Source organism: Pediococcus ethanolidurans (assembly GCF_001437405.1).
Lineage (GTDB): Bacteria > Bacillota > Bacilli > Lactobacillales > Lactobacillaceae > Pediococcus > Pediococcus ethanolidurans.
Genome location: NZ_JQBY01000001.1, coordinates 115,344 through 173,014, shown reverse-complemented (window position 1 = coordinate 173,014; position 57,671 = coordinate 115,344). Strand labels below are relative to the sequence as shown.

The following is a 57,671-nucleotide window of genomic DNA, read 5'->3' as shown; positions in this document are numbered from 1 at the left end:
AGTTAAATTAAGTAAAGTGAATGTCCAAGTAGTTAAGGATGACACAACGGCGGTTAACCTGTTTAAAGGTAATAAGGTTCAAGAAACGGCAATTTCAGGTCAAACAGTTAGTCAATTTGCGAATACCAAGAATTTGAGTACACAAATGATTTCACGAATGGCTTTTCTCGAATTTAATTACAAACATACGGCCACCAGTAATGAAAACTTATCAAAAGCAATTAGCTTAATTTTGAATCGAAAAACGATGACTTCTAAAGTTTTAGCAGATGGTTCAATTCCGGCACTTAACATGGTACCTAAGGGTGATTCAACGGATGAAAAGAATGGTAAAGACTTTGCGGGTGAAGTTGGTAACTTACTTTCTTACAATGTGACCGAAGCACAAAAAGATTGGAAACTAGCGCAAACGCAACTAGGTAAAAAGAAGTTGACCTTAACCATGTTGGTCGATAATACTTCAACAGATAAGCAAGTTGGTCAATATATTCAAGGTCAGGCAGAAAAATACTTGAAGGGTCTCACGATTGAAATTAAACCAATGCCTCATGCTCAACACATTGGTGTGGCATCCAACGGTAATTATGATATTAACTTAGATGGCTGGACGGGTGATAATCAAGATCCAGAAGAGTTCTTACAACTTGGTAATGGTCAAGACCCAGTTAACTTTACTAAGTGGGCTGACAAACACTATACCAAGTTAATGAATGAAATTGATGATACTAATAATCATTCAACTAGTGAACGGTGGGCACTGATGCAAGAAGCCGACAAATATTTGATGGCTAAACAAGGAATTGTGCCCCTTTATCAATCAACGGCAACACATTTAGTTAGTAAGGATGTTACAGGACTTACCTATTCAAATCAGAGCGGGGATGCACTTTACCAATATGCATCTGTTAAATAAAAGGAGCGCATGTTTATGACAAATGATGAAAAAATTAACATTTTACAAAATTTAATTCAAATTGAATCTGTGAACGACCATGAAGAACAGGTGGCAGATTATATTAGTTCATTATTTGAACCCTATGCAGATAAAGTTCAAATTAAAAAGGTACCTTTTACAACAGGTCGAACGAATTTGGTTGTTACAATGGGAAACGCGAATGGTAAGCATCTTGGGTTCAGTGGTCATATGGATGTTGTGGATCCTGGAAATGTGGATGAGTGGAAACACGGTCCTTTTTCCGGAGATGTTGATTTAGACCAAAACAAGTTATTTGGTCGTGGTGCTTCTGATATGAAGAGTGGGCTAGCGGCTGCTGTGATTATTATGTTGGAGTTGTTAGAAAGTGGAACTGCAATTGAAGGTCAAATTAAGTTATTAGCGACGGTTGGTGAAGAAACTGGTGAGTATGGCGCTCATGTTTTAACTCAGGCGGGATGTGCAGATGATTTAGACGGATTAATCATCACAGAGCCGCACATGGATGGCATTATTACCAGTTGCAAAGGCGTTATTGATTACCAAGTAACTTCTATTGGAGCACCAGCACACAGTTCACGCCCTGATATGGGGATTAATGCGATTGACAATCTAGTTCAATTTTACTTAGCGGCTAAGCAATTGATGGATGGCCACAATGAAGTTAACCCCAAATTGGGAAAAATGACACATAGCATTGATATTATTAATGGTGGCAAACAGGTTAATAGTGTCCCTGATTACGCAATGTTGAAAGGCAATATTCGCTCTATTCCTGAGTATTCAAATGATCAGATTTTTAAAGATCTTCAAAAAATTGTGGATGACTTGAATGCTAGTGATTCAAAAATGAACTTGAAAATTGAGTTTATCTATCCTGAAGTTCCCATTATCAATGGAGAGAACCTCTTAACTAAATTAGCACAAGAGGTCAGCGATAAGTACTTTGATCAGATTTTACCAGTCGAAAGTTCTTCAGGGGCTAACGATGGTTCAGAATTTGTTCAAGCCAAGAAACAATTTCCAATTATTTTGGTGGGACCTGGTAATAATTCGTCGCATGGCTATGATGAATACGTAGATATTCCACAATATTTGAACAGCATTGACTACTTGAAAGAAGTTGCTGAACAGTTTGTGGGCGTAAGTGAATTAACCAAGACCTCATTTTAGTTAAGATCAACGTTTTTCTCTGCGAGCAGACCTTTTAGAATTAACTTCAAGCCAGCTTCAAATTGTTGCTTAGCTGATTGAGAATTTCGATTATTAACAGAGTTTTGCATATGGATCAGATGTTCATCATGGGTAATTTGATGAATTTGAGTAACCTGATCATGCAAGTAGGCAGCCTGTTTATTGTTAATTGCAGTTCGAAATTGACGTTCTTTTGAAAGATCCATGACTAAGCCAGTGAGAAAAAAGTCAATTGTGGAAAGCGCCAAACTGCCCTGTTCTTCACTAAAACCAGCACTCACCAAGATACCAATAATGTGATTCATCAATGTTAAGCGAACTTCAGAAGATGGAATTGTCGCAATCATTAGCTCGGCCGCATGTGAGTGAGTGGTATAGACATCGAAAATAGTACTGAACAATTGAGTGAGTTGCGTTTGCCAAGCTAAACTAGCGTCAGGAAATGAAATTTGAGCGGCTATTTCATCAGCCATTGCTTGTAAAATAGCTTGTTTACTTTCAAAATACCAATAGATTGTGGATGCATCTATATGAAGTGCAGTAGCAACTTTGCGCATGGAGAATTGGTCCAGTGATTGACAACTAGCCAAAGTTTGTAACGAAGCTTGAATAATTTGCGGGCGTGAAATTTTTGCTTTTGGCATGAACGTGTCTTCCTTTAAGTCTTGTTTTTAAAACTATTTAAACACTAATTCGGAATAAAATCTTGTTTTTTGGCAAACAAAAAATAATGTTTTTTTCGAAATTAGTGTTTTTTTAGTTGACTTATCCAACAGTGTTGGATAAATTAGTATAGTTATCATAATAACATGGATGTAAGAACGGAGGAAAGTATTTGAAAATTTTAAAGAATCATGCCCGTAAGTATTGGGGAGATATTTTGTTGGCAATGCTGACCGTCATTGTGATGGCTGGTTCAACACTGTGGCAACCTAAATTACTTCAAAATGTGATTAATGCCATTTTGAATAATCAGAATCATAAAATTGTGACCTTAGGCATTTATTTAATTGTGATTGCCGTGATTGGTTTACTTGCCGGAGTTTTCAATACGATTCTGTCGGCCAAAGTGGCTCAATCGATGAGTGCGGATATTCGGGAAACAGTATTTCGTAAGATCGAAACCTTCTCATTTGGCAATATTGAAAAGTTTCAAGCAGGTAATTTAGTGGTTCGTCTCACGAATGATGTGACCCAGATTCAAAATCTAATCATGACGACATTACAATCGCTTTTGCGTGTACCAATTTTGTTTATTGGGGCATTTATTCTGGCAATCAATACGATTCATCAATTATGGTGGATCATTTTAGTTCTGGTTATTTTAGTTTTTGCAATTTCTGCGGCAACGTTTGGTCAAATGGGTCGTCATTTTGGATTAATGCAAGGCTTAATTGATCGGGTAAACGAACTCGCAAAAGAAAACTTGATTGGTGTACGTGTTGTGAAGTCGTTTAACCAAGAACAAAATGAGAAAAATCGGTTTAATGAAGTTTCAGATAAGTTGAATGAACAAAACATTTTTGTGGGGACTTTATTTTCTGTCTTAATTCCCGCCTTTACGTTGGTTGGTAATTTGGCAGTGGTAGCTGCGATCTATTTTGTCGGCGATTTAGCTAAAAGTGATCCCGGGAGTGTGGCCGCAATTGCTTCATTTATTAATTATTTGATGCAAGTTATGTTTGCGATCATTATTGGTGGGATGATGATGACTTTTAGTGCACGGGCAATGGTGTCATTACAACGAATTCGAGAAGTTATGGATACCGATCCTGAGATTGTTTATGCAGATGTACCAGAACAGGAACTGGCAGGTTCGGTTTCGTTTAAAAATGTATCTTTTGCCTATAATGGGGATGAAACACCAACGCTAAAGGACATTAGTTTTGAAGTAAAACCAGGCGAAATGATTGGAATTGTGGGGGCAACGGGATCTGGAAAATCGACGTTGGCACAGATGATTCCACGCTTGTTTGATCCGCAAACGGGCGTAGTCAAAGTTGGTGGCGTTGATTTAAAACAGGTTAATGAACGTTCACTACGAAAATCAGTGGCATTTGTGTTACAGCGTGCCATTCTGTTTTCAGGAACAGTGGGTGATAATTTAAAGCAGGGTAAAAGTGATGCATCTGAGCATGATATGGATCGTGCAAGCCGCATTGCACAAGCTGCTGAATTTATTGATCGACTACCGGAACGTTATGACGCACCAGTTGAAGAACGTTCGGCTAACTTCTCAGGTGGTCAAAAACAACGGTTATCCATTACGCGTGGTGTGATTGGGCAACCTAAAGTATTGATTATGGATGATTCAACTTCGGCATTAGATGCGCAGTCTGAAAAACTCGTGCAAGAAGCCTTGGATCACGAATTAAAGGGCACAACCACGTTTATCATTGCGGAGAAGATTGCATCAGTCCTTCACGCAGATCGAATTTTTGTTATGGATGATGGTAAATTAGTCGGCGAGGGCACGCATGCGCAACTAGTTAAAAATAATCGTATTTATCAAGAGATTTATGCTACACAAAAGGGAAAGGAGGCTATCTAAATGGGTGAAATGGGAAAAGCAATTAAGTTTTTTTATCACTATATGAAACGCTATAAAATTGGGTTTACAGTAACCATTTTAGCAATTATTGCATCCACTTATTTTCAGGTTAAAGCGCCAGTTTATATGGGTAAGGCAATTACTGAGCTTGCTAATTATGTGATTGGTTTGACTCGGGGAGTGAGCGATAAGGGTTCATTTATGAGCGCTATTTGGATGCTCCTTCTTTTCTACGTATTGACAGTTGTTGGCATGTTTATTTCAAGTATTGTTGTCACTTATATTTCTGGAAATTCCACTAATCGAATGCGCCGAGGATTATTTGGCAAACTACAACGAATGACAATTAAGTTTTTTGACTCACATCAAGATGGAGATATTCTGAGCCGTTTTACCAGTGATTTAGATAATATTTCCAATGCGTTGAATCAAGCACTGGGTGAAATTTTAATGAATATTGCCATGATGATTGGAATCATTATTATGATGTTTCATGAGAATGTTTCGTTGGCCTGGGTAACAATTGCGTCAACACCAGTTGCTATTATTCTTGCGGTTATCTTAATTTCTAAGACGCGTAAATACGTGGATATTCAACAAGATGAAGTTGGAAAGTTAAATGGCTATATCAATGAACAAATTAGTGGTCAAAAAATTGTGATCACTAATGGTTTGCAGGACGAAGCAATTAATGGTTTTTTACCACATAATGAAAAGGTTCGAAAAGCAACGTTTAAAGGACAAGTTTATTCAGGGATGCTTTTTCCAGTCATGAATGGTTTGTCTTTGGTTAATACGGCGATTGTGATCTTCTTTGGTGGTTGGTTAGCGTTAAATGGTGATATGGCACGGACGACTGCTTTGGGACTAGTTGTAGTTTTTGTTCAGTACTCACAACAGTTTTACCAACCAATTTCTCAAATTTCATCGCTCTATAGTATGTTTCAGGTGGCAATTACGGGTGCTAAGCGGCTTAACGAAACTTTTGAAGAACCTGATGAGATTAATCCAGAAGATGGCAAAAAACTTTCTGGATTGGAGCATGGTGTTGAATTAAATCATGTTCGCTTTGGATATAATGAAGGTAAAGAAATTCTGCATGATGTTTCAATGAATGTTGAAAAGGGGCATATGGTGGCGTTGGTTGGTCCAACGGGATCAGGTAAGACGACTATTATGAACTTGTTAAACCGTTTCTACGATGTTAATGAGGGTTCGGTGACCTTTGATGGGGTGGATGTTCGTGATATTGATTTGAAGAGTTTGCGTGATCATGTTGGAATTGTGCTGCAGGATAGTGTGATCTTTTCGGGAACGATTCGGGATAATATTAGTTTTGGAAAACCGGATGCAACGGATGAAGAGGTGTATGCGGCAGCTAAGCAGGCGGATATTCATGATTTTATTATGGGACTTGAAAAGGGTTATGAAACAAAGGTTTCTGATGAGAATTCGGTGTTTTCGACGGGACAAAAACAGTTGATTAGTATTGCGAGGACGATTTTGACGAATCCGACTTTGTTGATTTTGGATGAGGCGACGTCGAATGTGGATACGGTGACGGAAGCGAAGATTCAAAAGGCGATGGATAATGTGATTCAGGGAAGAACGAGTTTTGTGATTGCGCATCGTTTGAAGACTATATTGAATGCGAATAAGATTGTGGTTTTGAAGGATGGCAAGGTGATTGAAGAGGGAAGTCACGAGCAATTGCTGGATGAAAAGGGCTTTTATGCTGAGTTGTATCATAATCAGTTTGTGTTTGACTAAACAAGAGTGTAAAAAAGAGCGTTTAGCTTCCGAGTATTAGCGTGATTCTCCCAATGATTCGCTTTTGGAATCATTGGGAGAATCGGGCTAAACGGAAGAAGCTGCTCTTTTTTACACATTTCGGCAATAAAGAAGGACGGCAATTCGCTTTTGGATCGTTGGGGACTTTGGGCTAACTACTCCACACAAAGGATAATTATTAACAAAAAGCGTTAATAATCTTAAATGTTCCACACGATGACCATTCTTGTGGCCGCAACCTACACCGCAAGAACTGGCAGCGGAGGAAGTTACTCTTTTTGGCACGTTTCGGCAATAAATCATAGAACCAACAGAACTGTAAGTTAGTTTATTTTAAAAACTCAATAATACCAAAGAACAGAGCTGAGAAAAGTAACTTAATTTTCTCAGTTCTATTTTTTACAAGAAAATAGGTTGCATTTGAGAACATATGTTCGTATAATGAAACTTAAAGAGGTGGTAGCAATGAATTACGATCATGAACCTCATGGTGTGTTTTTTATGATTGACAACAAGTCGTTTTATGCGAGTGTTGAATCGGTGACACGTGGCGATGATCCTCTAACATCGGTAATCGTGGTTATGTCGGAGGCTGAGAATACGAACGGTGGCCTCATTTTAGCTGCTTCACCTAAAGCAAAAGAATTATTTGGTATTTCAAACGTTTCTCGTTGTCGAGATCTACCTGATGATCCACGTTTAAAAGTTGTGCCACCTCGAATGAATCTTTATATAAAGAAAAATTTGCAGATTAATGAAATTTTTACTCAGTTTGTAGCCGATGAGGATTGTTATCCCTATTCAATTGACGAATCGATTTTGGATATGACCAAATCTTGGCGTCTTTTTGGAAGAACGCCTTTAGAAGTTGCTCATCGTATGCAAACTGCAGTACATGATCAACTAGGATTATGGACGACAGTTGGCATTGGAGAAAATCCTGTGCAAGCAAAATTGGCATTAGATCTATTTGCCAAACATGATGATGATCGTCTTGGTGAACTAACTTATGCGACGTTTCCACAAAAGATTTGGCCAATTACAGATTTGGTATCAGTTTGGAGTATTGGTCATCGTACTGCAGCTCATTTGAATCGGGTTGGTATCCATAGCATGAATGAATTAGCTCACTCAAATCCTTACGAATTAAAAGCTGAGTTTGGCATTATTGGTACACAGTTGTTAGCACTGGCTTGGGGAATCGATCATAGTCGTTTATCGAATTTAATCACACCAAATGATAAAAGTTGGGGAAATTCACAAGTATTAGCAAGAGATTATTTGGTACAACAAGAAATAGAAACGGTAATTAAAGAAATTGGGAATCAAGTAACTTCGCGTATGCGTCATCATCAACAACAAGCAGGCTGTGTAAGCTTAATGATTGGTTTTTCTTACGATAGTGCTGAGGGAGACGGCCGAAGCGGATTTGCACACTCAATGCGGATAGATGCGACGGACAGTCCAGACCAAGTTAACCAGTATTTATTGTATTTATTTCGAAAGACCTGGAGTGGAGAAGGAGTTCGTAATATTGCTGTTGGCCTTTCACACCTATCAGCAAATGACGGATTACAACTAAATTTATTTAAGGATCCGCATGCTCAAATTAAACAAAATTTGATGATTCGAGTACTAGATAAAATTCATGATCAATTTGGTAATACAGCATTAGTTCCGGCAAGTAGTCTGTTGCATGGGGCCACAATGTTGGAACGGGCATCCTTAGTTGGTGGTCATAATGGAGGTAATAGTTTTGATTGAGACAAGCGAACAAGCAGCAAAATTAATTTTAGAACGATTGGAAAAAGATTTTTCACGGCACTCACGGACGATTTATCAAATGTTAATTGTGCGAGATCGTTTCGATGAAGTCTATAATTTTTTCTTAGAAATCAAGCCTAAAGATCGACGTGAAAAATCAATTCCATTGCATACTCTAGATAATTATGAGTTAACTTATTTAGAAGCGGTTATTAACGCTTTGCGACAACAAACACAAATTACAATGCAATTTAAAGGATTTGAAGGACTTATTTGGCCACAAGCACAAACTAGAATTGCAAAGGGATGAGTTTATGATTATTAAACGTGTTGATGAGTCAGTTATCGAACAGTTTTTTAAGAATGACTATCATGATCGAGGAATGCTAAAATGGGGCGGCTTTTTTCTATCCGATCATACGAGTGCGATTAAAAAAATGAAACATGATAAGATTCCAGAAAAGTGGCTTCCAGAACAAACACTCGAAAAAAATAGCCAAACCTTAAAACAGGCTTGGCTACATAAACAGGTTGTTCATGTTCAATTAAAGTTATTACATGATGGTGAAACATTGAGCTCACTGACAGGTCAAGTGGCTGGTTTTCACGATCAAAAGATTATTTTTTCCAATGTTGAAGGTCAATTAACAGCAGTATCACTTGAAGAAATTCGCAATGTGCATAGACCAGAGGTATCGGTCGATTGGCGAAATTTCAATTAATGACGGCGGGTAAATTTCACAACAGCTTCACAACGAGCAGTTTGAGGGAACATATCGATTGATTGAATGTAATCGACAATATAAGTCTTAGTTAACTGAGCTAAATCACGAGCTAGTGTTGATGGATTACATGAAATGTAAACAAAGCGTTCAGGTTTACTAGTTAAAATTGTTTGAATTAAAACATCATCTAAGCCAGTGCGTGGTGGATCCACTACAAGAGCATCAGGACGAAAGCCTTCTGCCATCCATTGCGGTAAGACTTCTTCTGCACGACCAACTTGGTACTTAGCATTGGTGATTCCGTTTAATTTAGCATTCTCATTAGCATCTTCAATGGATTCTGGAATAATATCCATTCCCCGGACTTCCTTTGCTTGAGCAGCCAAAGAAAGGCCAATCGTACCTACACCAGAATAGGCATCAACTAAATTATCATTTGGAGAAAGCGCCAATGCTTTACGAGCTTCATCATATAGTTTAGCAGTTTGGTATGGATTTAATTGGTAAAAAGCACGTGCAGATAAATTGAAGGTCAAGTCTTCTAGTTTATCTTGAATAAAAGTTTTTCCGGCCAATAAAGTTGTGTCATCACCCCAAACAAGCGAAGTTTTTCCTTTATTAACATTTTGCATGTAGGAAACAATTTCTGGAAATTGCTTTTGAAGTTCAGCAATTAACTCTCGTTTATGTGGCAATTTAGTGGAGTTAGTAATAAAAACTAATTGAACTTCATTTGTTGCAACAGCAACACGTACAACAATGGTTTTAACAATTCCAGATCCCTGTTCCTCATCGTAAATTGGAACTTGATAAGTTTCTAGCAATTCAACAACACGACGCATAACTTTCATGGTTAGTGGATGTTGAACACTGCAAGTAGGTAGATCAACTAGGTCATGACTGTTCTCTTTATACAGCCCAGCAGCAACTTTGCCATTTAAAACACGAACTTGAAATTGAGCTTTATTTCGATATTCATACGGATTATCCATGCCAATTGTAGGTAAAAGCTTGTAATATTTATAACCAGATGGACGATACTTTTCTAAAGCCTGACGAACAACATCTTGTTTAAACTCTAATTGTGCTGGGTAGGATAAGTGTTCCAATTCAAAGCCACCAACTTCATCCGCAAATGGGTCGCGAGGCTCAACTCGATTAGGACTCTTTTTCCGAATAGTATGAAGCTTAGCGATCATGTAACGGGGATGAATTTCAGTAACCGTTGCTGTAACTACTTCATCAGGAAGGGCACCCTTTACAAAACAAATAGTATGTTTAAAGTAACCGATGCCCTCGCCATTAATTCCTAAACGCTTGATGGTTAATGGAATCCGCTGACCAATCGGAATGGTTGATTGAACAGTTTCATGTTGTGGTCTAGATTGATGAGAATTCTTTTGATAATGCAAATTATGATTTTGTTTGTTGTACATGGTGTTTCCTTTCTATTTTTGAGAAACGTTTAACTATATTGATTCGACACTCTTCTAAAACCTGATAAAGTTTGTTATTTAATTTATAAAGGATCTTAACTATATTGATTCAGCACTCTTCTAAAATGGCTAAGTTTAACTAACTTGATTATTCAACGCGTTTAATGGATTGACCTTCATAATCTTGGTAATAGAGTTCTGAAACGTCATAACTTTTAAAAATCTGAAGAAGATCAAAAAAATCGTCAACTGCTTGTGATTGCTTTACTTGGTAAGGATTTTCCCAAAACACATCGCCCTCACGTGAACTTTGTAGTGTGCCTTTAAACTGATTGGTTCGGAATAAGAAAACAATGTAACGCACGTGTTCTTGATACATAAATTGTTTGACACCAATTAATTGAGGATTTTCAATTTGGAGATGGCTCTCTTCATAAACTTCGCGAATTGCGGACTCAACGAAAGATTCACCAGAATTCACATGGCCACCTGGGAAAGTAATCCCAGCCCAATTTTTATTGCGTCTATTTTCCAGTAAAACTTCTTTGGTATCTGAATTTTCTACCATGACTAGGTTAGTTAAAATGGTTTTTTCTGGTAAATGTTGTGGCATGGCTTGTATTCCTCCAAGTAAAGATCTTATGGTCTATCATACCAGAAATAATGCTTAAGAATTTATTTTAGCAGATCTAAATTGTGTAATTTCTGCAAAAGAATGGGTATGATGTGTGTGTGAAAGTTAGGAGATGGCAAATTTGAAAAAAATTGGTTTTATTGGCACAGGTGTTATGGGTACTGGAATTATTAAAAATATGTTGAAAGCCGGCTATGGTGTGACGGTGTTTAATCGAACTAAAGCGCATGCTGATCCAGTAGTAAAAGCTGGTGCAACTTGGGTGGAGTCGCCTAAACAAGTCACCCAAGCCAGTGATATTGTCTTTACAATGGTTGGGTTTCCTCAGGATGTAGAGGAAGTTTACTTTGGTGATAATGGTATTTTTGCCGGTACTAAAGCAGGTCAAACGGTTGTTGATATGACAACTAGCACACCTACGCTTGCTAAAAAAATAGGTGATTATGGTCAAGCACATGAAATTGAAGTTTTAGATGCACCAGTTTCTGGTGGTGATATTGGTGCTGAAAAGGGAACACTTACAATCATGGTGGGTGGCAATGAAACAGCCTATAAGGAATTGCAACCAATCTTTGATGTCATTGGTCAACAGGTTAATTACTTTGGAACAGCCGGTTCTGGACAGCACGCTAAGATGGCTAATCAAATCATGATTGCTGGAACAATGACAGGAATGAGTGAAATGTTAGTTTATGCGCAAGCAGCTGGGCTTGATTTACCAAAGGTTCTTCAAACGTTGGAAAGTGGCGGTGCTGATAATTGGAGCATGGAGAATTATGCACCACGAATCTTAAAAGATGACTATACTCCCGGTTTCTTCGCTAAACACTTTTTGAAAGATTTACGCATTGCATTAAACGAGGCCGACAAAATGCACTTGAATTTGCCAGCAACGGATGCGGCTCGCAATTTGTATGCACGGTTAGTTGATGAAAAGAAATTAGGTAATGATGGCACACAAGCATTAGTTAAACTTTGGTGGAAAGATGGTAAGTTACCAAACTAAGTTGGTTTTTGTGTTGTAATTCGGTACACTATGTTTTGAAGCTATTTTAGAGCAGAGGGTGTATCCGTGAAAAATAAACAAATTTCTAAGGATCGGAAACTCTGGTTAACCTTTTTTCTTGGCTTGATCAGTGCCACCGGTCCTTTATCTTTAGATATGTATTTACCTGCATTGCCAACAATGCAAACTACCTTTCATACACAAACTTCAGTGATTCAGATGAGTATTACTTTTTGTTTGATTGGACTTGCGGTTGGTCAATTAATTGTAGGACCACTGAGTGATCATTTTGGGCGAAGAATGCCATTATCAATTGGCTTTGCCATCTTTGCTTTAACTTCAGTTTTAATTATGATCGTTCATTCTATCGTACTTTTCTTAATTCTTCGTTTCATTCAAGGATTAGCAGGATCGGCCGGACAGGTGCTTTCCAGAGCTGTGGCCCGTGACTTATTCTCAGGGAAAGAACTAACTAAGTTCTTTGCTCTTTTAATGGGTGTAAACGGTGTGTTTCCAATAATTTCACCGATTATTGGTGGATTTCTACTGAACTTCATGACGTGGCGTGGAATTTTTGGTTTATTAGCAGTAATCGGTATTTTGGTTGTAATTGGTATTCAGCTTACATTGAAGGAAAGTTTACCACCAAAATTAAGAAGTACCGAGAGTATTTTTCAAGGTTTCGTTTCAATGGGAACCATGTTCACTAAGCGTGACTTTATGTTGATTGCCTTAATTCAGGGACTAGTATTCGGAGCCTTGTTTAGTTATATTGCGGCATCATCTTTTGTATTTCAAAATTTCTTCCATTTATCAGCACAACAATTTAGTTTACTCTATGCGTTGAATGGGTTAGGCATTATCATTGGTAATAATATTCCGGCCTATTTAACAGCTAAACTAACTAACTTTCAGGTGCTTGGAAGTGCTCTAGTTTTGGGAGCCTTATCAGCTGTTATTATGTTAGGCAGTACATTGACAACGCCAAATATGATGTTAGTTGCCGTGCCCCTTTTCTTAATTGTCATTTGTATTGGTGTAGTTAATACAATTGCAACTTCAATTGCAATGAACAGCCAAGACAAAAATGCCGGCAGTGCTTCTGCTGTTCTAGGCTTACTAATGAACATTGTTGGCGGTATTTTTTCACCGCTTGCAGGTGCTTTAGGTGCTAAAAGTTATACGCCAATGGCAATTTTGATTTTTGTGAGTGAACTAGGCGGATTAGGCTTGTTCTTAGTTCTACTAAAAGCTCAAAAACTAGATAAAAGTCTTTAAAAATAGGGATTTATTAACTTAATTTTAACTTCAAATTTAGAAGCGATTGTAGTACAATTAAGTTAAAAGCGAGGTGGAAAATATGGCAAAAGATATTAAAGCAGATGAATACATAACTGGGTCAGAAGTTGTTAATAAAATTGAACGAATTGGTAGTTTAGCTACGTTGGGTAACTGGGCTAAAGAAATGGAACGAATGGGTCATAAATTCCAGCATGATGGTCGAGGTCGTCGAATTTATGCAGATGCTGATATGAAGCTTTTGCAACAGATGAATGATTTACTTGGAGATCGACACACCTTGAAACAAGCTGTGGATGTTACTTTGGGAATCACAGATAAAGAAGCTGCTGATAAAGCTAAAGAAGCCAAAAACGAAAAGACACCGGCAGTTATTGATACTAAAATGCTGCAGGCACAAAATAAAGATTTATCTGAAATTAAAGAAATGTTGGCACAGTTAGTTAAACAGAACCAACAATATCATGAAGAAAATGTGCAGTTACAAGCCCAAGTAACTGAATTAACTGAAATGACTAAAAAGAATGAACAACTATTACAAGAACCACCTAAGAAAAAATCATGGTGGCAACGACATTTTGGATCAGATGAAGACTAAGTAACATATAAAAATAAGGCTGAAGGAAATAAATCCTTTAACCTTATTTTTTGTGCCTATTTTTTTTCATTAATAACATAAATCGGACGGTGCTTGCTTTCTGAGTAAATACGCCCGATATAGTTACCAAGGATACCTAAGCAGAAGAGCTGAATGCCACCAATAAAGAGGATCATGGCTGCCAAAGATGGCCAACCTGTAGTTGGATCGCCAAAAAAGATGGTTCTAAAAATGATGAAAATGATTGCCAACACTGAGATAACACAGGCAAATATTCCCACAAAACTGGCAATTGCTAAGGGAGCTGCTGAAAAGTCAATAATAGCTTCCAAAGAGTATTCAAATAGTTGCCATAGTGACCAGGATGTCTGACCAGCAACCCGTTCGCGATTTTCGAAGTCCAAGTACTTTGTTTTAAATCCTACCCAACTAAAAATACCTTTAGAAAAGCGATTAACCTCTGGCATGCTAAGGACAGTGTTAACCACTTTTCGAGTCATAACGCGGTAGTCCCGCGCATTGGGAATAATTTCAACTTTAGAAATTTTGTTGATGAATTTATAAAACATGTTGGATAGCCATGAACGGAAGACAGGTTCACCTTCACGACCAGCACGCCGTGTACCAATAGTTTCATATTCGCCGGTGCTAAGCTCTTTTAACATTTGAGGCAATAGTTCCGGTGGATCCTGAAGATCAACATCCATCAAGCCGACAATTTCACCAGTGGCGGCCTGTAAACCGGCATAGATGGCAGATTCTTTACCAAAATTACGTGAAAATGAAACGTAATGGGCAACATCTGGATACTGTTTGTTTAGTTGTTTTAGTTCATTTAAGGTTGCATCTGAAGAGCCATCGTCAATAAACCATAATTCTAAAGCGTAGTTTTGCATCTCTGGTTTTTGAAAAATTTTGGTCATGGCTTTGAAGTAAATTGGTACGGACTCTTGTTCATTAAAACATGGTACGATCATTGATACGGTTTTCATTGATTAAGCTCTCCTCCCAGTACTGTCTATCAAATTATAACATTTAGTAGGAGAAGTAAGTACAATGCTTTCTAATTTAAAACGATTACAAGGTATAATACGGGTAAGAGCATTTTTAATTCAGTTCAATTCATCTTGTTTGATGAAATAAAAATAGTGGAGATGGCATTATGAAAGCAATTTTAGAACTTCATGATATTGGCTATCAGGTTGCGCAAAATCAAATTTTACAAAATATTTCTTTATCTGTGGCTGCCCAAGACTACATTACAATTACGGGACCATCAGGAAGTGGTAAAAGTACGTTATTGCGGATAATTGCTTCATTGTTAACGGCAACTAAAGGTGAAATTTTGTTCAAGGGACAAAACATTATGGAAATTGACCCTATTCAGTATCGGCGCAAAGTTTCTTACTGTTTTCAACAACCGACTTTATTTGGTAGAACGGTGGCCGACAACTTAGATTTCCCTTTTCAAATTCGTCAGGTTATACCAGATGTTGACAAACAAAAAGCAGCACTAAAGGTGGTTGGCTTACCGGAGACCTATTTAAATAAACGAATTACTGAGCTTTCGGGTGGCGAAAAACAGCGAGTGGCCATGATTCGCAACATTATGTATGTTCCGGATGTTTTACTGCTAGACGAGGTCACTGTGGGATTAGATGAAGAAAATAAACGCATTGTGAATAACTTGATTGAGCATTTTCACACGGATCATCAGGTCACCATTTTGTCCATTACACATGATGAATCCGAAATAAAACAGGCTAGTCGGTTGTTAACAATTACTAAAGGTAGATTGGAGGAGTCAAAATGAATCTAGATGTGAATAATTGGTCACTAACTCTAGCGATGCTGCTGGTTATGATTGCTTTATGGATCGGATATCGTGAAAAACTAGGCATTGATCGTGAAATTATTATCGGCGTGATTCGAGCCGTTATTCAGCTATTTGTTGTGGGCTATTTGTTGAAGTATATCTTCAAGGTTAACAATGTTTTCTTAACGTTTGCGATGTTACTTATCATTATTTTTAATGCTTCTTGGAATGCGCAAAAACGCAGTAATGGGATGACCAATGCACTAGTTATCTCGTTTGTGGCAATTTTGGTCAGTACTGGTGTAACGCTGGGTGTTTTGATTCTATCCGGCGCAATTAAACTGATTCCTTCGCAAGTAATTCCCATTTCTGGAATGATTGCCAGCAACTCTATGGTAGCGATCGGGCTCAGCTACCGTAGTATGAATACACAATTTCGCGATCAGCGTCAAAGCGTGCTAGAACGATTGGCCCTGGGTGGCTCTCTCCGTGATGCATCAATTGGTATTTTGCGTGAAAGTATCAAAACGGGGATGGCACCGACAATTGATTCCGCCAAAACGGTGGGCATTGTGAGTTTACCAGGCATGATGTCTGGTTTGATTTTTGCGGGTGTCGATCCGGTTCATGCCATTAAATACCAAATTATGGTAACTTTTATGCTGTTGTCAGCGACCAGTTTAGGATCCGTAATTGCGTGTTACATGGCCTATCGTAATTTTTATAATACACGCAAACAACTTAAGGAATCGGCATCTGAAGATTAATAATAAAATGATGAGAACAAAATTAGCACCTTGTGAAAACACTCACTAACTTCACATGAACCGCTTACAATTCTCGATTATAATTAAGTAAATCTAATTATAATGGGGAGTTGGTTAAATTGGGAGACACGAATGTAAGTACGAAGCAATTTCGTTGGTTCACGATTGCATTAATCGCGTTTAACACTGTTTGGGGATTTAACAACGTCGTAAATAATTACGCACAGCAGGGTGCATCCGTGATTACATCATGGATTATTATTCTGATCATTTACTTTATCCCCTACACCTTGATGGTTGGACAGTTGGGGTCTACCTTCAAGAAAAGTGGTGGTGGTGTAAGTTCTTGGATTGATGAAACGTCAACCCGAGGTTTGGCTTACTTTGCTGCTTGGACGTATTGGGTAGTTCACGTGCCTTACTTGGCACAAAAACCACAAAATGTTTTGATTGCCATTAGTTGGGCGTTTACTGGAGCTGGAACCTACTTTAGTCATTTTTCAACAGCTATTTTTTCAATTTTATGTTTAATTGTATTTCTATTTTTCATGTGGGTAGCTTCTAAAGGAATTACCACGTTAGGTGTCATTGCAACTTTGGCTGGGTTAGCAACCTTTGTGATGTCAATTTTGTTTATTTTCTTGGCAATTGCAGCACCACATCTGCCAAATGTTACGGCAGCTACACCTAATTTAACAAGTGTGAAAACTTACGTGCCTAACTTTAACTTTGGGTACTTTACCACGCTATCAATGTTAGTGTTAGCCGTTGGTGGATCAGAAAAAATTGCGCCTTATGTTAATAAAACACGCAATGCTTCCCGTGAATTTCCACTGGGAATGATTGTCTTGGCCGTGTTAGTTGGAATTTGTGCCATTGTGGGTTCAATCGGAATGGCGATTATTTTCAACAGTAATGCGATTCCAAAGGATCTAATGATGAACGGAGCTTACAGTGCCTTTCAGCGTTTGGGACAGTATTATCACATTGGGAATACTTTGATGATTACTTATGGACTGACTAACTCGATTGGCCAGATTGCGGCTTTGATTGTTTCTATTGATGCGCCGTTACGAATTTTGCTTTCCGGTCATAATGACCAGTATGTACCGAAATCATTGATGAAACTTAATAAACACGGTGTTTTCATCAATGGTTATAAGATGACTGGTGTTTTGGTTGGTATCTTGATTATGGTGCCAGCATTGGGAATTAAGAATATTCAAGAACTGTATAATTGGTTGTTGAACTTAAATTCGATTGTGATGCCATTGCGTTATTTATGGGTATTTGTGGCGTTTATGTTATTAAGTAAGCATATGACGAAGTTTCATTCGGATTATCGTTTTGTGAAGAATAAGACGATTGGATGGTTGCTTGGTTTCTGGTGCTTTATATTTACGGCGTTTGTTTGTGTGTTGGGAATGGTGCCAAAGATTAGTTTCTCGGCAGACCCACATAGTTGGTTTTTGCAATTAGGAATGAATATTGTGACGCCAATCGTGTTGATTGCGCTCGGTTTGATTATGCCGATGATTGCGCGAAGAGACAAGAGTGTTAAAAAGGGCGATTAGCTTCTGAGTATAGCCTAAGAATCCCAATGATTCGTTCTTTGAATCGTTGGGATTCTGTAGCTACTATTCCACATTAAGGAAGATTATTAGCAAAATTCGCTAATAATAAGTGATGTTTCATACGTTGACCATTCTTGTGGCGGCAGTTCACACCGCAAGAACTGGCAACCGGAAGAAGCTGCCCTTTTTAACACGTTTCGGCTATAAGGCAGTAGAAGTACCAATGATTCGGTTTAGAAATCGCTGGGATTCTGTAGCTACTATTCCACATTAAAGAAGATTATTAGCCAAATTCGCTAATAATCAGTGATGTTTCATACGTTGACCATTCTTGTGGCGGCAACCCACACCGCAAGAACTGGCACCCGCAGGAAGCTGCTCCTTGAAACACGTTTCGGCTATAAGGCAGTAAAGCTACGAATTTTTAACCAATATTTTCATCAAAAAAGTAATTCAAGCACAAGACGGAGAAGATTCTCCGCCTTTTTTGAATCAATTAATTTTAAAAACCGATTTTTCTGGTAAAATGGGCGTATCAGTACAGAAATGGAGACGATAAACGTGAACAAAGTAGTCAGCATGTGTACCTCAGTTTTAGTCGGGAAAAAGGCCAGTTTAGATGGGTCAACAATGATCGCTCGTAATGAGGATCGTTATCTTCCTATTCATCCTAAGAAATTTTATATGCATCCTGCAGTTCAGGGACGCAAAGAAGTTTTGAAATCACAATTAAATGGATTTGAAGCGCCATTGCCTGAAAATGGTTATCGTTACACAGCCACACCGGATGCCGATCCCACGCAATTACATGAAGGTGTGAATGATGAGAGTGGTATTAATGAAAAAAATGTCGCAGTCAGTGCAACTGAAAGTACGTACGGGAATGAACGTACTTTAGCCTATGATCCCCTGCTTAAAGATGGCTTGGGTGAGGATTCCCTTGAAACAATGGTACTACCTTATGTAGATTCAGCTAAGGCAGGCGTTAAACGACTTGGTGACTTAATCGCAAAATATGGTTCCAATGCTGGCAACAGTATTTTGTTTAGTGATAAAGATGATGTTTGGTATATGGAAATTGTTACCGGTCATTACTGGGTAGCACAGCGCATACCTGATGATGCCTATGCGGTTGCTGCCAATGAAGTAGCCATTCAACAAGTAGATTTTGATGATCCTGACAATTTTATGTGGGCTGAAGGAATTCAAGAATTTGTTGAAAAACATCACTTAAATGTGGATGCGACAGGGTGGAATTTCCGTCATATTTTTGGTACTTTTAACGAAAAAGATCGTCATTACAACACGCCACGAGTTTGGTATGCGCAGAAGTATCTGAATCCGGAAATTGAACAGGATCCAGAATCTGGTGAATTACCATTTATCTGTCATACTAGTCATAAGATTTCGGTGGAGGATGTTGAATTTATTTTGGGATCCCATTATAACGAGACTCCATTTGATCCTTTGTCACCAGATGAAACGGCTGATAAATATCGATACCGTCCAATTTCAATGAATCGAACTCAGAATTCACATGTATTACAAATTCGTAATGATGTCCCAGCGGAACAAGCAGCCATCTACTGGTTGAACTTTGGGGTGCCATCATTCAGCCCTTATGTACCATTTTACAGTAATGCAACCGATACAGATGACAGTTACAAGCAAACTTCAATGAAGTTCAATTTTAGTGATGCTTACTGGATGTACCGCACATTATCAATGATGGTTGAAAGTCATTATCCACAATTTGTACAAAGCGACCGTGATTATTTGACGGCGCTTCGTGAAACACAACGCCGTTTCTTAGAAAACACCGATAATAAAGCAAACAAACTGTCTGGAGCAGCCTTGACAGCGTATCTGACTGATCAGAATAAGGTTTTGGTTGCAAAAATGCGAAAACAAACGGTTGATTTTATTGGTAGTTTGGTTGTGCAAGGTGCTGGTTTATCTAAGCTGACCTTCAATATGGATAAAAATTTATAATTGATTAGACTTGCAAGAATAACAACTAAAAATTCAAATTAATTATCAATGTCAATTCAGTTTGTTAAACTTGTGAAACAAGATAGTGGAGGTGAACCTATGCTAAACATTAAAGTTACGGATTCTGTCATGACCTTACTAAAAAGAAAAAATATTGCTGATAAAACGCTGTTGTTGGTTACGGATGATGGTGGTGGCAAGTATTCTCTACAGGGTGGGGCATGCAGCATTGGTGCCAAGTTTTCAATAGTTGCATTGGATAAATTTGATCCAGAATATCCACTTAGTATTGAAAATAATTTTGACCTTAAATTATATACTTCAGATTATGACACCCGATTTTTACGAACAGGTTTAACGCTGGATGTTAAAAACTCACGCATAACCTTAAAAGATAATACGGGTTTATTGGACAGTAATGTTCTCATCGCGAACGGCAAAGATATTTTGGCTGCTTTTGAAAAAGGCATTATTACGAATGGCAAAAGTTGTTAAAAGTTTGATCTAAAACACAAAACTGACCGATTTCTATTTTTAGAAACCGGTCAGTTTTTTTAAAATTCAAAAAAATTTTTACATTTTAATGATGTCGTCAAATAAATGCATGTTTTCTTGGTGTGGTGTGTGGCTGACCATAATTACCGTTAAGTTCGTGTTGGTAAGTAAATCGGCCTCAATTTTAGCCGCTGTTTTGGCATCGACAGATGAAGTACTTTCGTCCATGAGAATAATTTTAATAGCGTGACGTAGCAAACCGCGAGCTAACGCCAATCGCTGTTTTTGACCACCAGACAGATTAATACCGTCTTCGCCAACATCGGTTTCCAAAAACTTTCCGGCTTCTTTCAAAGAGGAGATTAAGTTTGTTTCTAACAAAACCTGTGACAAAGAATCTTCTGAAAAATGGTCTAACAACTGTAAATTTTGGCGAACCGTTGTATTTAATAAACGAGGTTGCTGATCCAAATACAGAATCCTGCTTAAGATTGTTTGTTGCGAGAGCTCTTGATAATCCTTGCCAAACAAAGATAACATTCCGGTGTAGTGAGTATTATAGCCGGCAACCAATTTTAGCAACGTTGATTTTCCGGTTCCACTGGCCCCCAGAATTAAATACTTTTTCTTAGCAAGAAAGGTATAGGAAAAATTCTGAATAATCGGTTTATCTTGATATTTAAACGAAATGTTTGTTGCTTGAATGGCTGTTTTACTTGGTTCAATAACTGGTAAATTTGTTTTGTGAGATTTGTCAGAAGTTAAAAGTTGATCATATTTACTGAACAGTGGCTTTACACCGCGCATGCTACCTAAATAGGTACTCATGTTACCTAAGTTATTAAAAACATTGCCGGCTAAAGCTCCCACAGCCATTAAAGTTCCAATTTTAACAAACCCATGTAACGCCAAGAAGCCACTTAAACCGATCAATAAGACTTGTGACAAAACGTTGCCGGTGAAGCCGATAATTTGAACGATTGATTGTGTTCGAGTGAGGTGAACGTTAGCTTTTTTTAAATTTAAAGAGGCTTGTCTGACATGTTTGGTAACCATCGGAAGTGCGAAGAGGGCATACAAAAAATTAAACCCTGATAAAACATCTTCCACTTGAGAAACAAACTGTTCATTTTCTTTGGTTAGGGCTTCGTTGGATTTTTGTAACCGGCGATCCATGATTTTAGGTGCCAGAATGATAATGAATGCCATGGCGATTGCGGTTACGGTTAAACTCCAATGATAAGCGGTTAAAGTGATCAGCGCGAAAATGGCGCCGAAAACGCCCTCAATTACGATAAATAGACTTTGTAAACCACTCTCGTTAATAATGGCAATGTCGTTGTTTAACCAAGAAACATAGGCACCCGTATTTTTACTGTGAAACGTTTCATAGGACAATTTTTCGATTTTTTGAGTGATATGATGGCGAATTGAAATATCGATGTCCTGAATAACAACTTGAGTGTAATTAACAACTAAATAAGTAAAGAGAATGACACCCAACCACACCAATAATAAGAAAATAATTTGATAGAAAAAGTTTTTTAAGTTATGAGCGACCAATGCGTTTAGTGAATTTGCATTGAAAACTGAAGCTAAAACTGTGAAAAATTCAGTAACCGCCATAAGAAAAATTAAAAGTGAAACCTTTTGCCAATTAGCTTTAAGATACTTCCCCATCAAGAATCATTTCCTTTTTAAGCAAATTTTTAGTAATAGAATTAGCTTAGCATATTATTAAAAACAAATGAAGAATAAATTAAAAAAGTAGTGATTATAAGATGTAAAAGCTAATGTAAAGCGCTATCATTTTAAAACTATCGTGTTAACATGAAGGTAGATTAACTGAAGCTTTATAAATTTAAGTGAAAGAAGTGAGTCTCAATGATGGATAAACTTTATTTTGGTCGTCAGCCAAATTATGGACCGCTAATAAGAAGTTTAATTTGGGGATTAATTGTGCTTTTACTCTTGATGTCATCATCAGTGTCACTTTGGATTGCGGTAGTTGTTGGCATTTGTGTTATGTTGGCGTTAGTTTTAATATATTATCCAGTTTATCTATTCCATCTTTATGGGAGGTGGTTGATTTCAGAAAGTGGTATTCAGTATTTGCCTATGAAAACCTATGGTGAAAAACTGCAGATTATACTATTTCCTAAACAAAATAAATTTAAAAAAATTCAATTTAAAAATATTCAAACAGTACGTATTATTTCAAGATCAGAAGTAAAAGATTCGTCTGATGTCGTCGCATTTGGTGCTTACATTCCAGAAGTCTACATGCCATGGATGCTTAAGCCTCATCTATTGGAGATTAAACAGTCAGGTGAACAACCAATTTATTTGGATTTATCTTGGGATCTTCGCAACAAAAAACAAGTTACGACGGATAAAATGGTAAAAATGCGAAATATATTTAAGAAAGAACACAAACCAATTACTAATATTGATCTTTAGTTGAAAACACAAAAACCCAGACACACGTGAAGCATTGTGCCTGGGTTTATTGTGTTTTCTGATTTTTGTTTGTAGTGAAATTGAGTTAATCTAAGTCAGTCACATGGGCGTAGCCAGCAATATATGGTTTCCAATATGAGGCCATGTAACTTTCTTTAATGACTCCGCGATCTTGTGCATCGATCATTTGGTTATCACCTGAAACAATAATACCGACGTGGGCAATTGTAGCACCACCATCATAACTGAAGAAAACCAAATCACCTGGTTGAACCTTGTGATGAGAAACGTGATCAAAAGCATTATATTGTGCCTGAGCAGTGCGTGGCAATGTCTTATTAAGGGCGTTTTTAAACACATACTGAGTTAGTCCAGAACAATCAAAGGTGTCGGGACCGACTGCACCATAAACATAATTTTTTCCAAGTTGTTTGCGGAGTAAATTAATTAAATCACTGTATTTTTTGTTAGTTGATTTATCACCAGCTTCAGAATCTTTAGCTGCCTTTGAATCAGATTTTATTGTTTGCGTTTTTTCCTTAATACTAATTGTGGATAAAGTACTATGATGATTGCTAGTGGCCTGAATTCCTTGAATGGGCTTGAGTATATCTGCCGAAATACTGGATTGAGCGAAGAAGATCGCCAAAAAAGTGGTAAAGAATAGTAAAATGGGTAGTGCAGTTTTAGTTTTCATGTAGGCTCCTTATTTTTTAAACTGATTTAGTAATCATAACAGGCTAATATTACAGAAGTTTAACAACGTTATTTTAAATGTAGGTCGAGTTACTACAAAATAGCAACGAAAGGATGGTACGGATGGCAAACAATAAGATCGGAATACGTCAGCTAGTTGAGTTTGTTCTCCGTGCCGGTGATCTAAGTTCAAGTAGTAACAGTCAAAACACAGCATTGGAAGGCGCACGCATTCACCGTAAGTTACAGAAAACGGGCGGTGAAAATTATGAAAAAGAAGTTTACGTTAAACGCACGGTCACCATGGCAGATGAAGAATATGTGATCGATGGCCGTGCAGATGGCGTGATTCAAACTAGCGACAGTTTACTAATTGAAGAAATTAAAACCTCTGATCCTGATTTTGAAGATTTATCGGAAAACACACTAACGCTTTATTGGAGCCAGGCTAAAGTTTACGGAGCCATTTTGACCCATGACTTGGACATACCCGAAGTAACCATAAGGCTGACCTATTATCAACGCACGACAGATAAGATCACGAAAACGGAACACACGTACCAACGTGAGGACTTACAAACCTTTTTTGATGGTCTGATTGAAGAATATCGAAGTTGGTTAGTTATGCGCAGTGACTGGCGGAAAAAGCGCAACGAAAGCATTCGAAAATTGGCGTTTCCGTTTAAAGAATATCGTAATGGTCAACGTGATCTCGCGGTTGCCGTTTATAAAACAGTTGCGTTGAAGAAACGATTATTTGTCGAGGCCCCCACTGGAACTGGCAAAACAATTTCGACACTTTTTCCCAGTGTTAAAGCAATGGGGGAAGGCTTGAGTGACCGTTTGTTTTATCTAACTGCCAAACAAAGTACGCGTAGTGTAGCCGAAAAAGGGCTGCAACTCATGGTGGATAAAGGACTGCAAATCAAAAGTATCACGTTGACTGCTAAAGATAAGATTATTTTTCCTGAAGAAGTTGATGTTGCACCTGAAGATAATCCTTATATGATCGGTTATTATGACCGGTTAAAAGACGGAATTCGTGATGTGTTTGAACATGAAAATCAAATTGTTCGTCCCACGATTGAAAAGTATGCCAAGAAGCATATGCTGGATCCGTTCGAATTTTCTTTAGATATTTCGACATTTATGGATGTCATAATTTGTGATTATAATTACTTGTTTGACCCCATTGTTTATCTACAGCGGTTCTTCTCGCAACCGGATGACAGTAACTTTTTCTTAGTTGATGAAGCACATAATTTGGTTTCTCGATCTCGTGACATGTATACGGCCCAGGTTGATGATCGTGAAATTGACAATCTCTTGGCAGCTGGTAAAACAGCTAGCAAGAATGAGGATGTGCAGGGGATTTCAAAACAATTAAAAAAAGTCCAAACCGTTTTTGATCAGGTGAAACTACCTTTGGATGAACAACATGAAACTCAAGCAGTCACGACCGAAGAGTTGACTGGGTTTCGTCATGGATTGGAAAAGTTCAATACCTTCGTGCAAGATTGGTTAGCGAAACAGGAACCAACTCCTTTCACTTCACAAATTTTAGATTTTTATTTCACCTTGTTAAGATACGTCAAAATTTCCGCTTTCTACGATGAAAGTTATCGTGTGATTGTAACCATTAATGACGATCAGAGTGTGAGTGTAAAAGAGCTCTGTTTGGATCCCAGTCCCTATTTAGATATGTCGTTAAAAATGGGACGCGGCGTGGTTTTCTTTTCTGCCACGTTGTCGCCGATGGCTTATTTTAAAGAAACGTTGGGTTGCGAAACAACGGGCTTAAGTTTGCAGTTGACCTCGCCATTTTTGGAACAACGGCAAAATATTTTGATTACGCAATATGTGAATACGACATATAAACAAAGAGATAATAGCGTGCAAAGTATTGTGACGAGTATTTTTGAAATGGTTAACGCTAAAAAAGGAAATTATTTAATTTTTTGTCCGTCTTACAAGTACATGACGCAAATTGAGGATGCTTTTTTAGATCAATATCAACAATTTAATGTGATTGAGCAGAGTAATCAGATGGATGAAACAGCGCGCAAAGAATTTCTAGATGCGTTTGCGAAAAATTATCCGCATTCTTTGATTGGTTTTAGTGTGCTGGGTGGCATTTTTTCGGAAGGAATTGATTTAGTTGGGGACCACTTGATTGGCGTTGCAATTGTGAGTGTTGGATTGCCAGGCTTAAGTGATGAACGTAATTTATTGCGCGATTACTTTGATCAAAAGAATGGCAAGGGCTTCGAATATGCTTACCAATTGCCGGGGATGAATCATGTTTTGCAGGCCGCTGGGCGTTTGATTCGCAGCAATCAGGATGCGGGTAACGTGTTGTTAATGGATAATCGTTTTGGCAGTCAACGCTATACAAAACTGTTTCCAAGGCATTGGCAACATTATCAAAGAATGTATTCGATCGACCAACTGGGCAAGAACATTAGTAATTTTTGGCAAGGACTAAGTGAAAAATAAGCAAAACGAATTGCAAAATGAAGTTAAATAACTTTCGTTAAGGGAAAAATTTAACTATTCATGAGGTAATTCGTTTTTTTGTAAAGAAAGGCTTATTTATGAAAAATCAAAATCACTTTTGTGCTGGTGATTTTTAGTTATTTACAGATATCCTTCATTTCTTGTTTACAGCAGTCTTTAATATCGGTATATTATATAAAGGTTGTTGCAATTATTGGGATTATACATAGAAAGAGGGAGCTCGCGGACATGTATTTAGCTATTAATATTCTTGGTATTCTTGTTTTCATCGGTGTCGCCTTTTTGTTCTCCAAAGATAAGAAACACATTGACTGGCGTTCAGTAATTACAATGTTAGTGATTAATGTTTTCTTAGCCTGGTTTTTGACTGGATTTTCGATCGGAATTGATGGGGTTAAAGCAGCTGCTGATGCCTTCAACTGGATGGTACAGATTTCGTATTCAGGAATTGGATTTGCGTTATCAAGTTGGGTAAACGTCAAACAAATGGACTTTGTGACAAGTTCTTTGTTACCAATTTTGATGATCGTGCCGTTATTTGATATTTTAACTTATATTGGTTTCTTACCATGGTTAATCAAATGGGTTGGTCGCGGCTTGGCTTTCATTACCCGCCAACCAAAGTTCGAATCATTTTTCGCTGTTGAAATGATGTTTTTAGGCAATACTGAAGCATTAGCGGTTTCTAGTTTGCAGTTGAAACAAATGAAGGCTCAACGTCTTGTAACTATTGCGATGATGTCTATGAGTTGTGTCACGGCTTCAATTCTAGGTGCTTACATGCAGATGATGCCTGGTCAATACATCATTGCCGCTGTGCCGATTAATATTGTGAACGCCATTATCGTGACGGTCATCTTGAACCCAGTTTCAGTTTCCCCAGAAGAAGATGTGGTTGCTAAAATTGGTGGTAGTGCTCAAACAGAAGAAAGTACACAAACAACAGAACCAAGTGGCTCTGAAGAATTAGCTGAAGATCAAGCTAAGGCCAATGAAAAACCAAAAAAAGAACCATTCTTCTCCTTCTTGGGTGATTCAATCTTAGGTGCTGGTAAGTTAGTTTTGATTATTTTAGCGAATGTTATTGCCTTCGTAGCTCTGGCAAAATTAATTGATGAAGGATTACAATTGATTGCACCTTGGCTGACACTTGAAAACATTTTGGGAATCATTATGTTTCCATTTGCATGGCTACTTGGTTTGGATGTGCCAACAGCCTTCAAGTTTGCCCAGTTCATGGGAACCAAATTGGTTACGAATGAATTTGTGGTAATGGGAAAAGTTGCGCCAGTTGTTCAAACGTACGCACCTCATTTCAAGGCAATGTTAACTGTTTTCTTAACTTCCTTTGCAAACTTCTCGACAACCGGAATGGTTATCGGGGCGTTCAAGGGAATTGTGGATCGTAAAAAGAACGATGTGATCTCTAAAAACGTGGGTTACATGCTGTTATCAGGAATTTTAGTTTCGCTGCTGTCGGCGGGAGTCGTTGGCTTGTTCAGTTGGTAAAATTAGAGAAAAAGTGACACAAATTTAGTTTTTGTCACAAATTAGCGTAAAAGTAGTGAATAATCGTGCCTTTAAGAAATTTTGGCAGATTATTCACTATTTTTTTGTTTATTTCGGGAAACGCTTACTTTATGTAAATGAAAATAAGCTAAAAATTATGGTAATTATAGATTAAATTTGCATAGAGCATAAAATGCTTGCTATACTCAAATTAAAGTAATGATAACTATAAGATTACTGCATAAAATTTTGGAACTCATCCAGTATGCTTTTAGGAGGGATAGTTGTATGACCATTAGAAGGATTTACTCGGTTCTAATGATCGGGTTGTTGCTTTTAGGAATTGGGTATCCTGTTACAGGAGCCTTTGCTGAAGAAGATCAGACCGATCAATTTAGAATTACAGAGACAAAGTTAACAAATGAAAATGATGAGAAAGTGGAGGAGGTTGATGCAGAAAAACAAATAAACGCCAAATTTCATTTGAAAATGACAGGAAAACAAGCTCGAGAAAATGATGGAACAGTATTACAACTACTTGGGACAGAGAGTCTAAGTATAAAGAATAGTACACAACAAATTACACCAGAAGTGGTTAACGGAACTTTTATAAAGGCTCCATCAATGACCTTTCAATATAGTGATGAGTTTAGTACGTATATGTTGAAATGGGACAAAACGGACTTTGATGATGTTGCGGATGATCAAGAATTTGATTACGAGATTACTTTACCCTTAGAAATTAAGACAATTACAGAAGATTTCAAAGCAGATATTGAAATGAAATTTAGCGGTTTAAAAGATACTGTAAAATTTAGTTCTCTTTCATTTTTAGCACCAGTTGAAAATGAAAAGGTCGAATCTGAAAGCAGTACATCAACTGAAAAAGAGTCGGAAACTAGTAAGGAAGAAAAACAAGAAAGCTCTGAATCTAAATCAGAATCAGAATCAGATGAGGATGAAGATAGCGATACAGCCGTAATTAGTGAGAGCCAATCTAAAAAAGCCTCCAAAAAGGTTGCTAAGTCAATTGAGGAAGTTGTATTGCCAACTTTACCTAATCGTACTGGAAATCCTTTAGGAGTAGCAGCTAATTTTCATATTTTTGCAGAAAATTTTGCAGACGGTGGACGTGCACATACCAGCGGGAACATTGCGGTTAATTCTTTAACAAATACGTCCGGAATTGGAAATGAAGAACGTGATGAACACTGGCAAGAAACCAGTTATGTAAAAAACTATGACGGTACAAGAAATGAAATTAGTTTTAGAACCGGTGTTTTTGGTGATAGCCATAGCTTATCTCGTGATAATAACGGGGTGGGAAACTACTTAACAGGTGGTCCCTTAGGTAACGAACTAGTTCGATATCACCACAGTAATGAAGCTGGTAAGAATCCCACAGGTGCAGCAATAAACGGAAACTGGATTGATGTTACAAATACATTGACAGATCTGAAACAGACCCGAAAAGAGTTAGTTGAAACTCCTTATGCGATTGATTTCGAAGATACACGCTATTTGACTACAGACGGGAACAAATTAACTTTGAATTTTGAAAATGAAGAAATTCAAAATACATTTGTAATTCGAGTTGATAATTTACAAATAGCTGGAAAAGAATTTGATATTAAATTGCGTGATGATCAAAATCTGATTTTTATTGCCTCTCCAGATAGTGATGGAAGACTAGGCAGTGCTCATATGAATATCTATGTTGATGGAGAAGCAGTTGGATCCGATCCAGAAGCGGGTTCAGGAACGCGTTTTAATTATTCGATTTTATGGGTAATTCCTGAAGAATTTGAAGAATTTACCTTAGTCGGCAGCATGTTTTTTGGATCAATATTAGCACCTTCTCAAACAGTTACAAGTACGACAAACTTTAATGGAACAATTGTTGCGGATACTTATCTTGGGTCTTCTGCGGAAACACATTCGTGGACTTACAATCCAACGACACCAGTTATACCTGAACCAGAAGATACTAGATTGGTATTGAGAAAAACGATTGAAGGTACTGAGGATAATAAGCAAGAGAAGTTTAAATTTGTGATTACACGTGAAGATATTGATGGTTTTGATGAAACGTTAAAAATGCTTGTTAGTGGTGAATCAGTTGATAGAGAGCTTAAGTTTACAAATGGGAAATCTGATGAAATCACTTTGGGACATGATCAATTCATATCACTGGTCGTGCCGAATGGATCAGCATTTTCAATTGAAGAAGTTGGTGGTCCACTCACAAGTACATCCATCACTTTCAATAATGATCCTGGGACAACTATTGACGGTAAACTGAGTGGCACAATTACGATGGGTACGAAAGAAAAAGGCGAAAGCCAAATCGTCGATTACGTAAATAGTTTTACCGAAGAGGAGCCTAAAACAAAGGACCTTCAAATCAAAAAGACGGTTTCTGGATCAGTCCCAGACGGAACTAAATTTAAGTTTGATTTGAGTATCGATCCTGCTGAAGCGGGTACCTACAAATACTCAATTGACGGTGGAGACGAAAGAACGATTGAATTTGATTCTGAAGGAAAATCAACTTCTTCAATTGAATTAACAGCTGGACAAACTGTTACGATTAAAGATCTTCCAGAAACTTCAAAAGTAACTGTGAATGAAGTTGATGCTGACGGTTATAAAACAGACATCACCTATAACGGTGAAAAGCATGAGAATCAAAAAACGATTGAAATTGAACTGGGGAAAATTACTGATGATTCGGCTTTAGTGGTTTTCAATAATCATTTAACATCCCCGACTATGCCAGTGACAGGAGGTATAGGTAATCTCATTATTATTCTAGTTGGCTTGATGGTACTGGCTTCTGGTATGTGGTTATATCGGAAAAAAGTGAGGTAGAGCAAATGGATAATTGGATTATTTTACCGCTTGTGTTGGAAAGGCGTGGTTAGTCAGTTTTTATCAAAAATCGGAAATTGTAACAATAATTTTAATAAATCAAAGAAGGTAATAGTTAGAAAAATTAGGAGGAGAACATATGATAGCAACTAAAAAGGGCTTTTTCAAAAAGATCGGTGCAGGATTGATGGTAATGGCTGCTATGGCTCCCATCGCACTTGGTATGACAAGTATGAAGAGTGTGAGTGCAGATACAAAGACAGAAGATAAATTTACAATTAGCTTGCATAAAATGATCAAGAATTCTGATACAGCTGAAGATATTGAAAGTGATGGTACCGATAAAGGGCCTATCAACGGGTATGAAAACTATGATAAGAGCAAAGATGGTAATGTTGAATTCTCAATTTTTAATGTTGAAGAAGCATTTGAAAAATGGAAAGGTGCTCAGGACGAACCCTATAATGACGATGGAGCTGCTTTTAATGCCTTTCAACAAGAATTAATCTCAAAATTTTCTAAAGATGATAATGGAAATGATCTTACAGTAGATCAAATTCTGGAAGCTCAAAAAACATATTTGGCATCTAATGAACTTACGGCCTTACAAACAATTAATACAGATACGGAAGGCTGGTCGGGTAATACCTTCAACTTTTCTAAGGAAGGCATTACGAATAGTGGTAAATATCTAATTTTAGAAACAGATGCGGATTCAACACAAGTCTCATCAATTTCTGCACCACTTATTTTCAGTTTACCGTTAAAAGGACATACAAACAGTAGCAAGATTCATTTATATGCTAAAAATACAGTTCCTAAGACAGATCCTGAACTAGAAAAGAAAATGCAAAGTCCAGAAGATTTCGAGGATTTTGTTACCAAGGCGGGAGTCGAATTTGAGTTAACTGGACCTAACGGTAGTGTGAAACAAACTACTGATGCAAACGGTAATATTGATATTAAAAAACTTGCAAATGGAAGTTACACACTGAAAGAAACCAAAACTCTTGAAGGATATGCACTCCTTACAGGAACTGTTAAATTTACAGTAGAAAATGGGAAAATTTCTCTTGATGAAGGTTCTGCTGAATGGGCAGTTCTTAGTGAAGAACCTAATGGTAGTGGTAACTGGGTTTTCAAAATCAAAAACTACTTAAAAATTGGAGACAAGGAATTTGTTAAAGTTGATAAAGATGATGACAAATTAAAATTAGAAGGTGCAGAGTTTGTTATCTTAAGATCTAATGATCCGAACGCCACTAAAGAATATGCGGTATTGGATACAGACGATGACAATAAGTTTGTTCGTTGGACAAAAGAAGAGTCTGAAGCTACCACTTTAACTTCAGCTAAAGAAACAGGATTATTTAAAGTGACTGGAATGCAATATGGCACTTGGTATCTACAAGAAACTAAAGCCCCAGAAGGCTATGGATTACGGGACGATTTAATTCCATTTACTATTGATGGAAAATCTAATCAGAAAACACAAAAAGTTACAAATACCAAATACGGTCTTCCAAGTACCGGTGGTATGGGAATCTGGTTATTCGTTCTTATCGGAGCAGCTCTGATGGGTGGATCTGGATACTATTACTACAAATCACGTAAAAATAAATTAGCTGAATAAGCAACTTTACCACATAAGTTTTATAAACAATAAGGATGACTGTTCATCCTTATTGTTATACATAGCACAAAAGTTTACTAAGGGAGGTGTTGGTCATTAAACGCAAATGGCTAAAACGTACAATTACAGCGTTAATATTTATAATTGGTTTGGGAATCGTTTCCTTCCCATTTGTCTCAAACGCCATGTCACAACAACAGCAACACCGCATGATTGACACCTATAATGATGTTTCTCGACATAGCAAACAGGTCGTTGTGGTTTCCACCTCCAAACTTAGCAAAACACTAGCTTGGTTTAAAAATCCATTTCAAAAATTTAATGTCAAAAAAGTGGATAAAGATAAAAGATCTAATACCATTAATGGAATGTTGACCCAAGTTGAAATGCTGGGAACAATTAATATTCCCAATATTGATGTCAAATTACCCATCTTTAAAGGGACAGCAGATCTTCAATTAAGTGAAGGTGCTGGCCTCATGGAAAAGACGTCCCCATTAGACGGCAAAAAAGGCTCACATAGTGTTGTTACGGCGCATCGAGGGCTACCCGGAAGTAAGTTGTTTACAGATTTACCTAAGCTGAAAAAAGGGGATCGATTCTTCATCAACTCAAAAGGTAAAAAAATGACTTACAAAGTGGACCGGATCAAAACGATCAAGCCGACTGAGCTAGGCAACTTTGCAAAAGATGATCGGTATAACTATGTAACTCTGATGACGTGTACGCCATATATGATTAACAGTCATCGTTTGCTGGTAAGGGGCCACCGGATTCCAAATGAGAAAGAGCCGGCTGCTAAAAAACAAATTTCATGGTTGTGGATTGGACTAGGCGTCATCATAGCAGGCGGCGCTACGTATGGTGGGTATCGATGGTATAAGAAGAGAAGGTGAAAATAAATGAGCCGAAAAATGACAAAGTGGTTGTTAGGTCTAGTTTTTATGATAGGACTTCTAATAATGTTAGTGGCTTTATTAAGTGATCCTTTGATTCGGCACATGGGAAACGGTGAAATCGAAACAATGAACACCAAAAAAGTGGAAGCCAGCAAGCATAAAAAAGCGAACTTTGATTATGCGTCGGTAAAAATGTTAAATCCTGCGAATGTGACTTGGGGAGCGGTGCAAGATGCAACGCGAAATGCAATCGGCAATACAAACAAATCAGGGAAAAGCAATGATGCAAATTACGCACCAATGGGCAAACTGGCGATTCCAAACGTGGCGATGCGTTTACCAATTGGAAAAGGATTGGGACATGTGGTTCTTTCCAGAGGTGCAGGAACCATGACGGCCGATCAACAAATGGGTCAAGGAAATTTTGCGATGGCCGGTCATTATATGACAAATACCCGCATTCTATTTTCACCATTAAAGCGAGTCAAAATTGGCGATATGATTTATCTGACGGATTTGAAAAAAGTTTACCGTTACCGAACATTTAGTAAACGAACGGTATCCAAGAACGCAGTTGAAGTTTTAAGGGATGTTCCTGGAAAAAAAGTTGTCACGTTGATTACTTGTGCTTCGCCATATACAAATGAACCCAATCGAATCGTCGTTCAAGGTGAGCTTGTGGGCACGAGCACCAATCTTAACCGCTATAAAAACATTTTTGGGTAAACTCAAGGATGTTTTTTACCTAATGGGTATAAAAATGATTTAGGACTTTGTAAACGATCTAAAAACCAGTACAATAAAAGTAACAAGTACGCGTTTTTTTAACGATGAATCGCCCTAAAATCAAGGAGGATGATGCAACATGACAACGAGAATAATTATGGATTGTGATCCTGGAATTGACGATGCAGCAGCTATTTCGGTAGCGTTGAATAATCCGGAGTTTGATGTGCGTTTAATTACCACGGTGGCAGGAAACGTGACGGTGGATAAAACTACCCGCAATGCTTTGAAGTTGGTACATTTCTTTGACAAAAAAGTTCCGGTTGCCAGTGGTGCAGAACAACCTTTGATTAAACCTTTTGAAGATGCAGCACGCATTCATGGTGAGTCGGGGATGCCTGGTTATGATTTTGATGAGTATGTCGGTGATACGGTAAAACATTCCGCAATGGAAGCCTTATATTTAACGATTATGCGAAGCTCTAAGCCGGTTACGTTGGTGCCAACGGGAGCTTACACAAACATTGCACTGTTATTATCGGTTCATCCAGAGGTTAAACCTAAAATTAAACGGATTGTTGCGATGGGTGGTGCACTTGGTCGTGGCAATATGACCAGTGCGGCTGAGTTTAATGTATTTACGGATCCGGATGCCGCTAAAATTATGTATGCGTCAGGGATTCCTATTGTGATGATTGGGTTAGATGTCACAATGAAAGCTTTGCTAACACCCGAAACGTTGGAGACGGTATCAACGTTGGGAGAAGCCGGAAATATGTTAGCATCGATCTTCAAACATTACTATGAAGGTCATGAGGGCGGCATTCCAATGCATGATGTAAATACAATTTGTTACTTATTGCATCCGGAATATTATCAAACAGTAAATTACTGGATTGATATTCAGACTGATGGACCCGCAATTGGAGAAACAGTTGCCGATATTCGGGGAGCTTATCATGGTGGGCAAACAAATGCTGAAGTTGCCGTTGGTATCGATGCGGATGATTTTAATCGATGGTTTATTGAAGAAGTTCGACAAATGCAAGTGAATTAAACAAGTTATTCTTGAGAATCTAAAAATCTAAAAAGATCAAAAGTTAGTAAAAAAATTACTCAACTTTGATCTTTTTTTGTGTGGTAAATAAAAAATATAACGTATTTGGTTACAGATGAAAAAAGTGAAAGGATGGCAATTATGAAAAATCGATCGTTTGTGAACACGACGTATATACGATATACTAAAATTGATTATTTTGATGACAACTTATGGAATCCTATTTTACGAGGAGGTAATACGATGAACACAAAGCAAACGATCAAACCACGACATGTTGGAAATTCAACTGTTTTAACGGTTCCAACAACAATTAAGATCGATGAAAATGTTCGTTATTTTGTAACTAAGGGAACAGATGGGGCAATTGTGTTTATGCCACAAATTGCCAATCCATTTGAAGAGCCGGAATTACGTCAACAAATTACAAAGCAAAAATCCGAGTTTGAAAATGTTAAACCAGAAGGACGTGAAAATGATGAATAAGTACCCACATTGTCAAGACATTATTTATCTTGATTTTGATCCTTCGGCTGGTAAAGAAATTAATAAGCGCTGTCCTGCAGTTGTGGTAAGTGTGACGCCTTATAATTATGCAACAGGGCTTTGTGTTGTTTGTCCAATTACGCATACAAAACATAAGTTTGGCTCCGTTAAGGTACACAATGCAAAAATTGATGGCTACGTAAATGCGTGGCAAATATATTCTTTTGATTACCATCGATGTCACATGGAAAAAATCGCGATGCTATCAACAGCTGATTTTAATTTGGTTATTCAAAATTACACTCAAATTTTAAGTCAGGGAATAGAAGCTTAAAACCAGTAAACAGGGCTAATCATCGATTATTTCGGCGCCAACATCTGGTCCCCAATCTAATTTCCGCTCATTAAAACGACCATATTTGGCAATGTGTTGATCAATCTGATTCCAAAAGACATCCTTATCTTGAGTTTGCAGAATATAGGAAGTTTGGTCTCTTTGAAGAAAATCGATTTTTGAATTGGTTGTAAGTTTCAATTTTTTTCGTATGTTTTTTGGAATTGTAATGCGACCCCTTGATGTGACTTTAACTGTTATTTTGTGATTCATTTCTTGTTGCATCGTATCAATTCCTCGTGTTATTTCTCAATTACAGCCTGTGATTAAATTGTCAGTTCGTCAATCAATTTACTATATAAAAATATAATAATAGTGTTCAAAAAACGGTTTAAATTAATCAATCGTAAGCAGTTATCACTGTTGTCAGCTGTAATAGTGTAAAATGACCAGTAGGTATCAAAATCAGATCAAGATTTGGAGTAATAGAATGCGTCGTAGAATAATGCCGTCTCGAATTTGGGACCGGGGGAAAAAGCTTTATCGTGCGAATAAAGTCAGAATTGATGATATTGATGAGGAAAAGCAGGAAATTATTGCCACTGTCTATGGAACCCATGCGTATGAAGTGCACGTCAATCAAGAAGATCCGGACAAAGATTACTGCAGTTGTCCTTATTTTCCAGATAATGGTTTTTGTAAACATATTGCGGCTGTTGTAGAGTTTTTTAAAGCTCAAGGGTTACCAGTGGAGGGACTTTTTAATAAGGATGGCTCTCAAGACACAGAAAAGGTCACAAAACGCAAAACGCCAGTTGTCAGTTTTCCGGAAATTAAAATGGTTCACCAAAAAAAATCACAGGCTGATTTAGATGGGGAACGTTTTTTGCAAAACTTAGATTTACCAGAAACGCAATATTTTCAACCACTTCCTGAAGTATCACCGGTTAATTTAAACCTTGAGGTAACTTTAGTAGCGGGCCCCGTCAGTGAAGGTTGGAATTATCAAGCGGAACACCGCTTATTTCTTCGTTTCCGAATTGCTAATGAAATTGACAATAAATTTTATGTGGTCAATGATATTGATCGGTTTTTTACGGCTTATGTGAACCATGAAGTTTTTAAAACAACCGGTAAAGCAGAATTTTTACTTGATAAAAAAGTTTTTTCGAAGCCGGATCGTGAATTGCTAGATTTTATTGCTAGCACCGGTAGTGCGCAGTTTGAAGGTGACAGTTCGCTGGATCCTAAGAAGTTTCTAATGCTTGAAACTTATCTTGTTCCACCATTCATTGAACTCCTTCAGAAACTACCGTTGTTTCATTTTCAACAAGGCGAAAATCAATTTGTGTTTGATGAAATCAGTTTTCAAACTTTCAATCCTGATGAGGGCCTAATCACAGGTGAATTAACTCAAGACGACGATGGCTACCAACTAGTCATCCAAGGTGGTTTTCAACTTTCTGTTCCCAGCAGTGCCTTGCTGATCAATCAAAATCAATTTTACCAAGCGTCGTCGCAACAGATGAGGATCATTGAAGCGATTGTTGAACACTATAATGCCATTATGACAAATAGCAATTTAGGCACGAACGATTCAAACAAAATGCATTTTGCATGGGGAGAAGAAGCCCAATTAAATAAGCTTATTGAGTTCTTTAAAAAAATTGGCGTAATCACTTTACCGCCAGATTTCATTACTAACCAAATGACACCTCATTTTGATTTGAGTCGAGATAAAACTACGCTGCAATTGAAGCTTGGTTATGAATATAACGGTAAACTGTTTGACAGTAACAAAATTAATCAGGTTTCTCAGAGCTTACGTAATCTTGATAAAGAAGATCAGACGCAAGATTACTTATTTAATTTACAGTTTATTCCGCAAAATGGCACTTGGATGAAAGACTTTGACGATACCGATGTTTTGTACCGGTTCTTCATGCAAGAACTTCCAAATATGCAGCAAAACGGGGTAGTAACAGTAAGTGATGATCTACAAAGTTTACTGCACGATTCAGAAGACTTAGCACCCAAAGTAGCTGTTTCAGAAGATGGCGGCTTGTTATCTGTTAAGTTTTCGCTTAAAGGCGTCGATGAAAACGATGTTGATAATGTGTTAGAGCAACTGGACTTTCAGCGCCCATACATCACGCAACCTGATGGTTCTTTAGTTCTTGTAGATGATGAATTTCGCAAAGTTAGTAAGGCACTGCTCAACATTCGTCAACAGGGTAAATTTAAAAATGGTGAGCTTAAGGTGCACGCGTCCCAAGCATTCGCAGTTCAAGCTGCCTTACAGGGAACAGCCAAGTTTGATAAGAAGTTTAGCCAATTAACGGAAAATCTCGCTCATCCGGAAAACTTTGTGATTAATTCCCCGCATCCGATTCATGGACTGTTGCGACCGTATCAGAAGGTCGGAGTTAAATGGTTAGAAATGCTTGATAGTTATAACTTTGGCGGCATTTTAGCCGATGAAATGGGGTTGGGAAAGACGATTCAAATGATTGCCTTTCTTTTGGACCATCTTGATAAAGATAAGCCTGATTTAATCGTTTCTCCAGCTTCTTTGATTTACAATTGGCAGGAAGAATTCAGTAAGTTTGCCCCAGAAATTAAAACCCAAGTTGTGGATGGCAATAAAGCCAATCGGCGTGATTTAATTGAAAATGGGCAAGCCGACGTACTGATTACGAGTTACAACAGTGCTCGTTTAGACGTCACAGAATATAATACGCGAAAAATTAACTATCTTGTGTTAGATGAAGCCCAATTTGTGAAAAATTCGAGCACAAAAACTAACCAAAGTATTCGCAAACTAGAACGCAAAAATACGTTTGCGTTGTCCGGAACGCCGATTGAAAACCGCGTGGAAGAACTGTGGGCAATCTTTGAAATTGTCATGCCAGGACTTTTACCAAGCAAAAAAGCGTTCAAACAATTGACAGCAGACGAAGTAGCGGTACGCGTTAAACCGTTTATTCTCCGTCGTGAAAAGGCAGTTGTGCTAAAGGATATTCCAGCTAAAGTGGAATCTAATTTGTACAATGAATTGACCAAGAAACAAAAAACAGTTTATCTGGCGCAACTCAAACAAATGCAGGTAAAAGTTCAGGGGATGACGGGTGCCAACTTTGTGAAAAACAAGCTAGCCATTTTAGCTGGTTTAACGCGATTACGACAAATATGTGATACGCCAGCACTATACTTAGACGATTACAAAGGCGATTCTGGCAAGTTAGAACAACTTACCGAAATTTTGCGACAAGCCGAAGAGAATAACCGCCATGTATTAATTTTCTCGCAGTTTACCAGCATGCTCTCGATTTTAGAAACCGAATTGAACAAACAGCATTTGGCACATTATGTCTTGCAGGGCAGCACGAAGCCCAAAGAACGTTTGGAAATGGTTAATGCGTTTAATGCGGGTGAGAAAAACATCTTTTTAATTTCGCTAAAGGCTGGTGGCACAGGATTGAACTTAACGGGTGCCGATATGGTTGTCTTGGTTGATTTGTGGTGGAATCCGGCGGTTGAAGATCAAGCAACTGCGCGAGCTCACCGAATCGGTCAGAAGAAACAGGTCGATGTGTTCCGGCTGATTACCAAAGGAACAATCGAAGAACAAATCTATAAATTACAAGAAAAGAAACGTAACTTTGTTGATCAAGTCCTTAGTGGTACTGAAAACAAAGGCTCATTAACCGAAGAAGAAGTTCGTTTAATATTGGGAATTGACGCAAAATAGGCAAAGTCAGGGATGGCTTTGTTTTTTTGTGGTTTATAAATGATTTTTTACTATCGTGTTGTTTGAGTGTGTTTTCAAAGCGCATATTGAATAGCAGCTGATAACTTTTGTTTGCCAAAACTTAATAAATTAGCTACAGTAAAAATGTAATACGATCGCAAACACAGCTGAAAGGAGTGCTTCAGATGAGTAATACTACAATCAAAAATAAAACAATATCAACGCGTGTTCCGGCTGATATTAGCAAACGCGCAAAGGCTAATTTAGCTAAACAAGGTTTAACCATTTCTGAATATATGCGTTTATCTTTGGTGAAGGCTGCCAATAATGAAGTACGTTTGGTGAGCTTTTTAGATTCACCTGAGGCAATAACTGCTAAACGAGAAGCCAAAGAAGGCAAAGTGACCACGACTGGTTCGTTGGCAGGTTTTGATAATTGGATTGATAAACTAGATGAAGATTAAACAAACCAGAATATTTGAACGAGAAATAAAAAACTACCTAAAAAACATTTTCCAGTTAAACTATTAAAACCTTGTGTGGCCGCAATAATTGAACAAGATACGGTTATTTTGAAACGTCTCAAAGATCATGCTTTAAAGGGAAGTTGGCATGGTTATCGTGAATTTCATCCAGCTAGATATGGCAATTATGGTAACTCGTATGATAATTGGGTGGTTATCTATTGTTTGAATCGAGATGAATTCGTTTTATTATTGGTGGCAACTGGATCACACGAAGTTTTAAATAAAAATTAACGTTAAGCTAAGCACGTTGGGGTGATACAAAAATCTCAACGTCTTTTTGATTAATTATCTTTAGACCAAACAGTTATTGACCATATTCAACAGTTCGACCATACTAAGGATAATTACTTATCTAAAGGGGTTCTAGCATGACAACTTGGTTATTAATTTTTATTCCGGCGTTATTGGCCGGCGTCGTTCAAGGCTTGACTGGTTTCGGTGCAGTGATCATTATGATGACGATTTTCCCGTTTATTTTACCTATATCCTCAGCGGCCGGAATTGCAGGCTTGAGCATGTTGGCAAGTATGATCGGGTTAACCTATAGATATCGACATGAATTTAAATTAAAACGGGTTATTGTGCCTTTTATTATTTATGCGGCAGTTGCCACGTGGTCGGTGCATCTTAGTAACGTTTTGAATTCCCATGTCATGCGCATGTTACTGGGCGGGTTATTAATAGCTTTGTTTCTGTATTTTACGCTGGTCAAAAATTCAGGCGAACGGCATTATCCTTGGTATATCGCAGTTTGTTTTATGGTGATTTCCGGATTCTTTAATGGTTTGTTGGGCATTGGTGGACCGTTGATGGCACTTTATTTCTTATCGTTATCTAACTCGATTCCCGAGTACACGGCCAGCATTCAGGGCTTTTTCTTGATTGATGCGTTTTATATTAACAGTGTGCGCGTTGGCAATGGTATTTTAAGTCTTCATGATGTGCCCTATATACTAGTTGGGATGGTTGCAGCAGGGATTGGAACAATCGTTGCAGCAAGAATAGCGAATAAACTTGATGATCAAACGTTTAGAAAATGGATTTACCGATTTATTGGACTTAGTGGGATTTATTATTTGTTCTTTTAGTGAACGTATGAAGTCGTTTGGTTAGTAGCATTATTGTGACTTTGTAAAGTTAGCAATGTATTTTGCCATGAATAGCGTATTTATATTTAGGTATTATTTAAAATGCTAACAAAGCGAATTTTTCTTAATAAAGAGTAGAAATGATGATATAGAATTAGTTCATAACTTGTACATTGGGTATAAAATGACAGTGGAGAGTACTTTTTATTACCTTACACATGACTGGGAGGTAGAAGTATGAAAAGTAAATTTAATACGACAATAAAAGTTAAAGATACTAAGGAATTACAATCAGTTTTAGACGTAATACATCCTTCGAAAAAAATTAGAGAGAGTCAAGAACACAAGAAAAGAGTTGCGACTGCTAAAAAAGCATTTGCTAACATGAGTTTTAAGATTAAGTGATCTTGATACAATTATGGAAGTTACAGAATATATATAACATGAGCATTATGCTCAAGACAAGATACTGGGGAAATATCCCTCGTGTCTTTTTTTGTAGTATTAAAAATGTATAGCACCATTCAGTTTGTATAGTATACTGATATTGGTATTAACGTTTCAAAAGAACCTGATGGTTGATACTATGTAAATAAAGAGTAAACTACGTGGATAGGCTGTATTAATAATTTGTAATGACCTATTATAAAGAAAAGAATAATAAACACAATCCTATAAAAGTAAAAAGTACGATGTGGAGGAAAGCTTCAAATGAAAGAAGCACCAAAATATGAAATAGTCGCAGACCACTTACGGCAACAGATCTTAGAAAAGGAACTGGCCATCAATGAACAATTGCCACAAGAAAATGCAATTGCTGCTGCTTATAATGTTAGTCGAATTACAGTTCGTAAAGCATTAGATATCTTAGTAGATGAGAACCTAATCTATAGAATTCAAGGTTCTGGAACCTATGTGAAAGATAATCAACCACATGAAACTGGTGCACAAGAGTCTAGTCTAGAAATTTTTGATTTTTCAAAATTTAAAGTGAAACTTTTGAATTTTGCAGTTGATAAACCAGATACTGACATTATGGACCAATTGAATGTAACGGAATTCGACTTTACTTACGAAATTGAGCGACTAATTTTAGATGAGGATGATGAAGTAGTTGCATTTCAAAAGATTTATATGCCGGCTAAAGTTATTCAAGGTATGCGGATGGATGTTTTGAAAGGATCAATATATGAGTTTTTAACAGAGGATCAAGGCTTGACATTGGGATCTGCTATTCGAACGCTATCTAGTGAAATTGCTAATTCAGATACGATTAAAATTATGGGACTAAATGAGGCTGAGCCGTTATTAACAATGGAACAAAGATCCTTTTTGAATAATGGTCAAATCTTCGAATATGTATACAATTATATTAGACCCTCAAAGTTTTCATTACATGAATCGATTAATTTAACAGATTAATCGGTTTTTATTTTTGCTTTAAATTTGTTATAACAAATTTAAAATAGGTATTGAATTTAGCGGTGACAGGATGTATACTCAAAAATGTAAGCGATATCAGAACGGCCGTTGATGTCAAATAAATACATTGGAGGAGATTTCATGGCACAGTTAAAGATAGCATTATTTTGTAGTGGTGGTATGTCAAGCAGTTTAGCCGGAGCAAACATGCAAAAAGTATTTGATAAAGAAGGCAAAGATGTGAAGGTTGATGCCTATGACTTAGGTATGGTTGATGAAGTAGGTGACGAAGTTGACGTTATTATGTTGGCACCTCAAATCAGCTGGGATTATGACGCGGTAAAGAAGAGTTTTCCAGACAAAAAAGTTATTAAACTTACTATGCAAGAGTTTGGCAGTATGAGTGGACAAGTTCTTATTGATCGGTTAACGAAGGAAGGTATTAAGTATGAATGACAAACCGGGTCGAATGCAAAGATTTCAAGCAAAGTTTACCCAGGTAGCTGGAAAGATAGCCGCAAACAAATTATTATTAACGCTTCGTGATTCATTTATTATTGTTGCTGCTACATCGATGATTGCTGGTTTTGCTATTATGATTCAAAATGTTTTCATCGATCCTACTAACGGTTTAATTTTTGGTAAACAAGGAATTGGATTAGGTCGATTAATTAGCGGTTCTTGGACAGCTTGGGCTAGTTCAGGATTATTTAAAGGGTTGACTGCTACCGGTAATATGATCGGATTGATTTCAAATGGTTCTTTAAATACATTTGCTGTTTTGCTTGTTGTTATTTTTTCAAATACCTTTTCAAGAAAGTATTTTCCAAAAAGCAAGGAACATATGACATCTGTACTATATGCGCTGGGTGCATTCTTTATCTGTATGCCTTGGAAGTTTCAATATACACCAACAACTGGATCTACAAAGCCAATTGAAATTTTAAACTATATGGATACGACATACTTTGGAACTAAAGGAGTTTTTGCAGCACTTTTAATTTCAGGATTTGCAGTTTGGATTTATAACAAAATGTTACAAACCAACTTTACAATTAAAATGCCAGATTCAGTACCACCAGCAGTAGGACGTAGTTTTGAATCCTTAATTCCTGGTGTTGTGACAATGGGTGTGTTCATTGTTTTAACAGCTCTTTCTACTGGATTAACTGGGGAAACCATGCCTGAACTTTTGTTAACAATCTTGCAGAAGCCAGCTTTAGCAATTTCCGGTACCGGATTCTTCGCGTTTATTTCACAAACCACTTGGAGTTTGTTGCAATGGTTTGGTATTCATCCAACTTCCATTTGGGGTCCAATTTTCGGATTAACATGGAACATTAACGATACTCAAAATATGTTAGGTCAAGCACATCATATTTATTCTACTTTATTTATGAACTTTTCAACTGTTGCAGCCGGTTCATGTTCGGTTTCACCAGTATTGGCTTTGATGTTGTTCTCAAAGCGATTAGCGGCCAAAAAAGTTTCAAAAATTGCTTTAATGCCAGCTATTTTTAATATTTCTGAACCTGTTACTTTTGGTTTGCCAATTATTTTGAATCCACTTTACTTTATTCCATGGTTAGTTGCACAACCACTAGCCTTCTACATTGGTTTGTTCTTTGTCAAAGTTGGTTTTATTGCACCAATCGTAAATAATGTACCTTGGACGGTTCCAACGTTGCTTTCTGGTCTTTTATATACAGGTTCAATTAAAGGTTTAATTGTACAGGCAATTATTGTTGCGGCAACAACGGCTATCTATATTCCATTCATTCAAATGGATAATAAGATTAACCCTGATGGTGATCTTGTTGATAAGACAGTAGCTGCTGAAGATTAGAATAAATAAGCAGGTGAAAGAGAATGGATGAAAAACAATTACAAAAAGCGATGCAGTTAATCTCCATTGCTGGAGATTCAAAATCTCAATCGATTCAAGCAATGCAATTAGCTGAGGATAACAAGATTGAAGAGGCACAACAAAAATTAAAGGCTGCCAGAAAGACTTTACATGAAGCTCACAATATTCAAACTGGTTGGATGACAGAAGAAATGAATGGTGCACAAATTGAAAAATCACTCCTATTAATTCATTCGCAAGATCATTTTATGTCGGCAGATATTATGCTGACAGTGGCTGAAAAAGTAATTAATTTGCATAAGGAATTGAAGCAATTAAAAGCTGAGGCATAGGCTATGAATAAAAAAGAGAATTTAACTTTTGAAAAAATCTTTTCAGATGAAATGGTCCTACCACAAAATAAAGAATTCAAAATTGCTGGACATGCGAATGCAGGAGAAAAGGTATCGGTTATCATTGAAAATACGCACAAAGAGTCAGTAGCCGATGAGAACGGTAGTTGGAGCATATTGTTTGCGCCTATGAAGGTCAAAAGATGCACAATTGTTGCCAATACATCAACTGAACATATTGAAATTAACAATGTGCGTTTCGGTAAAGTTTATTTGTTAGCCGGACAGTCCAATATTGAATATAAGTTACGAGATGATCAAGAATATAGCAAGATTTTGGCACACTTTAACCCACAGAATGCATATTTCTATAACGTTCCAAAAATCGAATTTAAAAATGTAGATGGATCTGTAATTCCAGATGATCTTCCCGAATCAAGTTGGCAACAAATTAGTAAGGAAACAATCGGTGAAATGTCTGCAATCGGCTTCTTTATGCTGGAGCAATTATTGCAAAAAGATCCCAGACAAACGATTGGAATTATTGATTGCTATAAAGGTGGTACATCGGCGTCCTCTTGGATTGCAAAAGAAGCCTTAGAAAATGATTCAGAGTTAAAGAAAACTTTTATAACACCCTTTAAGAATCAAATATTCGGAAAATCAGAAGCTGATTTTAAAGGAGAATTAGTAGACTATCAAAAGAGTGTGAATGTTCACAATACTAAATTAGCTGAGTATATGGAAAGAAATCCTAATGCTTCTCTTAGCGTGGCAAAAGATACAGTTGGTCATACACCATGGCCGCCGCCAATGACACCCAAGAGTTTCTTAAGACCTAGTGGTTTATATGAAAATATGGTATTGTCAGTTAAAAATTACACATTTAATGATGTTGTTTGGTATCAAGGAGAAAACGATGCACCAAATCCGCAAGTCTACGAAAAGTTGTTAAAAATCTTGATACAAAATTGGCGATCAGCATTCAATGACCAGTCGTTGCCTTTCTATATTGTTCAATTGCCCGGGTATGCAGATGAGCCCAAAGACGCATGGGCGATGATTCGGCAGGCACAACTAGCAACGGTAAAGGATGTACCATATACGCATTTGATATCAATAGCTGATACTGGTGATGAGCACAATATTCATCCGGCTTCAAAAAGAAAAGCAGGTACACGAATTGGCAAGATTGTTAGTGGTCTCCAATACGGTAGTACTCCCTGGGTGAATCGCATTGAATATCAGAATGGTGAATTAATTTTGACAGTAAGTCAGGCATCAAGCTTACATCAATCTGGAAATTGTCAGTTTAAAGTGTTGAGAAATAATGAATGGCAATCACAAGAAATTTTGAATATTCAAGGAAATCAAATTGTTATTAAGGACAAGAACCGTGATATTGAAGCAATTCAATATGAGTACGAAAATTATCCTAAACTAACATTGTTTAATGAAATTGATTATCCTGTCGCACCATTTAAATTCGGTTTTGATCATGATATAGATTAAAAATTGATGATCGTATCCTAGTATTAGTTGGGCTACGGTCATTTTTAGAAGAAAGGATCGGTATAAAATGAGTGAACTTAGAAAAAATTTCTTTTGGGGAAATTCAACATCAAGCATGCAAACAGAAGGTGCTTGGGATGAGGGAGGCAAGGGTAAATCGGTTTATGATATCCGTCCCGCTACAGCAGAAGTTTCTGACTGGAAAAATGGAATTGACGAATACCATCGATACAAGGAAGATTTCGATCTCATGAAAGAAATGGGAATGAATTTTTTTAGATTTCAAATTTCATGGAGTCGGGTTCAACCAGATGGCGAAGGAAAATTTAATGAAGAAGGTATCCAGTTTTATAGTGAATTTATTAACGAACTGTTGAAAAGAAAAATTACACCAATGATTTGTTTATATCATTTTGACATGCCACTTGCATTGTCAGAAAAATATAATGGTTTTTTAAGTCGCAAAGTATCAGATTTATTTGTAAAGTTTGGTATTGAAATGGTTAAGCGTTTTGGAGACAGAGTAAAGTACTGGATTACTTTTAACGAACAAAATTTGTACAATCAATTGGGAGCATCCACTTTTGCTGGTAATAAAAATGTTCCTGAAGATATTAATGTCGTTTATCAAATTGCACATAATGTTATGATGGCACATGCACAAATTGCTAATTATATTCATGCACATACCGATTGTGAAATCGGAGGAATGCTGGCTTACACAGAAGTTTATCCGGCAACTGCACGACCACGAGACATTCAAGTTGCGCGAGAAATTCAAGAATTTTCAAATAATAATCTTTTGGATGTTTTTGCACAAGGTCATTATTCAAAGGCTGTTTTAAAACATATTGAAAATTATCAAATCAATGCTGGAATTAAAAATGGAGATTTTAACATTTTAAGTCAATGTCATAGTGATTACATGTGCTTTAGCTACTATCGAAGTACCGTTGTGAATTCTGAAAAGATTCCTGAAAATTGTTCAGTAGATGATTATCTTAAATATGGTGGGGAAGCTAATCCTTATGTTAAAAAGACTCCTAATTACGGTTGGGAGATTGACTCACTTGGATTTCGTGATATCTTAAACAAAATTTATCATCAATATCAAATACCAGTTTTTCCCATTGAGAATGGCATTGGAGTCCAAGAAAAATATTATGGTAAAGAAATTCAGGACGATTATCGAATTAACTATATGCGTGCTCATATTCAAGCCTTAAAGGATGCTGTTGAGAAGGACGGAGTGGATGTCTTGGGATATTTAGGCTGGGGACTAATTGATATTCCAAGTTCTGCTGGAGATATGCGCAAGCGTTATGGTGTTGTTTATGTAAATCGAACAAATCATGATTTGAAAGATATGAAACGAATTCCTAAGAAGAGTTTCTATTGGCTGAAATCTGCTATTGGTAGTAACGGTAAAGATTTATAATTTCAAATAGAGACAGTGGTGAATATAAATGAAAAGTATATTAGTATTTGATGTTGGCGGAAGTTCAATAAAATGTGGGGTATGGAAAGATGAACAATTATCAGAACTTAAGAGTAGAAAGACGCCAGCCACTTGGGAAGAGATGAAAGCTGTCTTTTTAGACGTTAAAAATGAGTTAGATGACGAATTGCAGGGAGTTGCCATTAGTATTCCTGGTGCTGTTAACGTCAATGAAGGCGTCATTTATGGAACAAGTGCTATTCCCTATATACATCGTTTTCCAATTAAAAAGGAGTTAAATGAACTATTTGGCTTGAAGGTAACAATTCAAAATGATGCAAATTGTGCGGCGTTGGCTGAAGTATGGAAAGGTAACGCGGCGGATGTTGCTAATAGCGCATTTTTAATCATTGGTTCAGGAATTGGTGGCGCAATAGTTATAAATAAAAAACTTGTTCCAGGAAGTCATTTGTTTGGCGGTGAATTTGGATACATGGTTATTGATCAAAGAAATGGCCATACACTCAGTGAAATGGGCAGTCCGGTAACAATGGCACAGCAGTTCACGAAAAAACAAAACGATCAAAAAAATTATGAAGGAACAGATGTATTTGCATTAGCACAAGCACAGAATGAGCAGGCAATTAAAAGTGTGGAAACATTATACAATGCCTTAAGCATAGGTATATTTAATCTAGCGGTTAGTTTTGATCCTGATAAGATTTTAATTGGTGGTGGAATTTCTAGAAGACCTGATTTAATTACTGAATTGCAAAAACGTTTTAAAACCCTTGTGGTGGACAAACATGCTGATGGTTTAAATACGCAAATTGTGTCATGTAAATACTTAGCAGAGTCCAATATGATTGGTGCAGTTTATCAGTTTGAACTTGAAAAATAAAAAGCAGCTTGCATTATGTATACGTTTGCATTAATATAGAAACCAACAGAAGGATCATTACTCCTCGGGAGGTGTCACCTTCTAAAGAAAGTGTAGAATCATTACTTTTTTTAGAGGTGGATACACTTTCGAGGATTTTTATTTTCTTATTTTGGCTACAGGAGGAAAATCATGCTAAACATATTTAAAAAGAAAGTGAAAAAAGTGAGCCTGGTTGCTCCTGTAAGTGGAGAAACCGTAGAACTGAGCAAAGTACCAGATAAAGTTTTTGCATCAGGAATGATGGGAAAAGGAATTGCCTTTAATTTTGATTCAAATGAAATTGCTGCACCTTGTGATGGTAAAATTACTATGATTCCAGATTCACTACATGCATTTGGAATTACGGCCGATAATGGCGCTGAGATTTTGATTCACATTGGCTTGGATACTGTGAATTTAAAAGGCGAGGGATTTACTAAGTTAGTTGAGGTTGGTAGTCACGTGAAGGCCGGCAAACCCATTATTAAAGTAGACCATGAGGCCATTTTAGCAAAGGGGTATAACTTAGTCACCATGTTGTTAGTGACAAACAGTGATGATTATACAGTTGAGATTAAAAAGGTAGATAAGGTAGAAGCGGGGCAATCAGAGGTTGTGACCGTAGAAAAGTAGGCTTGGCTTTGGAGGATTGTGATGAAAGCAATCAAAAAAATAAATAACAATACTGCTGTTTGTTTAGACAGCCAAAACCATGAGTTAATTGCGATTGGACGTGGAATTGGATTTCATGAAATGCCGTATGAAATCAGTGATTTAGGTGCGATACAGCGCACATTCTACAATGTCGATTCTATGTATATCGATCTGGCTAGTGAGATTCCAGATGATATTCTAGAAACCGCAGCCCAAATAGTAGATATGGTGCGGTTAAAAGTTGATGCACCGATTAACTCAAATTTAGTGTTTACCCTTGCCGATCACATTAAATTTGCGATTGAACGGCGAAATAAGGGCATGGTGATCACAGCACCAATGCAATATGATATTCAGCAATTATATACCAATGAGTATCAGCTAGGTTTGAAGGCATTACAAACTGTAAACGAAAATTTGAAGGTACGATTACCTTCAGAAGAAGCAACTAATTTAGCACTTCATTTTATCAATGCTAAGGCAATGACGGCGAAGGAAATTAAAAACGAAGCAAATGGCGATTTAATTTCTGACATCACGGACATTATTTCAGGATACTTTGAAATTTATATTGATAAACATAGTTTTAATTATTCAAGATTTGTGACACATCTCCAGTATCTTTTAAAGCGGCAAGATCAAGGAGTGTTCATTAAATCGGAGAATAAAATGTTGTATGAGAATTTAGTGCAGCAATTTCCTAAAACAAATGAGTGTGTTGAAAAAATTGCTACATTCTTGCAGGAACGTATGGGTTTTGAACTAGAAAAAGAAGAAAAACTATATTTAATTTTACATGTAAATAGACTTTGCTCACGCGAGGGACTGTAACCTAACGGGCACCACCCTCCAGCAATAGAAACTAATCAGAACTTTTTCTGTTAATTTTTATCGTTGGAGGGTTTTATATTGTAAAGAATGTGAAAGAAGGAAAATAAAATGGCAAAAAAAGAAAAATATGAAGACATTTCAACTCATGTTGTTGAATTGTTAGGTGGGAAAGATAACATTGTGTTTTTTACACATTGTGTAACGCGATTACGGTTTAACGTAAAAGATAAGACTAGAGTTAACCAAGATGAAATTGAAAAATTAGACAAAGTTATTGGTGCACAGTGGTCTGGTGAGCAATTCCAAATTATTGTGGGACAAGATGTTGGGACAGCCTATAAAGAGGTTTTGGCACATAATGATTTGTCAGGTGATGGAGAAGTTCCTGCAGATGATACACCAAAGAAAAAATTTAGTTTTAATTCTGTTTTGGATGCAATTGCTGGTAGTATTACACCGTTAATTCCACTATTAATTGGTGGTGGGATGTTCAAGGTCTTATTGTTAGTATTGACAATGTTGGGTGTTCTTACTACAAAGAGTCCAAGTTATGTGATGCTAAACGCAATTGGAGATGCCGCATTTTATTTCTTACCAGTATTTGTAGGAGCCACGGCAGCCAAAAAATTTGGTGTTAATCAAGGAATCGGAATGTTATTAGGTGCGATGTTACTTGATCCTAATTTTGTAACCGCTGTCAGTAGCGGACATGCATTATCGCTTTTTGGCATTTCGGTTTATGCTACAACGTACGGTAATATGGTTTTTCCAAGTATTTTAGCAGTATTCATAACTTCATATGTTGAAAAGTTCTTCACTCGTTGGACACCAGATTCCTTGAAGTCTTTGATTGTGCCATTTTTCACATTATTAATTATGGCACCCTTAACTTTTTGGTTGCTTGCCCCAGCCGGCGCATTCTTAGGAACCTACTTAACTAAATTTATTTTATGGATTTATGGAACAGCCGGTTTCTTAGGAGTAGCGATTTTAGCTGCAGCTCTTCCATGGATTGTTATGACTGGTATGCATACGGCATTTACGCCATATGCTGTTCAAACTTTGGCAACAACGGGAACAGAACCAATTGTGTTTATTGCTAATTTTATTAGTAATCTGGATCAAGGCGCAGCTAGTTTAGCGGTTGGTTTGAAAACACATCATAATGAAAAACTTCGTTCTACGGCACTTTCTTGTGCAGTAACCGCTATTTTAGCTGGTGTTACTGAACCGGCCATGTTTGGAGTTAATCTAAAATTGAAGACGCCAATGTACGGTGCCATGATTGGAAGCTTCTTTGGTGGTGGTTTTGCAGGATTCATGGGTGTAAAAGCATACGCAATGGCCGGAAGTGCTGGTCTGCTTGGAACACCAGTTTTCATTGGCAAAACAATTATGACTTTTGTGTGGGCACTTGTTGGTATGGCAATTGGTATGGTGATTACATTTATTGCAACGATGATTTTGTACAAGGAATCGCCCGCAACTGCCTCGCAGAAGGTTGAAAAATCGGTAACAGAATCTGTAAATGTTGAACCAGTTGCTGAATAACTATTAATAATTATTTGAAAGGGGAACGAATACAATGAGTTTTAAAAATGGATTTTTATGGGGTGGCGCAACAGCTGCCAATCAAATCGAAGGTGCCTATAAGGAAGATGGCAAAGGTTTGAGTACAGCTGATGTTGTGACTGCAGGAACTTATGAAACACCAAGACATATTACTTGGAAGAACCCTGAGACCGGAGAGACTGGTTATAGTGAACTAACTTTTGGTGGGACACGAGTTGCTCCAAAAGGTGCACAACCTGCTATTTTAGATGGAGAGTATTATCCAAGCCATATTGCTTCAGATTTTTATCATCATTATAAAGAAGACATTGCGTTAATGGCCGAGATTGGTTTTAAGACTTATCGAATGAGCATCAACTGGTCGCGCATTTTCCCCAACGGTGATGATTCAGAGCCTAACGAAGCAGGTCTTGAATTTTATGACCACGTTTTCGATGAGCTCAATAAAAATGGCATTGAACCATTAGTAACTTTATCACATTATGAAACTCCGCTTAACTTAGCGATTCGATATAATGGTTGGGCAAGTCGAAAACTAATTGATTTCTATGTCAACTATGCTAAAACTGTTTTCAATCGGTATAACGGTAAGGTGAAATATTGGTTAACTTTCAACGAAATTAATTGTATGGATATGATGCCCTTTATTGCTGGTGGATTAATTGATAGCAGTCTGCAAAATCGTGCTCAAGGTGCCCATAATCAATTTGTGGCTTCTGCATTGACAGTTAAAGCCGGACACGAAATTAATCCTGATTTTCAAATTGGACAAATGCTCGCTTATAGCCAAGTCTATGCCTTGACTGCTGATCCTGCTGACCAATTAAAAGCCATTCAACAAATGGACGACACATTGTTCTATTCAGACGTACAGACTGGCGGACACTATCCTAATTCACGTTTGAAGATGTATGAACGTGAAGGTGTGAAATTAGATGATCGCCCAGAAGATTACGAATTGTTGGCTAAATATCCGGCTGACTTTTTGAGCTTTTCCTGTTACACATCAAATGTAGTCACAACCCATAAGGATCAAGCAGAAGATGCCGGTAATCTTCAAGTTGGCGTGAAGAATCCATATCTAAAAGCCAGTAGCTGGGGATGGGCAACGGATCCATATGTCTTGAGAATTGCATTGAAGACTTTAACTAATCGCTATCACAAACCCTTATGGATTGTTGAAAACGGACTTGGTGCGGTTGATGAGATTGCGGCAGATGGCAAGATTCATGATGATTATCGTATTGAATATTTGCAAGAAAATATTAAGTCGATGCGTGATGCTGTTACTACTGATGGTGCTGATCTAATGGGTTACACAAGTTGGGGATGCATTGATTTGGTTTCTGCCGGAACTGGTGAAATGAAGAAACGTTATGGCTACATTTATGTGGATCGCAATAACGATGGTAGCGGGACATTAAATCGAAGTCGTAAGGACTCATTCTACTGGTATAAGAAGGTTATTAGTACGAACGGTGAAGATTTGAGTAACAACGAATAATACTGATTAATTGTCCTTGTTGCTTATGCAAATTTGATACAAAGAATCGAATCAAAAATACCAAGAGATTTCAATTTAAACCAGAAAGCAGTATAAAAATAAACCTCCAAGAGATGAACACTAAGTTCAATCATGGAGGTTTATTTTATACGGAGTGTTTCGAACCCTTACTTAATGATTAGATTTCTTTCGTCTGATACCCAACCAGCCTAACAGAGTCATTAGACCCGTTATGCCAAGCAGTTGTGCAATTAAGCTTTTATGCTCATCAGTTTGTGGTAATTGATTAGTTTTCTTCTCAGTTTTGTTTACATCTTGCAGAGCTTGTGGTGCCGCACTAACCGTTGCGTTCAATGTAGACTTGCTTGGTTCAACATTTTCGATTGGTTCCTTGATATCAGGCACTTGAATGACTGGCTTTTCGCCAATCGGTTTATTGGGTTTGTCTGGTACATCCGGTTTGTTTGGTAGAGTCGGTTTTCCAGGTGTTTGGTCATCAGTTTTGGCATAAACTAGGATGACTGTGACGACTGAAGCATCTAAACTGCCACTCAATGGTGCTGATCCAGAAGCTAAACCAATATAATGATAGCCTTCAATTGTGAGTGGTGTAATTTCATAGCCGTTGCCTTGATAGCCTGCTTTGACAAAGGAACTGTGAATTTCTTTACCATTTTTATCCACAAATTTAACAGTTAACAACGAGTTTTCGGGGATAGTTTCCTCACTGTTTAAATGATAAACAAAGGTCACAGTTTGTGATTGTGCGGTTAAACTGCCGTTACTTGGCGCGGATCCTTCCGCCAAACCAACATAGTGATATCCCTGGTTACTTAAATCGGCGGGTGAGACATTGTAACCGTTGCCCACAAAGCCTTCCCGTGTGAGTTCAGGTGAAATTGTGCGACCTGCTTCATCCACATACCGTATTGTTAAAGTCCCAGCCTTTTCGGGTGTTGGGACAGTTGCACTAAATCGATAAACGAAGATGACTGTTTGGTTTTGATTCGTCAAGATTCCATTTTCTGGAGCAGAGTTTTGACCTAATTCAACGTATACATAACCTAAGTGAGTTAAATCGGCAGGTGAGACAGCATAGCTTTCACCCATATCACCAGTAATCGACTTATTTGGTTGAAGCGTATGTCCGGTTTCGTCCACATAGTTGACAGTAATCGATCCATGCGCAATTTCATAAATGAATGTGATGTTGTTTTGCGTATCATCTTTGTCAATCACAATCGAAACTTGATTGTTTTCATCCATTGCTGGGGATGATGACACGAGGTTATAGATGATACCATCCTTTGTGATTTGCTTTGCACCGGTCGCGGTGTAGACACTGCCCACGTCTAAATCCGGAATTGTTTGGCTACTTAAAATGGTGCCATCAGTCGTCTTATTAACGATTGTAGTTGCGGCTTGTTCCAGCTGATAAACTAGGGTCACATTTCTTGTATCACCAGTGAATGTTCCGGTTATTGGAGCCGAATTGCTGGTGGTATTTCTATAGGCATAAACCTTGTTATTCACTATGAGTGTTTCTGGGATCGTCACTTGATAAGGGCCGCCCATGTTACCCGTCAAACTAGTGCTTGCTTGTAATGAATTACCATCGCCATCTACGTAGTGTACTAGGATTTCACCAGTTTCAATCTGATACGTAAACACAATTTTGTTTTGACTAACTTCTTTTGCGATTGTGATGGAGACAGTTTGATTAGCATCCATGCCTGGATCAGCGGCAATTAATTGATAGGTGATGCCATCTTTAGTTATGGTTTTTGGTGCGGTGACTTGATATTTTGACCCTACTTTTAATGTGCCCGGATTAGTGAATGCTAACAATTTGCCGTCCGTGGTTTGGTAGTAAACGTTAGCTGTTGAACGTTGCAGTTTATAAATTAAGGTGATTGTCAGTTCATCACCAGTATACTTTCCGGTTAATGGCGCCGAATTAGCAGAGACCGTTTTAAAATCATAGATACCATTAGTTGTGGTTAGCACGGTTTCGGGTGTGATTTCGTATGGTTGACCCATTGTGTTGTTTGTTACAGTGCTTGGCTTAATTTGATTGCCATCTGTATCGACGTAAACGACAGTGAGTTGTCCAACTTCCGCTTGATAGTAAAAAATAATTTTATTTTGACTGACATCACTCACGGGAATAATTGTCACCGTATTTTCAGCATCCATTGCTGGATCTGAGGATACTAAGTCGTAGATAACACCGTTTTTGGTAATCGTCTTTGGTGCTGTGACTTGATAGTTCTGACCAATGGTAACTTCAGAGCTCGAAAAATCTAGCAGCTGGCCATCGTCAGTTTGGTAATAAATGTTAGCGATGCTTTGGTCTGCCACCACTGTGATTTGAACGGGAGTGGAGACCCTGCCACTATTTGTAAATGAAATCCAGTACAAACCGCCGACGACTTTAGCTGCGTTAAACGCTGCAGCATCTGTGTACGTTTTGATTATGGAGCCGTCAGTGTCAAACTCGGTAATTGTAAACGTTGTTTGATCTGCGATGCCATCATAATTAATCGTTTGATCACCGTTAGTATCGGTTGCCGCTTTAAAACTCATATTAGGTGTCCAAGTATCACTTTGGTGAATTGTTACAGGTTGACCGGTAATTGCTGCAGCATTTTTAACGAACTTTACGGTAAAGGCATTGAGTGCTGAAAACCCATATTGATCGTAGAACATCGCATAGGATGTGCTGCCATAACCGTTGGTGGAACCGCCGCTATAGTTTAGTTTTCCGCCCACCACATAGATTAGCAAATAGCTCGTTCCGACGTCTTTGTCAGGAGTCGTGTAATTTGGTGCTAAGACAGTGGCGATCAGTTGTTTGCCAGTGGGATCTAAGCCTAATGCAGCGTAACCAGCGGGATAGTTGCCTACATAAACGTAGGTTGTGTAAGGACTATTTTCTTTATTACCGAATCCCACCATAGTGCCACCACTTTGATATTGCGCATAAAGGGTTTGAAGCAGGGCATAATCATTGACGATACTAAATGAAAGCTCGCCATTAACAATGCTGTATTGAATCACTTGGTTAAATAACGGATAAGCCTGATTGGGATCACTAGCGTTGCTGACTGGAACGTAATAGGTATTTGTAAATACCTGATTGGAAGCCACATCACCAGTAGTGTCTAAGGATGTCATTTGCGAGGCTGGGCCAGGTTGCCACCAGCCAGCCTTGTTTGCAGCAATGAAATCAGCTTGTGGGATCGCGTTAAAGTTGCGATAGGCACCCAAAGAAGGCCAATCTTCAATCCAGTTTGAAAAATTTACGTGGGTGGTAGTCGGCAATTTTTGAATGACAGTAGGAATTTTAGTGAATTTATTATTGCCAAGTACTAGCCATTTTAATTGCGTAAGATTGCTCAAATTATCTGGTAAATCCGTTAAGTCGTTGCCATTTAATTCGAGAATTTGTAAGTTTGTTAAATTACCCCAATCTAATGGAATGGTTGAAAGATGGTTGTAATGTTCCAAGTCCGACGCTGTGTAGGCCGTTGTCGCATAAGGTTTGGCCGGATCATAGGAATAGTTTAAATGCACATTAGAATAATCACCAGGAATGAGATCTACGGTGCCTTTGCTAATATCACCTTCAATCCCACTTGAACCGACTTGCCTGCCACCATCGCCAGTGAAATTTTCGTTGGGAACACTACTAACGTCATAAAGCGAGCCTACATATAACGCCCAAAGATTCGTTAAGTTGCCAATACCAGCAGTTGATAGATCAGTCAACCGATTACTATTGAGATTTAGGTAACGTAGTCCAGTTAAATTGCCAATGTAGGGAAGTGAGGTTAAGCCATTTCCATCTAAATAAAGACCGTCGCGCGTTCCTGATCCACTAGCGCCCGGTTGTAGAATTACGGTTTTGCCATAAGCATCAGAACCATCACCATCTGTTCCTAGTTTGGTTAACTGATTAATAGTGGCTGGTAATGAGGTTAATTTAGCATTTTGTTCAATCCTTAGATTATGCAAATCTTTCAAATTACCAATTGCATTCGAAATACTGGTTAATTGATCATTTCGTTGAATTTTTAGTTCCACAAGATTAGTTAAGCTACCAATCTCGTCTCCAATTGAAGTGATGTTATTAAACCAAATTACTAATTTTTGAAGTCCTGTAAAGTACTGAAGACCAGAGAGATCACTGACAGCTAATGCCGGATTTTGAACTTCAACAGCCACATTTTGACCCGTTGGTGATTTTAATTGGGTCATGCCACCAATAGTAAATAAATTGATTTTGACCACAAGCTGTTTGGTGATGTCATTAGCTGTTGCGTTGGCGCCTAAAAGTCCTCGTTGCTTTAGTTGAGTGAGCGTTTGTTGCTGCAGGGATTTATCAGGCATCCAACTATCAATTGTTTCGTCTGCTAAAGCGGTTCGTGCCATGTTTTGTGAAGTGGCTTTAACCGAAACTTTAGTAGGCACAGCTTTCTTTGCTG

At 37.6% G+C, this 57,671-nt stretch carries 48 protein-coding genes and 1 pseudogene (2 of these 49 cut by a window edge); 41 read left to right on the top strand and 8 right to left on the bottom strand.

What is annotated here, in order from left to right; all coding sequences use genetic code 11:
* A protein-coding gene (locus tag IV87_RS00755) for a peptide ABC transporter substrate-binding protein (protein WP_057804993.1) crosses the window boundary here: on the top strand, positions 1–913 show its 3' portion. The gene continues 701 nt to the left of window position 1, outside the view; 913 of the gene's 1,614 nt are visible here — the last part of the coding sequence; its start codon lies beyond the left edge, outside the window; its stop codon occupies positions 911–913.
* A gap of 15 nt (positions 914–928) precedes the next feature.
* Positions 929–2,107, top strand: coding sequence for an ArgE/DapE family deacylase (locus tag IV87_RS00750; RefSeq protein WP_057804992.1), 1,179 nt, complete (start codon positions 929–931; stop codon positions 2,105–2,107).
* Here IV87_RS00750 and IV87_RS00745 read toward each other — a convergent pair.
* Positions 2,104–2,772 (bottom strand): TetR/AcrR family transcriptional regulator, encoded by a 669-nt coding sequence (locus IV87_RS00745; protein WP_057804991.1) that lies wholly within the window; start codon positions 2,770–2,772, stop codon positions 2,104–2,106. The two genes, IV87_RS00750 and IV87_RS00745, sit on opposite strands and share 4 nt — an antisense overlap.
* 191 nt (positions 2,773–2,963) lie before the next feature.
* Between IV87_RS00745 and IV87_RS00740 the strand changes: the two genes are divergently transcribed.
* The 5 genes from IV87_RS00740 to IV87_RS00720 all read left to right on the top strand — a co-directional run bounded on the left by IV87_RS00740 (position 2,964) and on the right by IV87_RS00720 (position 8,956).
* Positions 2,964–4,679 carry an ABC transporter ATP-binding protein gene (locus IV87_RS00740; RefSeq protein ID WP_057804990.1) on the top strand — a complete coding sequence of 572 codons (1,716 nt, stop codon included), beginning with the start codon at positions 2,964–2,966 and terminating at the stop codon, positions 4,677–4,679.
* A complete protein-coding gene (locus IV87_RS00735; protein WP_057804989.1) occupies positions 4,680–6,449 on the top strand; it encodes an ABC transporter ATP-binding protein in 1,770 nt (589 codons plus the stop codon).
* Between the two features lie 486 nt (positions 6,450–6,935).
* Positions 6,936–8,234 carry a Y-family DNA polymerase gene (locus IV87_RS00730; protein WP_057804988.1) on the top strand — a complete coding sequence of 433 codons (1,299 nt, stop codon included), beginning with the start codon at positions 6,936–6,938 and terminating at the stop codon, positions 8,232–8,234.
* Entirely contained in the window at positions 8,227–8,544 is a 318-nt protein-coding gene (locus IV87_RS00725; RefSeq protein ID WP_082623477.1) for a hypothetical protein, read from the top strand. The genes IV87_RS00730 and IV87_RS00725 overlap by 8 nt, the downstream gene beginning before the upstream one ends.
* A gap of 4 nt (positions 8,545–8,548) precedes the next feature.
* A complete protein-coding gene (locus IV87_RS00720) occupies positions 8,549–8,956 on the top strand; it encodes a YolD-like family protein (RefSeq protein WP_057804986.1) in 408 nt (135 codons plus the stop codon).
* Here IV87_RS00720 and rlmD read toward each other — a convergent pair.
* Positions 8,953–10,395 carry a 23S rRNA (uracil(1939)-C(5))-methyltransferase RlmD gene (gene rlmD, locus IV87_RS00715; protein ID WP_074693790.1) on the bottom strand — a complete coding sequence of 481 codons (1,443 nt, stop codon included), beginning with the start codon at positions 10,393–10,395 and terminating at the stop codon, positions 8,953–8,955. The two genes, IV87_RS00720 and rlmD, sit on opposite strands and share 4 nt — an antisense overlap.
* Positions 10,396–10,543: 148 nt before the next feature.
* Positions 10,544–11,008 carry an 8-oxo-dGTP diphosphatase gene (locus IV87_RS00710; protein WP_057804985.1) on the bottom strand — a complete coding sequence of 155 codons (465 nt, stop codon included), beginning with the start codon at positions 11,006–11,008 and terminating at the stop codon, positions 10,544–10,546.
* Between the two features lie 142 nt (positions 11,009–11,150).
* Here IV87_RS00710 and IV87_RS00705 point away from each other — a divergent pair, with 142 nt between their 5' ends.
* From IV87_RS00705 to IV87_RS00695, 3 genes are all read left to right on the top strand, one after another.
* On the top strand, positions 11,151–12,035 hold the full coding sequence (locus IV87_RS00705; RefSeq protein ID WP_057804984.1) for an NAD(P)-dependent oxidoreductase: 885 nt from the start codon (positions 11,151–11,153) through the stop codon (positions 12,033–12,035).
* Between the two features lie 66 nt (positions 12,036–12,101).
* Entirely contained in the window at positions 12,102–13,313 is a 1,212-nt protein-coding gene (locus tag IV87_RS00700) for a multidrug effflux MFS transporter (RefSeq protein WP_057804983.1), read from the top strand.
* 82 nt (positions 13,314–13,395) lie between these two features.
* On the top strand, positions 13,396–13,932 hold the full coding sequence (locus IV87_RS00695; RefSeq protein WP_057804982.1) for a hypothetical protein: 537 nt from the start codon (positions 13,396–13,398) through the stop codon (positions 13,930–13,932).
* 56 nt (positions 13,933–13,988) lie between these two features.
* Here the strand turns inward: IV87_RS00695 and IV87_RS00690 are convergent, their stop codons facing one another.
* On the bottom strand, positions 13,989–14,924 hold the full coding sequence (locus tag IV87_RS00690) for a glycosyltransferase family 2 protein (protein WP_057804981.1): 936 nt from the start codon (positions 14,922–14,924) through the stop codon (positions 13,989–13,991).
* 170 nt (positions 14,925–15,094) lie between these two features.
* Here IV87_RS00690 and IV87_RS00685 point away from each other — a divergent pair, with 170 nt between their 5' ends.
* The 5 genes from IV87_RS00685 to IV87_RS00665 all read left to right on the top strand — a co-directional run bounded on the left by IV87_RS00685 (position 15,095) and on the right by IV87_RS00665 (position 20,576).
* Positions 15,095–15,745, top strand: a complete 651-nt coding sequence (locus IV87_RS00685) for an ABC transporter ATP-binding protein (protein ID WP_057804980.1) — start codon at positions 15,095–15,097, stop codon at positions 15,743–15,745.
* Positions 15,742–16,515, top strand: a complete 774-nt coding sequence (locus tag IV87_RS00680) for an ABC transporter permease (RefSeq protein ID WP_057804979.1) — start codon at positions 15,742–15,744, stop codon at positions 16,513–16,515. The genes IV87_RS00685 and IV87_RS00680 overlap by 4 nt, the downstream gene beginning before the upstream one ends.
* Positions 16,516–16,634: 119 nt before the next feature.
* Positions 16,635–18,089: an APC family permease gene (locus tag IV87_RS00675; RefSeq protein ID WP_057804978.1), complete on the top strand. Its 1,455-nt coding sequence runs from the start codon at positions 16,635–16,637 to the stop codon at positions 18,087–18,089.
* A 579-nt stretch (positions 18,090–18,668) separates the two neighbouring features.
* Positions 18,669–20,081: a C69 family dipeptidase gene (locus tag IV87_RS00670; RefSeq protein ID WP_143053133.1), complete on the top strand. Its 1,413-nt coding sequence runs from the start codon at positions 18,669–18,671 to the stop codon at positions 20,079–20,081.
* Positions 20,082–20,180: 99 nt separating this feature from the next.
* The gene (locus tag IV87_RS00665; protein WP_057804976.1) at positions 20,181–20,576 is read left to right on the top strand and encodes an iron-sulfur cluster biosynthesis family protein; all 396 of its coding nucleotides are present in this window, start codon (positions 20,181–20,183) and stop codon (positions 20,574–20,576) included.
* Positions 20,577–20,654: 78 nt separating this feature from the next.
* On the opposite strand, the gene IV87_RS00660 is transcribed toward IV87_RS00665, so the two are convergent.
* Positions 20,655–22,256: an ATP-binding cassette domain-containing protein gene (locus tag IV87_RS00660; RefSeq protein WP_057804975.1), complete on the bottom strand. Its 1,602-nt coding sequence runs from the start codon at positions 22,254–22,256 to the stop codon at positions 20,655–20,657.
* Between the two features lie 204 nt (positions 22,257–22,460).
* On the opposite strand from IV87_RS00660, the gene IV87_RS00655 reads away from it, so the two are divergent.
* Positions 22,461–23,036, top strand: coding sequence for a hypothetical protein (locus IV87_RS00655; RefSeq protein WP_057804974.1), 576 nt, complete (start codon positions 22,461–22,463; stop codon positions 23,034–23,036).
* Positions 23,037–23,121: 85 nt separating this feature from the next.
* On the opposite strand, the gene IV87_RS00650 is transcribed toward IV87_RS00655, so the two are convergent.
* The gene (locus IV87_RS00650; RefSeq protein WP_057804973.1) at positions 23,122–23,733 is read right to left on the bottom strand and encodes a C40 family peptidase; all 612 of its coding nucleotides are present in this window, start codon (positions 23,731–23,733) and stop codon (positions 23,122–23,124) included.
* A 122-nt stretch (positions 23,734–23,855) separates the two neighbouring features.
* On the opposite strand from IV87_RS00650, the gene IV87_RS00645 reads away from it, so the two are divergent.
* The 9 genes from IV87_RS00645 to IV87_RS00605 all read left to right on the top strand — a co-directional run bounded on the left by IV87_RS00645 (position 23,856) and on the right by IV87_RS00605 (position 35,764).
* Positions 23,856–26,228: an ATP-dependent DNA helicase gene (locus tag IV87_RS00645; RefSeq protein WP_057804972.1), complete on the top strand. Its 2,373-nt coding sequence runs from the start codon at positions 23,856–23,858 to the stop codon at positions 26,226–26,228.
* Positions 26,229–26,477: 249 nt separating this feature from the next.
* The gene (locus tag IV87_RS00640; RefSeq protein ID WP_057804971.1) at positions 26,478–27,758 is read left to right on the top strand and encodes a NupC/NupG family nucleoside CNT transporter; all 1,281 of its coding nucleotides are present in this window, start codon (positions 26,478–26,480) and stop codon (positions 27,756–27,758) included.
* Positions 27,759–28,046: 288 nt separating this feature from the next.
* Positions 28,047–30,629, top strand: a complete 2,583-nt coding sequence (locus tag IV87_RS00635) for a DUF7601 domain-containing protein (protein ID WP_057804970.1) — start codon at positions 28,047–28,049, stop codon at positions 30,627–30,629.
* Positions 30,630–30,768: 139 nt separating this feature from the next.
* Positions 30,769–32,262, top strand: coding sequence for a SpaA isopeptide-forming pilin-related protein (locus tag IV87_RS00630; protein ID WP_057804969.1), 1,494 nt, complete (start codon positions 30,769–30,771; stop codon positions 32,260–32,262).
* Positions 32,263–32,351: 89 nt separating this feature from the next.
* On the top strand, positions 32,352–33,158 hold the full coding sequence (locus IV87_RS00625; RefSeq protein WP_057804968.1) for a class C sortase: 807 nt from the start codon (positions 32,352–32,354) through the stop codon (positions 33,156–33,158).
* Between the two features lie 66 nt (positions 33,159–33,224).
* Entirely contained in the window at positions 33,225–33,887 is a 663-nt protein-coding gene (locus IV87_RS00620) for a class A sortase (RefSeq protein ID WP_236698942.1), read from the top strand.
* 139 nt (positions 33,888–34,026) lie between these two features.
* The gene (gene rihC / locus IV87_RS00615; RefSeq protein ID WP_057804966.1) at positions 34,027–34,944 is read left to right on the top strand and encodes a ribonucleoside hydrolase RihC; all 918 of its coding nucleotides are present in this window, start codon (positions 34,027–34,029) and stop codon (positions 34,942–34,944) included.
* 243 nt (positions 34,945–35,187) lie between these two features.
* Complete coding sequence (mazE, locus tag IV87_RS11095) at positions 35,188–35,430, top strand: type II toxin-antitoxin system PemI/MazE family antitoxin (RefSeq protein ID WP_057804965.1); 243 nt, start codon at positions 35,188–35,190, stop codon at positions 35,428–35,430.
* Positions 35,420–35,764 (top strand): type II toxin-antitoxin system PemK/MazF family toxin, encoded by a 345-nt coding sequence (locus IV87_RS00605; protein ID WP_057804964.1) that lies wholly within the window; start codon positions 35,420–35,422, stop codon positions 35,762–35,764. The genes mazE and IV87_RS00605 overlap by 11 nt, the downstream gene beginning before the upstream one ends.
* Before the next feature lie 15 nt (positions 35,765–35,779).
* Here IV87_RS00605 and IV87_RS00600 read toward each other — a convergent pair whose 3' ends face one another.
* Positions 35,780–36,049 (bottom strand): AbrB/MazE/SpoVT family DNA-binding domain-containing protein, encoded by a 270-nt coding sequence (locus tag IV87_RS00600; protein ID WP_057804963.1) that lies wholly within the window; start codon positions 36,047–36,049, stop codon positions 35,780–35,782.
* A gap of 205 nt (positions 36,050–36,254) precedes the next feature.
* Between IV87_RS00600 and IV87_RS00595 the strand changes: the two genes are divergently transcribed.
* The 16 genes and pseudogenes from IV87_RS00595 (at position 36,255) to IV87_RS00525 (ending at position 53,184) form a co-directional block, all read left to right on the top strand.
* On the top strand, positions 36,255–39,515 hold the full coding sequence (locus tag IV87_RS00595; RefSeq protein ID WP_057804962.1) for an SNF2-related protein: 3,261 nt from the start codon (positions 36,255–36,257) through the stop codon (positions 39,513–39,515).
* 185 nt (positions 39,516–39,700) lie between these two features.
* Positions 39,701–39,979 (top strand): type II toxin-antitoxin system RelB/DinJ family antitoxin, encoded by a 279-nt coding sequence (locus IV87_RS00590; RefSeq protein WP_057804961.1) that lies wholly within the window; start codon positions 39,701–39,703, stop codon positions 39,977–39,979.
* Positions 39,969–40,273: pseudogene (locus IV87_RS00585) on the top strand (type II toxin-antitoxin system YafQ family toxin). Before IV87_RS00590 ends, IV87_RS00585 begins: the two are co-directional and overlap by 11 nt.
* A gap of 137 nt (positions 40,274–40,410) precedes the next feature.
* On the top strand, positions 40,411–41,130 hold the full coding sequence (locus IV87_RS00580; RefSeq protein WP_057804960.1) for a sulfite exporter TauE/SafE family protein: 720 nt from the start codon (positions 40,411–40,413) through the stop codon (positions 41,128–41,130).
* A gap of 237 nt (positions 41,131–41,367) precedes the next feature.
* Positions 41,368–41,535, top strand: coding sequence for a hypothetical protein (locus IV87_RS10990; protein ID WP_156407363.1), 168 nt, complete (start codon positions 41,368–41,370; stop codon positions 41,533–41,535).
* 306 nt (positions 41,536–41,841) lie between these two features.
* Positions 41,842–42,552, top strand: coding sequence for a GntR family transcriptional regulator (locus IV87_RS00575; protein WP_057804959.1), 711 nt, complete (start codon positions 41,842–41,844; stop codon positions 42,550–42,552).
* 141 nt (positions 42,553–42,693) lie between these two features.
* On the top strand, positions 42,694–43,008 hold the full coding sequence (locus IV87_RS00570; RefSeq protein ID WP_057804958.1) for a PTS sugar transporter subunit IIB: 315 nt from the start codon (positions 42,694–42,696) through the stop codon (positions 43,006–43,008).
* Positions 43,001–44,398: a PTS sugar transporter subunit IIC gene (locus IV87_RS00565; protein ID WP_057804957.1), complete on the top strand. Its 1,398-nt coding sequence runs from the start codon at positions 43,001–43,003 to the stop codon at positions 44,396–44,398. Before IV87_RS00570 ends, IV87_RS00565 begins: the two co-directional genes overlap by 8 nt.
* A 23-nt stretch (positions 44,399–44,421) precedes the next feature.
* The gene (locus tag IV87_RS00560; RefSeq protein WP_057804956.1) at positions 44,422–44,751 is read left to right on the top strand and encodes a PTS lactose/cellobiose transporter subunit IIA; all 330 of its coding nucleotides are present in this window, start codon (positions 44,422–44,424) and stop codon (positions 44,749–44,751) included.
* A 3-nt stretch (positions 44,752–44,754) separates the two neighbouring features.
* Positions 44,755–46,263 carry a sialate O-acetylesterase gene (locus IV87_RS00555; protein WP_057804955.1) on the top strand — a complete coding sequence of 503 codons (1,509 nt, stop codon included), beginning with the start codon at positions 44,755–44,757 and terminating at the stop codon, positions 46,261–46,263.
* 67 nt (positions 46,264–46,330) lie between these two features.
* On the top strand, positions 46,331–47,701 hold the full coding sequence (locus tag IV87_RS00550) for a glycoside hydrolase family 1 protein (protein ID WP_057804954.1): 1,371 nt from the start codon (positions 46,331–46,333) through the stop codon (positions 47,699–47,701).
* A gap of 28 nt (positions 47,702–47,729) precedes the next feature.
* Positions 47,730–48,602, top strand: coding sequence for an ROK family protein (locus IV87_RS00545; RefSeq protein WP_057804953.1), 873 nt, complete (start codon positions 47,730–47,732; stop codon positions 48,600–48,602).
* Positions 48,603–48,773: 171 nt separating this feature from the next.
* The gene (locus IV87_RS00540; RefSeq protein WP_057804952.1) at positions 48,774–49,256 is read left to right on the top strand and encodes a PTS sugar transporter subunit IIA; all 483 of its coding nucleotides are present in this window, start codon (positions 48,774–48,776) and stop codon (positions 49,254–49,256) included.
* Between the two features lie 21 nt (positions 49,257–49,277).
* Positions 49,278–50,108, top strand: coding sequence for a PRD domain-containing protein (locus IV87_RS00535; protein ID WP_057804951.1), 831 nt, complete (start codon positions 49,278–49,280; stop codon positions 50,106–50,108).
* A 108-nt stretch (positions 50,109–50,216) separates the two neighbouring features.
* A complete protein-coding gene (locus tag IV87_RS00530; RefSeq protein WP_074693794.1) occupies positions 50,217–51,659 on the top strand; it encodes a PTS transporter subunit EIIC in 1,443 nt (480 codons plus the stop codon).
* A gap of 34 nt (positions 51,660–51,693) precedes the next feature.
* Positions 51,694–53,184, top strand: a complete 1,491-nt coding sequence (locus tag IV87_RS00525) for a family 1 glycosylhydrolase (RefSeq protein ID WP_057804950.1) — start codon at positions 51,694–51,696, stop codon at positions 53,182–53,184.
* A 171-nt stretch (positions 53,185–53,355) separates the two neighbouring features.
* On the opposite strand, the gene IV87_RS00520 is transcribed toward IV87_RS00525, so the two are convergent.
* Positions 53,356–57,671 carry the 3' portion of a MucBP domain-containing protein gene (locus IV87_RS00520; RefSeq protein WP_057804949.1) on the bottom strand. Its footprint extends 553 nt past the window's final position, so only the last 4,316 of its 4,869 coding nucleotides appear in the window; its start codon lies off the right edge, out of view; its stop codon occupies positions 53,356–53,358.

Bases quoted from the DNA above. Each gene is read 5' to 3' on its own strand.
- IV87_RS00630 (WP_057804969.1), top strand. From the start codon at position 30,769: ATGATAGCAACTAAAAAGGGCTTTTTCAAAAAGATCGGTGCAGGATTG.
- IV87_RS00590 (WP_057804961.1), top strand. From the start codon at position 39,701: ATGAGTAATACTACAATCAAAAATAAAACAATATCAACGCGTGTTCCG.
- IV87_RS00595 (WP_057804962.1), top strand. From the start codon at position 36,255: ATGCGTCGTAGAATAATGCCGTCTCGAATTTGGGACCGGGGGAAAAAG.
- rlmD (WP_074693790.1), bottom strand. From the start codon at position 10,395: ATGTACAACAAACAAAATCATAATTTGCATTATCAAAAGAATTCTCAT.
- IV87_RS00580 (WP_057804960.1), top strand. From the start codon at position 40,411: ATGACAACTTGGTTATTAATTTTTATTCCGGCGTTATTGGCCGGCGTC.
- IV87_RS00745 (WP_057804991.1), bottom strand. From the start codon at position 2,772: ATGCCAAAAGCAAAAATTTCACGCCCGCAAATTATTCAAGCTTCGTTA.
- IV87_RS00555 (WP_057804955.1), top strand. From the start codon at position 44,755: ATGAATAAAAAAGAGAATTTAACTTTTGAAAAAATCTTTTCAGATGAA.
- IV87_RS00750 (WP_057804992.1), top strand. From the start codon at position 929: ATGACAAATGATGAAAAAATTAACATTTTACAAAATTTAATTCAAATT.
- IV87_RS00730 (WP_057804988.1), top strand. From the start codon at position 6,936: ATGAATTACGATCATGAACCTCATGGTGTGTTTTTTATGATTGACAAC.
- IV87_RS00720 (WP_057804986.1), top strand. From the start codon at position 8,549: ATGATTATTAAACGTGTTGATGAGTCAGTTATCGAACAGTTTTTTAAG.
- IV87_RS00570 (WP_057804958.1), top strand. From the start codon at position 42,694: ATGGCACAGTTAAAGATAGCATTATTTTGTAGTGGTGGTATGTCAAGC.
- IV87_RS10990 (WP_156407363.1), top strand. From the start codon at position 41,368: ATGAAAAGTAAATTTAATACGACAATAAAAGTTAAAGATACTAAGGAA.
- IV87_RS00540 (WP_057804952.1), top strand. From the start codon at position 48,774: ATGCTAAACATATTTAAAAAGAAAGTGAAAAAAGTGAGCCTGGTTGCT.
- IV87_RS00635 (WP_057804970.1), top strand. From the start codon at position 28,047: ATGACCATTAGAAGGATTTACTCGGTTCTAATGATCGGGTTGTTGCTT.
- IV87_RS00680 (WP_057804979.1), top strand. From the start codon at position 15,742: ATGAATCTAGATGTGAATAATTGGTCACTAACTCTAGCGATGCTGCTG.
- IV87_RS00565 (WP_057804957.1), top strand. From the start codon at position 43,001: ATGAATGACAAACCGGGTCGAATGCAAAGATTTCAAGCAAAGTTTACC.
- IV87_RS00550 (WP_057804954.1), top strand. From the start codon at position 46,331: ATGAGTGAACTTAGAAAAAATTTCTTTTGGGGAAATTCAACATCAAGC.
- IV87_RS00575 (WP_057804959.1), top strand. From the start codon at position 41,842: ATGAAAGAAGCACCAAAATATGAAATAGTCGCAGACCACTTACGGCAA.
- IV87_RS00525 (WP_057804950.1), top strand. From the start codon at position 51,694: ATGAGTTTTAAAAATGGATTTTTATGGGGTGGCGCAACAGCTGCCAAT.
- IV87_RS00670 (WP_143053133.1), top strand. From the start codon at position 18,669: ATGTGTACCTCAGTTTTAGTCGGGAAAAAGGCCAGTTTAGATGGGTCA.
- IV87_RS00640 (WP_057804971.1), top strand. From the start codon at position 26,478: ATGTATTTAGCTATTAATATTCTTGGTATTCTTGTTTTCATCGGTGTC.
- mazE (WP_057804965.1), top strand. From the start codon at position 35,188: ATGAACACAAAGCAAACGATCAAACCACGACATGTTGGAAATTCAACT.
- IV87_RS00600 (WP_057804963.1), bottom strand. From the start codon at position 36,049: ATGCAACAAGAAATGAATCACAAAATAACAGTTAAAGTCACATCAAGG.
- IV87_RS00695 (WP_057804982.1), top strand. From the start codon at position 13,396: ATGGCAAAAGATATTAAAGCAGATGAATACATAACTGGGTCAGAAGTT.
- IV87_RS00665 (WP_057804976.1), top strand. From the start codon at position 20,181: ATGCTAAACATTAAAGTTACGGATTCTGTCATGACCTTACTAAAAAGA.
- IV87_RS00560 (WP_057804956.1), top strand. From the start codon at position 44,422: ATGGATGAAAAACAATTACAAAAAGCGATGCAGTTAATCTCCATTGCT.
- IV87_RS00605 (WP_057804964.1), top strand. From the start codon at position 35,420: ATGATGAATAAGTACCCACATTGTCAAGACATTATTTATCTTGATTTT.
- IV87_RS00660 (WP_057804975.1), bottom strand. From the start codon at position 22,256: ATGGGGAAGTATCTTAAAGCTAATTGGCAAAAGGTTTCACTTTTAATT.
- IV87_RS00710 (WP_057804985.1), bottom strand. From the start codon at position 11,008: ATGCCACAACATTTACCAGAAAAAACCATTTTAACTAACCTAGTCATG.
- rihC (WP_057804966.1), top strand. From the start codon at position 34,027: ATGACAACGAGAATAATTATGGATTGTGATCCTGGAATTGACGATGCA.
- IV87_RS00650 (WP_057804973.1), bottom strand. From the start codon at position 23,733: ATGAAAACTAAAACTGCACTACCCATTTTACTATTCTTTACCACTTTT.
- IV87_RS00690 (WP_057804981.1), bottom strand. From the start codon at position 14,924: ATGAAAACCGTATCAATGATCGTACCATGTTTTAATGAACAAGAGTCC.
- IV87_RS00535 (WP_057804951.1), top strand. From the start codon at position 49,278: ATGAAAGCAATCAAAAAAATAAATAACAATACTGCTGTTTGTTTAGAC.
- IV87_RS00530 (WP_074693794.1), top strand. From the start codon at position 50,217: ATGGCAAAAAAAGAAAAATATGAAGACATTTCAACTCATGTTGTTGAA.
- IV87_RS00735 (WP_057804989.1), top strand. From the start codon at position 4,680: ATGGGTGAAATGGGAAAAGCAATTAAGTTTTTTTATCACTATATGAAA.
- IV87_RS00620 (WP_236698942.1), top strand. From the start codon at position 33,225: ATGTTAGTGGCTTTATTAAGTGATCCTTTGATTCGGCACATGGGAAAC.
- IV87_RS00545 (WP_057804953.1), top strand. From the start codon at position 47,730: ATGAAAAGTATATTAGTATTTGATGTTGGCGGAAGTTCAATAAAATGT.
- IV87_RS00645 (WP_057804972.1), top strand. From the start codon at position 23,856: ATGGCAAACAATAAGATCGGAATACGTCAGCTAGTTGAGTTTGTTCTC.
- IV87_RS00655 (WP_057804974.1), top strand. From the start codon at position 22,461: ATGATGGATAAACTTTATTTTGGTCGTCAGCCAAATTATGGACCGCTA.
- IV87_RS00685 (WP_057804980.1), top strand. From the start codon at position 15,095: ATGAAAGCAATTTTAGAACTTCATGATATTGGCTATCAGGTTGCGCAA.